Annotated in this window: 56 protein-coding genes and 2 tRNA genes (2 of these 58 only partly in view); 27 read left to right on the forward strand and 31 right to left on the reverse strand. The window is 69.6% G+C overall.

Features of this window, described 5'->3' with window-relative positions; translation table 11 throughout:
• From ACFVAE_RS16035 to ACFVAE_RS16055, 5 genes are all read right to left on the reverse strand, one after another.
• Positions 1-492: the beginning of an MFS transporter gene (locus ACFVAE_RS16035; RefSeq protein WP_378894255.1), read on the reverse strand. It extends 948 nt beyond the left edge of the window; only the first 492 of its 1,440 coding nucleotides appear in the window; its start codon is at positions 490-492; its stop codon lies beyond the left edge, outside the window.
• 28 nt (positions 493-520) lie between these two features.
• The gene (locus ACFVAE_RS16040) at positions 521-1,288 is read right to left on the reverse strand and encodes a hypothetical protein (RefSeq protein WP_378894257.1); all 768 of its coding nucleotides are present in this window, start codon (positions 1,286-1,288) and stop codon (positions 521-523) included.
• Between the two features lie 73 nt (positions 1,289-1,361).
• Entirely contained in the window at positions 1,362-1,793 is a 432-nt protein-coding gene (locus ACFVAE_RS16045; protein WP_378894258.1) for a pyridoxamine 5'-phosphate oxidase family protein, read from the reverse strand.
• The gene (locus ACFVAE_RS16050) at positions 1,790-2,632 is read right to left on the reverse strand and encodes a PhzF family phenazine biosynthesis protein (RefSeq protein WP_378894260.1); all 843 of its coding nucleotides are present in this window, start codon (positions 2,630-2,632) and stop codon (positions 1,790-1,792) included. The genes ACFVAE_RS16045 and ACFVAE_RS16050 overlap by 4 nt, the downstream gene beginning before the upstream one ends.
• A 51-nt stretch (positions 2,633-2,683) precedes the next feature.
• A tRNA-Lys gene (locus ACFVAE_RS16055) sits at positions 2,684-2,756 on the reverse strand.
• Between the two features lie 63 nt (positions 2,757-2,819).
• Between ACFVAE_RS16055 and ACFVAE_RS16060 the strand changes: the two genes are divergently transcribed.
• Positions 2,820-3,449 carry a DNA-directed RNA polymerase subunit beta gene (locus ACFVAE_RS16060; RefSeq protein WP_378894262.1) on the forward strand — a complete coding sequence of 210 codons (630 nt, stop codon included), beginning with the start codon at positions 2,820-2,822 and terminating at the stop codon, positions 3,447-3,449.
• A gap of 43 nt (positions 3,450-3,492) precedes the next feature.
• Here the strand turns inward: ACFVAE_RS16060 and ACFVAE_RS16065 are convergent, their stop codons facing one another.
• Complete coding sequence (locus tag ACFVAE_RS16065; protein ID WP_378894264.1) at positions 3,493-3,852, reverse strand: hypothetical protein; 360 nt, start codon at positions 3,850-3,852, stop codon at positions 3,493-3,495.
• Positions 3,853-3,922: 70 nt separating this feature from the next.
• On the opposite strand from ACFVAE_RS16065, the gene ACFVAE_RS16070 reads away from it, so the two are divergent.
• Together ACFVAE_RS16070 and ACFVAE_RS16075 are read left to right on the forward strand one after the other, a co-directional pair.
• Positions 3,923-4,447, forward strand: a complete 525-nt coding sequence (locus ACFVAE_RS16070; protein ID WP_378894267.1) for a helix-turn-helix domain-containing protein — start codon at positions 3,923-3,925, stop codon at positions 4,445-4,447.
• 50 nt (positions 4,448-4,497) lie between these two features.
• Positions 4,498-5,376 carry an aminodeoxychorismate lyase gene (locus ACFVAE_RS16075; protein WP_378894270.1) on the forward strand — a complete coding sequence of 293 codons (879 nt, stop codon included), beginning with the start codon at positions 4,498-4,500 and terminating at the stop codon, positions 5,374-5,376.
• Between the two features lie 220 nt (positions 5,377-5,596).
• Here the strand turns inward: ACFVAE_RS16075 and ACFVAE_RS16080 are convergent, their stop codons facing one another.
• The 8 genes from ACFVAE_RS16080 to ACFVAE_RS16115 all read right to left on the reverse strand — a co-directional run bounded on the left by ACFVAE_RS16080 (position 5,597) and on the right by ACFVAE_RS16115 (position 14,817).
• Complete coding sequence (locus ACFVAE_RS16080) at positions 5,597-6,514, reverse strand: type IV toxin-antitoxin system AbiEi family antitoxin domain-containing protein (protein ID WP_378894272.1); 918 nt, start codon at positions 6,512-6,514, stop codon at positions 5,597-5,599.
• 217 nt (positions 6,515-6,731) lie between these two features.
• A complete protein-coding gene (gene pstB, locus ACFVAE_RS16085; RefSeq protein WP_157310602.1) occupies positions 6,732-7,511 on the reverse strand; it encodes a phosphate ABC transporter ATP-binding protein PstB in 780 nt (259 codons plus the stop codon).
• A 28-nt stretch (positions 7,512-7,539) separates the two neighbouring features.
• Positions 7,540-8,631: a phosphate ABC transporter permease PstA gene (pstA, locus tag ACFVAE_RS16090; RefSeq protein WP_378894275.1), complete on the reverse strand. Its 1,092-nt coding sequence runs from the start codon at positions 8,629-8,631 to the stop codon at positions 7,540-7,542.
• A 1-nt stretch (position 8,632) separates the two neighbouring features.
• Positions 8,633-9,577, reverse strand: coding sequence for a phosphate ABC transporter permease subunit PstC (gene pstC / locus ACFVAE_RS16095; protein WP_378894278.1), 945 nt, complete (start codon positions 9,575-9,577; stop codon positions 8,633-8,635).
• A gap of 145 nt (positions 9,578-9,722) precedes the next feature.
• A complete protein-coding gene (gene pstS / locus ACFVAE_RS16100) occupies positions 9,723-10,829 on the reverse strand; it encodes a phosphate ABC transporter substrate-binding protein PstS (protein WP_378894281.1) in 1,107 nt (368 codons plus the stop codon).
• A 143-nt stretch (positions 10,830-10,972) separates the two neighbouring features.
• A complete protein-coding gene (locus ACFVAE_RS16105) occupies positions 10,973-11,935 on the reverse strand; it encodes an NUDIX domain-containing protein (RefSeq protein WP_378894283.1) in 963 nt (320 codons plus the stop codon).
• Positions 11,932-14,097: an RNA degradosome polyphosphate kinase gene (locus ACFVAE_RS16110; RefSeq protein WP_378894286.1), complete on the reverse strand. Its 2,166-nt coding sequence runs from the start codon at positions 14,095-14,097 to the stop codon at positions 11,932-11,934. Before ACFVAE_RS16110 ends, ACFVAE_RS16105 begins: the two co-directional genes overlap by 4 nt.
• A 48-nt stretch (positions 14,098-14,145) precedes the next feature.
• Positions 14,146-14,817: a DNA-binding response regulator gene (locus ACFVAE_RS16115; protein WP_378894288.1), complete on the reverse strand. Its 672-nt coding sequence runs from the start codon at positions 14,815-14,817 to the stop codon at positions 14,146-14,148.
• Positions 14,818-14,857: 40 nt separating this feature from the next.
• On the opposite strand from ACFVAE_RS16115, the gene ACFVAE_RS16120 reads away from it, so the two are divergent.
• The 4 genes from ACFVAE_RS16120 to ACFVAE_RS16135 all read left to right on the forward strand — a co-directional run bounded on the left by ACFVAE_RS16120 (position 14,858) and on the right by ACFVAE_RS16135 (position 18,120).
• On the forward strand, positions 14,858-15,151 hold the full coding sequence (locus tag ACFVAE_RS16120; protein ID WP_378894291.1) for a hypothetical protein: 294 nt from the start codon (positions 14,858-14,860) through the stop codon (positions 15,149-15,151).
• A gap of 157 nt (positions 15,152-15,308) precedes the next feature.
• Entirely contained in the window at positions 15,309-15,902 is a 594-nt protein-coding gene (locus tag ACFVAE_RS16125) for an FABP family protein (RefSeq protein ID WP_378894294.1), read from the forward strand.
• A complete protein-coding gene (locus ACFVAE_RS16130; RefSeq protein WP_378894297.1) occupies positions 15,899-16,999 on the forward strand; it encodes a YgfZ/GcvT domain-containing protein in 1,101 nt (366 codons plus the stop codon). Before ACFVAE_RS16125 ends, ACFVAE_RS16130 begins: the two co-directional genes overlap by 4 nt.
• 173 nt (positions 17,000-17,172) lie before the next feature.
• Positions 17,173-18,120, forward strand: a complete 948-nt coding sequence (locus tag ACFVAE_RS16135; RefSeq protein WP_378894300.1) for a phosphotransferase — start codon at positions 17,173-17,175, stop codon at positions 18,118-18,120.
• On the opposite strand, the gene ACFVAE_RS16140 is transcribed toward ACFVAE_RS16135, so the two are convergent.
• Positions 18,108-18,935, reverse strand: coding sequence for a class I SAM-dependent methyltransferase (locus ACFVAE_RS16140; protein ID WP_378894302.1), 828 nt, complete (start codon positions 18,933-18,935; stop codon positions 18,108-18,110). The genes ACFVAE_RS16135 and ACFVAE_RS16140 overlap by 13 nt on opposite strands.
• A 262-nt stretch (positions 18,936-19,197) precedes the next feature.
• Between ACFVAE_RS16140 and ACFVAE_RS16145 the strand changes: the two genes are divergently transcribed.
• Positions 19,198-19,944, forward strand: coding sequence for a phosphoglyceromutase (locus ACFVAE_RS16145; RefSeq protein ID WP_378894304.1), 747 nt, complete (start codon positions 19,198-19,200; stop codon positions 19,942-19,944).
• A 63-nt stretch (positions 19,945-20,007) separates the two neighbouring features.
• Here the strand turns inward: ACFVAE_RS16145 and phoU are convergent, their stop codons facing one another.
• Complete coding sequence (phoU, locus tag ACFVAE_RS16150; protein WP_378860009.1) at positions 20,008-20,718, reverse strand: phosphate signaling complex protein PhoU; 711 nt, start codon at positions 20,716-20,718, stop codon at positions 20,008-20,010.
• Positions 20,719-20,917: 199 nt separating this feature from the next.
• On the opposite strand from phoU, the gene ACFVAE_RS16155 reads away from it, so the two are divergent.
• Both ACFVAE_RS16155 and ACFVAE_RS16160 read left to right on the forward strand, forming a co-directional pair.
• Positions 20,918-22,132, forward strand: a complete 1,215-nt coding sequence (locus ACFVAE_RS16155; RefSeq protein ID WP_378894306.1) for a sensor histidine kinase — start codon at positions 20,918-20,920, stop codon at positions 22,130-22,132.
• Positions 22,129-22,812: a response regulator gene (locus ACFVAE_RS16160; protein ID WP_378894308.1), complete on the forward strand. Its 684-nt coding sequence runs from the start codon at positions 22,129-22,131 to the stop codon at positions 22,810-22,812. The genes ACFVAE_RS16155 and ACFVAE_RS16160 overlap by 4 nt, the downstream gene beginning before the upstream one ends.
• Positions 22,813-22,875: 63 nt before the next feature.
• Here ACFVAE_RS16160 and ACFVAE_RS16165 read toward each other — a convergent pair whose 3' ends face one another.
• Positions 22,876-23,409, reverse strand: coding sequence for a DNA modification methylase (locus ACFVAE_RS16165; RefSeq protein ID WP_378894310.1), 534 nt, complete (start codon positions 23,407-23,409; stop codon positions 22,876-22,878).
• 149 nt (positions 23,410-23,558) lie between these two features.
• On the opposite strand from ACFVAE_RS16165, the gene ACFVAE_RS16170 reads away from it, so the two are divergent.
• The 5 genes from ACFVAE_RS16170 (at position 23,559) to ACFVAE_RS16190 (ending at position 28,537) form a co-directional block, all read left to right on the forward strand.
• Positions 23,559-24,041 carry a CarD family transcriptional regulator gene (locus ACFVAE_RS16170; protein WP_116241884.1) on the forward strand — a complete coding sequence of 161 codons (483 nt, stop codon included), beginning with the start codon at positions 23,559-23,561 and terminating at the stop codon, positions 24,039-24,041.
• An 87-nt stretch (positions 24,042-24,128) separates the two neighbouring features.
• A complete protein-coding gene (gene ispD / locus ACFVAE_RS16175; protein ID WP_378894313.1) occupies positions 24,129-25,361 on the forward strand; it encodes a 2-C-methyl-D-erythritol 4-phosphate cytidylyltransferase in 1,233 nt (410 codons plus the stop codon).
• A 4-nt stretch (positions 25,362-25,365) separates the two neighbouring features.
• On the forward strand, positions 25,366-26,805 hold the full coding sequence (gene cysS / locus ACFVAE_RS16180; protein ID WP_378894316.1) for a cysteine--tRNA ligase: 1,440 nt from the start codon (positions 25,366-25,368) through the stop codon (positions 26,803-26,805).
• Positions 26,798-27,793 (forward strand): 23S rRNA (guanosine(2251)-2'-O)-methyltransferase RlmB, encoded by a 996-nt coding sequence (gene rlmB / locus ACFVAE_RS16185; protein WP_378860099.1) that lies wholly within the window; start codon positions 26,798-26,800, stop codon positions 27,791-27,793. The genes cysS and rlmB overlap by 8 nt, the downstream gene beginning before the upstream one ends.
• A gap of 102 nt (positions 27,794-27,895) precedes the next feature.
• Positions 27,896-28,537 (forward strand): NAD(P)-dependent oxidoreductase, encoded by a 642-nt coding sequence (locus tag ACFVAE_RS16190; RefSeq protein WP_378894318.1) that lies wholly within the window; start codon positions 27,896-27,898, stop codon positions 28,535-28,537.
• A 3-nt stretch (positions 28,538-28,540) separates the two neighbouring features.
• On the opposite strand, the gene ACFVAE_RS16195 is transcribed toward ACFVAE_RS16190, so the two are convergent.
• On the reverse strand, positions 28,541-29,863 hold the full coding sequence (locus ACFVAE_RS16195; protein WP_378894320.1) for a DUF4032 domain-containing protein: 1,323 nt from the start codon (positions 29,861-29,863) through the stop codon (positions 28,541-28,543).
• A gap of 97 nt (positions 29,864-29,960) precedes the next feature.
• Positions 29,961-31,064 (reverse strand): ABC transporter ATP-binding protein, encoded by a 1,104-nt coding sequence (locus ACFVAE_RS16200; protein WP_378894323.1) that lies wholly within the window; start codon positions 31,062-31,064, stop codon positions 29,961-29,963.
• A 235-nt stretch (positions 31,065-31,299) separates the two neighbouring features.
• Between ACFVAE_RS16200 and ACFVAE_RS16205 the strand changes: the two genes are divergently transcribed.
• Both ACFVAE_RS16205 and ACFVAE_RS16210 read left to right on the forward strand, forming a co-directional pair.
• Positions 31,300-32,256, forward strand: a complete 957-nt coding sequence (locus tag ACFVAE_RS16205) for a DsbA family protein (protein WP_378894326.1) — start codon at positions 31,300-31,302, stop codon at positions 32,254-32,256.
• A 33-nt stretch (positions 32,257-32,289) separates the two neighbouring features.
• Positions 32,290-32,362, forward strand: a tRNA-Thr gene (locus tag ACFVAE_RS16210).
• Positions 32,363-32,384: 22 nt separating this feature from the next.
• On the opposite strand, the gene ACFVAE_RS16215 is transcribed toward ACFVAE_RS16210, so the two are convergent.
• Entirely contained in the window at positions 32,385-33,041 is a 657-nt protein-coding gene (locus tag ACFVAE_RS16215) for an SOS response-associated peptidase family protein (protein WP_378894329.1), read from the reverse strand.
• Positions 33,042-33,167: 126 nt separating this feature from the next.
• On the reverse strand, positions 33,168-34,184 hold the full coding sequence (locus ACFVAE_RS16220) for a LacI family DNA-binding transcriptional regulator (protein ID WP_378894332.1): 1,017 nt from the start codon (positions 34,182-34,184) through the stop codon (positions 33,168-33,170).
• A gap of 197 nt (positions 34,185-34,381) precedes the next feature.
• Between ACFVAE_RS16220 and ACFVAE_RS16225 the strand changes: the two genes are divergently transcribed.
• Positions 34,382-38,563: a PQQ-dependent sugar dehydrogenase gene (locus ACFVAE_RS16225; RefSeq protein WP_378894335.1), complete on the forward strand. Its 4,182-nt coding sequence runs from the start codon at positions 34,382-34,384 to the stop codon at positions 38,561-38,563.
• Positions 38,564-38,678: 115 nt separating this feature from the next.
• Positions 38,679-39,623 carry a DMT family transporter gene (locus tag ACFVAE_RS16230; protein ID WP_378894338.1) on the forward strand — a complete coding sequence of 315 codons (945 nt, stop codon included), beginning with the start codon at positions 38,679-38,681 and terminating at the stop codon, positions 39,621-39,623.
• Here ACFVAE_RS16230 and ACFVAE_RS16235 read toward each other — a convergent pair.
• Complete coding sequence (locus tag ACFVAE_RS16235; RefSeq protein WP_378894341.1) at positions 39,620-40,165, reverse strand: nitroreductase family protein; 546 nt, start codon at positions 40,163-40,165, stop codon at positions 39,620-39,622. The genes ACFVAE_RS16230 and ACFVAE_RS16235 overlap by 4 nt on opposite strands.
• Positions 40,162-40,566, reverse strand: coding sequence for a peptide-methionine (R)-S-oxide reductase MsrB (msrB, locus tag ACFVAE_RS16240; RefSeq protein ID WP_378894344.1), 405 nt, complete (start codon positions 40,564-40,566; stop codon positions 40,162-40,164). The genes ACFVAE_RS16235 and msrB overlap by 4 nt, the downstream gene beginning before the upstream one ends.
• 71 nt (positions 40,567-40,637) lie before the next feature.
• On the opposite strand from msrB, the gene ACFVAE_RS16245 reads away from it, so the two are divergent.
• From ACFVAE_RS16245 to groL, 3 genes are all read left to right on the forward strand, one after another.
• Entirely contained in the window at positions 40,638-40,895 is a 258-nt protein-coding gene (locus ACFVAE_RS16245; protein WP_378860087.1) for a DUF3263 domain-containing protein, read from the forward strand.
• A 44-nt stretch (positions 40,896-40,939) separates the two neighbouring features.
• Positions 40,940-41,512 carry a LytR C-terminal domain-containing protein gene (locus ACFVAE_RS16250; RefSeq protein WP_378894347.1) on the forward strand — a complete coding sequence of 191 codons (573 nt, stop codon included), beginning with the start codon at positions 40,940-40,942 and terminating at the stop codon, positions 41,510-41,512.
• Between the two features lie 109 nt (positions 41,513-41,621).
• Entirely contained in the window at positions 41,622-43,238 is a 1,617-nt protein-coding gene (gene groL, locus ACFVAE_RS16255) for a chaperonin GroEL (protein ID WP_378894349.1), read from the forward strand.
• A gap of 76 nt (positions 43,239-43,314) precedes the next feature.
• Here groL and ACFVAE_RS16260 read toward each other — a convergent pair whose 3' ends face one another.
• The 4 genes from ACFVAE_RS16260 to ACFVAE_RS16275 form a co-directional block, all read right to left on the reverse strand.
• Complete coding sequence (locus ACFVAE_RS16260) at positions 43,315-43,602, reverse strand: WXG100 family type VII secretion target (protein WP_378894352.1); 288 nt, start codon at positions 43,600-43,602, stop codon at positions 43,315-43,317.
• Between the two features lie 118 nt (positions 43,603-43,720).
• Positions 43,721-45,466 carry a sensor histidine kinase gene (locus ACFVAE_RS16265; protein ID WP_378894355.1) on the reverse strand — a complete coding sequence of 582 codons (1,746 nt, stop codon included), beginning with the start codon at positions 45,464-45,466 and terminating at the stop codon, positions 43,721-43,723.
• 18 nt (positions 45,467-45,484) lie between these two features.
• Entirely contained in the window at positions 45,485-46,177 is a 693-nt protein-coding gene (locus ACFVAE_RS16270; RefSeq protein ID WP_236125319.1) for a response regulator transcription factor, read from the reverse strand.
• Between the two features lie 77 nt (positions 46,178-46,254).
• On the reverse strand, positions 46,255-46,806 hold the full coding sequence (locus ACFVAE_RS16275) for a TetR/AcrR family transcriptional regulator (RefSeq protein WP_378894357.1): 552 nt from the start codon (positions 46,804-46,806) through the stop codon (positions 46,255-46,257).
• Positions 46,807-46,868: 62 nt separating this feature from the next.
• Between ACFVAE_RS16275 and ACFVAE_RS16280 the strand changes: the two genes are divergently transcribed.
• The 3 genes from ACFVAE_RS16280 to ACFVAE_RS16290 are packed head-to-tail and all read left to right on the forward strand — an operon-like array spanning position 46,869 to position 49,609.
• Complete coding sequence (locus ACFVAE_RS16280) at positions 46,869-47,288, forward strand: hypothetical protein (RefSeq protein ID WP_378894360.1); 420 nt, start codon at positions 46,869-46,871, stop codon at positions 47,286-47,288.
• Between the two features lie 34 nt (positions 47,289-47,322).
• On the forward strand, positions 47,323-48,513 hold the full coding sequence (locus tag ACFVAE_RS16285; RefSeq protein ID WP_378894362.1) for an FAD-dependent monooxygenase: 1,191 nt from the start codon (positions 47,323-47,325) through the stop codon (positions 48,511-48,513).
• Positions 48,514-48,520: 7 nt separating this feature from the next.
• Positions 48,521-49,609: a CPBP family intramembrane glutamic endopeptidase gene (locus ACFVAE_RS16290; protein WP_378894365.1), complete on the forward strand. Its 1,089-nt coding sequence runs from the start codon at positions 48,521-48,523 to the stop codon at positions 49,607-49,609.
• A gap of 144 nt (positions 49,610-49,753) precedes the next feature.
• Here ACFVAE_RS16290 and ACFVAE_RS16295 read toward each other — a convergent pair whose 3' ends face one another.
• From ACFVAE_RS16295 to ACFVAE_RS16305, 3 genes are read right to left on the reverse strand one after another with little or no spacing between them, the layout of a single operon-like run.
• Positions 49,754-51,397 carry a DNA repair helicase XPB gene (locus ACFVAE_RS16295; RefSeq protein WP_378894368.1) on the reverse strand — a complete coding sequence of 548 codons (1,644 nt, stop codon included), beginning with the start codon at positions 51,395-51,397 and terminating at the stop codon, positions 49,754-49,756.
• Positions 51,398-51,422: 25 nt separating this feature from the next.
• A complete protein-coding gene (locus ACFVAE_RS16300) occupies positions 51,423-53,120 on the reverse strand; it encodes a helicase-associated domain-containing protein (protein ID WP_378894371.1) in 1,698 nt (565 codons plus the stop codon).
• Between the two features lie 11 nt (positions 53,121-53,131).
• Positions 53,132-53,437 (reverse strand): multidrug ABC transporter ATPase, encoded by a 306-nt coding sequence (locus ACFVAE_RS16305; protein WP_378894373.1) that lies wholly within the window; start codon positions 53,435-53,437, stop codon positions 53,132-53,134.
• A 111-nt stretch (positions 53,438-53,548) separates the two neighbouring features.
• On the opposite strand from ACFVAE_RS16305, the gene ACFVAE_RS16310 reads away from it, so the two are divergent.
• Together ACFVAE_RS16310 and ACFVAE_RS16315 are read left to right on the forward strand one after the other, a co-directional pair.
• The gene (locus ACFVAE_RS16310) at positions 53,549-53,929 is read left to right on the forward strand and encodes a cold-shock protein (protein WP_378860030.1); all 381 of its coding nucleotides are present in this window, start codon (positions 53,549-53,551) and stop codon (positions 53,927-53,929) included.
• The gene (locus ACFVAE_RS16315) at positions 53,913-54,449 is read left to right on the forward strand and encodes a DUF3027 domain-containing protein (RefSeq protein WP_378894376.1); all 537 of its coding nucleotides are present in this window, start codon (positions 53,913-53,915) and stop codon (positions 54,447-54,449) included. The genes ACFVAE_RS16310 and ACFVAE_RS16315 overlap by 17 nt, the downstream gene beginning before the upstream one ends.
• 79 nt (positions 54,450-54,528) lie before the next feature.
• On the opposite strand, the gene serC is transcribed toward ACFVAE_RS16315, so the two are convergent.
• Positions 54,529-54,553, reverse strand: the final stretch of a protein-coding gene (serC, locus tag ACFVAE_RS16320) for a phosphoserine transaminase (protein WP_378894379.1). It continues 1,088 nt past the right edge of the window; 25 of the gene's 1,113 nt are visible here — the last part of the coding sequence; its start codon lies off the right edge, out of view; it ends in the stop codon at positions 54,529-54,531.

Here is a 54,553-nt window from a genome sequence, read left to right on the forward strand (position 1 = left end):
CTGCGTGATCAGGCCGCCGAGGAACACGCCTGCGGTGCCGCCGGCGGGGGCCGCCGCACCGTAGAGGGCGAGTGCGCGGGTGAGGTCCTTCGGGTTCGCGCCGAAGAGCATCATCAGCAGCGTCAGGGCCGATGGGGCGATGAGCGCGGCTCCCGCGCCCTGGACGATGCGTCCGACGAGCTCGATGGTGACGTCGCCGGCCGCCCCGGCGACGAAGGATCCGACCAGCAGGATGATCCAGCCGGTGACGAACAGCCGCCGGGCGCCGAACAGGTCGGAGAGCCGGCCGCCGAGCAGCAGCAGGCCGCCGAAGGCGATGACGTAGGCGTTGAACACCCAGGAGAGCGTGCTCGGCGTGAAGCCGAGGTCCTCCTGCATGCGGGGGAGCGCGACGCCGATGATCGACGTGTCCATGATCACCATGAACTGCGCGATGGCGATGAGTCCGAGCGCCCACCATCGGCGGCGGCTCGGAGCGGGGGATGAGGTCATGATCTTTCTCCAGTCGTGAGGTGTTGGGTCAGTGGGCGTGGACGTGGTGGAGGTGATGCTCAGTGGGAGCCGCCGGTGAGTCTGATGCCTCTACGACGAAGGACCCCGTGCGCACGCGCCCGTCGACCTGGAAGTCGAGGTACAGGAAGTAGCGGCCCGGGGTCGGTGCGGATGCGTGGAAGGCGACCTCCGGGCCGGAGAGGTCGGCGGGCGCGGGGTCTTCACCGAGGGCGTGCACGTGAAGGTAGGCGAGGTCGCCCTCGCGCAACGCGACCAGGTGCCCGAAGGCACCCAGGTACGGCTGGAGGCGCTGCACCGGATGCCCGTGCTCCGAGACCGTGACGGTCAGCACGCCGCCGTCGCCGGTGCGCAGGGCGCCGTCGAGGTGCACGTCCAGCCCGTCGACGGTGACGTGTCGGCGCTCGCCGCGATACTCCGCAGGGCGGAGGTCGCCGGCGACGTCGATCGTGCGAGACAGGGTGACGCCCTCAGCGCCGAGCGGCGTCGCGTCGGCGAAGATGCGGTACGAGCCCGCGGCATCCCACGTCACCGGCGTCGACCAGACACCGGTCGCGGCGTCGAGTGCGGGATGCAGATGACGGTATCCGGTGCCGTCGGTGCGGACCGCGATCAGATGCAGCGCCTTGCCGTGGCTGTGTGCGAAGGCGGTGACCGGCGTGCCGTCGGCGGCGCGGATCGTGAACGTCAGCGTTCCCGCCTCGCCCGCGGCGGTCGGGGCGCTGACGTCGGTCAGCAGATGCCCGCCGCGGGAGATCGTCGTGCCGGTGATGTCCATGTTTCCTCCTCGAATGGGTGCTTCGAAGAGGAAGAACTGAATACCCCCCGGGGGTATTCCGAACTTTCCGAGATCAACCCGGCCGGGCTGCCTCGGCGACCTGAGCCGGGCGGACGCCGGCGTCGTAGACGCGCACCCAGTCGGGGCTCACGGCGACCAGGAGGAACCCGTCCGCGAATGCACGGGAGCCCGGGAATCGGCGCTCGTAGGCGCGACCGAGCCGGTCGCGCTCGGCGCCCGCTGTGATGGTCGCCGAGCCCTCGAACTGCACGCTCACGTCTTCTCGGGTCACGACGACCGCGACCCGAGGTGTCGTGCGCAGGTTGTCCACCTTGCGCGCGGCATCCGGTGTGTTGAAGATCAGGGTGCCGTCATCCAAGGCGGCGAGACCGACGAGCGCGGCCTCCGGAGCGCCGTCGGGCGATACGGTCGCGACGACGCCGCATCCGATCCCGTCGACGAACCGGGCGATCGAGGCGGGGTCGTGCGGATCGGGCGCGGTCACAGTGCGACCGTGCCGCTGATGACGACGTCGGCGCGTCCGCCGACCCAGAGTTCGCCGTCGGCGGAGGTGATGCTCACCCGGCCGCGGCGTCCCATTGCCGTGCCCTGTGCTGCCGTGTACGGCGTCGCGGCGCGACCGGTGGCGGTGAGCCACTGCGCGACTGCTGCGTTCAGACTGCCGGTGACCGGATCCTCCCGAAGCGGTTCGGAACCGTCGGTGAAGAACGCACGCACCTCGAACGCCGTGTCCGACCCTGCGCCTTGCGGCCCGACGACGCCGATATCCCAGCGTCCGGGATGCCGCGAGGCGTCCGGCGCGAGCGCGAGGACGGTCTCGGCACCGTCGAGCAGCAGGCCGACCCATCCAGGTCCGTTGTCGAGCCATTCGGCATCCACGACGCGCTCCCGATCCACGCCGAGGATGCCGGTGACCTCGGCCAGCAGGTTCGGGTCGACGGGGCCGGTGCGCAGCCGCGGGGGAGCGGCGAAGGCGAGGCTCTCGCCGTCGATGCGGACGGGGATCAGACCGGCACGGCACTCCTGCATGAGAGTCGTCGAGTCGGCGGACATGCCACCGGCATCCAACCAGGCGCGCGCGGTGCCGAGCGTCGGATGCCCTGCGAAGGGCAGCTCCGCGCTCAGGCTGAAGATCCGCACCCGGTAATCCGCGTCAGGATCGGTTGGCGGCAGCACGAACGTGCATTCCGAGAGGTTCGACCAAACCGAGAACTGCCGCATCTGCTCGTCGTCGAGTCCTTCGGCGTCGAGCACGACCGCCACCGGATTCCCCGTGCCCGGCTGCTCGCCGAACACGTCAACCTGCCTGAAACGACGCTCCATGTCCCAGACATTAGCGAACGCCGACCATCGCATCGTCTGATGCACACACGGTGGGCCCCGTGGGGCTCGAACCCACGACCCGCGGATTAAAAGTCCGATGCTCTGCCAACTGAGCTAGAGGCCCGTTGTTCCAGTCTAGAGTGCGGGGATGGGCGCGCCGTTCGGGCACCGCGCGTACCCTGGTGCGATGCCTGCGCAGTTCCACCGACCAGAGCGCCGCCCCGCGGCTGCCTTCGACAACCTCGTCGGCTCGCACGATCCGGCCGAGGAGACGCGCATCGCGCACGCCACGGCATCCGCTCTGCTGGCGCGCGTGCGCGCGGACGACAGCGGCGTGAGCGCCGAACGCCTGATCGCGTACACCGGGAAGCACGGGATCGACGAGATCGCGGAGCTGTGGTCGAAGGCTCCTGCGCGCTCGCTGCCGGGTGCGCTCTGGCGACTGTACCTCGTGCAGGCTGCGATCCACGGAGACCCGGCCACGACTGCGCTGCTGTACGAGCGCGGGCGGGTCGAGCTGCGCAGCGCGGATGCCCTGGTCGCCGGCGCTCCGGTCCCCGCGAGCCCCGAGGAGCTCGTGACCCTGATCGACACGATCATGCGCGGAGCATTCCGCGGTGACTTCGCCGTCGCTCTCGATCGTGCGGCGTCCTTCTGCCGGGTGCAGGCCTCCGGAGCCACCCACACCGCCGACGACTACGAGATCACCGAACCGGACCGCGCGAGCGACCTGACCCGCCGCGCCGCGCGGCTGAGCGCCTACGCCGACGACCTCAGCGCATCGGCGAAGTCCTGGAGCTCAGGCACGCTCACCTGAAGCTTCGCGGCGCGGCGGCGCCGCTGCTGGCTGGCCGCCGGGATCAGCGACGTGCGCCCTCATGGATCGATCGTGCGATGTTCTCGGCGTCCGGAGTGCTCACCAACAACTCGTCGAATCCGGTGGCGCCGCGATCGAGGTGCACGCGCAGCAAGGGCAGCCCGCGTGTCATCGAGACCAGACGTCGGGCGCCTGAGGGATGCGTGAAGACTCCCAGCTTCCGGAAGCCGGACACCACGAGCCCGGATCGCATCCCGAGGATCTCCGAGCTCCAGCCCGGTTCGCTGATCGCACCCCGGATGTCCGCCGGCGCGGCCGTGAAGGTGCCTCTGCCGGCCATCGTCGACTCCCAGCCCGGGAATCGGAGTCGTAGCCCCGTGGTCGTGTACTCCAGCGTCGTCATGTCCGCCTCCCGCGTAGAATAGATGCAGCACTGAGAACATTATCAGCTTGATAATAATGGGGGAAGCGGCATGCCAGAAGAATCATCGATCGCGCACGTCGTCCTGCATCCGGTCCGGTTGCGGATCGTCCAGCAGCTGGGCGGACGCAGCCTCACGACCGCCGAGCTGCGGGCCGCGCTGCCGGATGTGACCCAGGCGACGCTCTACCGTCATGTTGCGACGCTCATCGACACAGGCATCCTCACCGTGGTCGAGGAGCGCCGGGTGCGCGGAGCGGTCGAGCGCACGCTGGCGCTGGGGGAGCGCATGGCGCACGTCGACCGCGACGAACTGCGCCGGCTCGACGCCTCCCAACTGAGAACGGCGTTCCTCACCTTCCTCGGAGAGGTGGCTGCGGACTTCGACCGGTTCCTCGCCGGCGACCCGGGCCTGCGGGATCTCTCCGGCTTCGGCCGCACGCCGCTCTACGTCGACGAAGACGATCTCGCCACCATCCAGAAGGGGCTCGGGGAACTGCTGTCCCCGTACCTCGGGGCGAGGGAGGACCGCAGCCGGGTGATGCTGTCGACGGTGCTGACTCCCGACGTGCATTGAGCGCCGCGGCATCCCGCGCTGAGGGGCTCCCGGGAGCCTAAGCTTCAACCATGGCCACCCGATTCGCCCTGATGATCGTGCCCGCGGACGCCGCTGAGGAGCGTGCGGACTACTCCGATTCGTTCCGCGCGGTGGATGCCTCCGCTCCTGCTCTCAGCGTCGGCGAACTCAGCACGCAGCGCGGCGACGGCGTGTTCGAATCCATCGGTGTCGTCGACGGGCATCCGCAGGAGGTCGAGGCGCATGTCACGCGCCTGGCGCACTCCGCAGCGCTGTGCGAGTTGCCCGCCCCGAACCTCGAGCAGTGGCGACAGGCCGTCGCCGTGGCGGCGGCGGAGTGCCCGAAGGGCGAAGCCGTGATCAAGCTCATCCTCAGCCGCGGCGTCGAGCACGGCCCGACGCCGACCGCCTGGGCGACTGCGGCGAAGGCCGGGGACTTCACGGTGCCGCGCACCGAGGGCATCCGTGTCGTCACGCTCGATCGCGGCTATGACATCCGCGCTGCCGAGCGCGCTCCTTGGCTGTTGCTGGGGGCGAAGACCCTGTCCTACGCCGTGAACATGGCCGCGATCCGCGAAGCGCACCGTCGCGGTGCGAACGACGCGGTGTTCCTCAGCAGCGACGGTTACGTGCTCGAGGCCCCGACGGCGTCCCTGATCCTGCGATTCGGCGACCGTTTCGTCACGCCGGCACCGTCAGGCGGCATCCTGCACGGCACGACTCAGCTCAGTGTCTACGAGCACCTCGCCGCGCGAGGCTTCGCGGCCGAGTACGCGCAGATCCCGGCATCCGATCTCGCCGTGGCGGATGCCGCCTGGCTGGTCTCCAGCGTGCGGCTGGCGGCGCCGATCGTGGCGATCGACGACCATGTGCTCGGCATCGATCCGCTGACCGCCGAGCTCAACGCGTTCCTGCTCAGCCCGCGCTGAGGACCGGCCCCGGCGTGCGATGGGCTCGGAGCCGACGGCACACCAGGTCAGGGCTCGGGGGAATACTTCGGCGTCACACGCGTTACACTTGATCGGCCGGGCCGCATAACCCCGGGCTCCAACTTCTGCCGCTTCGAGCGGCCTTCCGCCGAGAGGCGTTCTTGCGGCCCGGTCTTTTCATGTCCGGGCCCGTCAGCCCAGGCCCGCATCCGGTGGGAGATCACGGGTTGGATGCCCGCGGCGAGGCGTGTTGGGCGATCTGCGGAGCCGACACGCCGTCTGGTGGGCGGACGGTCTGTGATTCCCGACGGAGACCAGCCGATCCCGAGCGCACCTTGGCGAGGATCGCAGCTTCGACCACGCCCCAGTCATGCACGATCATCGCGTAGTCGAAGCGCAGCGTCTCGTAGCCGCGAGCGGCGGCCGCGGCATCCCGCATCAGGTCCTTGTGCCGCTCCTTCTCACGCTCGTGGTTGTCGCGGCCGTCGCACTCGATGATCAGCCATCCGCCGTAGACGAAGTCCACCTCGCCGACGCCGCGGATGGAGATCTGCCGGCGAAGACTGATCCCAGACCTGTGCAGCCGCAGCCGGACCAGCGACTCCAGGCCGCTGTCGGCATCACCGCGCGCAAAGTCCAGCAGCCACCGCATCCTCACGGGCAGGTGCTTCCACAGCCAGGCGATGCCCCCGGGCGAGATCTTCGACCACCGCAGTGCGGACTCGTAGGCCGCGAAGAACGTCTCCTCACCGGAGCACTCCGCGATCTGCAGCAGCACGTTGTGTACAGGCGGCAGCTGTCCGACCTTGACCAGCCCCTCGTCCCAGTGCAGCCGGCACCCCTTGCACGCGCCGTGCTCGTTGCCGGCGGTGCCGAGCCAGACGTGCCGCTCGCCGCCTTCAAGGATCCACAATCCATGCATCCGCCCGGCATCCGTGCATCCGGGCACACCGCCGTGCTCGGCAGCGTGCATCATGACTGGATCGATGCCGGGAAGCGCGTACAGGCCCTGCCGGATACGCGTGATCTCGCCGGAGCGCACTGCCGAGGTGAGCTCGCGTTCGGTGACGCCCCGGGTCTTGAGCTCGGATGTGCGGGCGATCCGACCGAATGCGGAGAGAACTGAGACGACGGACATCCCGGTATGGTCGGGGACGCCGAGCATCACCGATGCCCGAATTCCCACGAAATGGGGACAACCGTTCCGATATCGAGTCTGTCCAGGACGAGTCAGTTGCGGGGAATCACCGGTCGCTCGGTCGCCATGTGGCGTGTCGACCGTTCAGGTCGCGTGACATGCCGTGGCGCGGGCGAACGGTCTGTGATCTCCGACCCGGGGCGCCCGGCGGCGGAAATCACCCGAAGCGTCCCGAGACGTAGTCCTCGGTCGCCTGCACCGATGGGGTGGTGAAGATCGTGGCGGTGTCGTCGTACTCGATGAGTTTGCCGGGCTTGCCGGTGCCGGCGATGTTGAAGAAGGCGGTGCGGTCCGAGACGCGGGACGCCTGCTGCATGTTGTGCGTCACGATCACGACCGTGTACTCGTTCTTCAGCTCACCGATGAGCTCCTCGATCGCGTAGGTCGAGATGGGATCCAGGGCTGAGCAGGGCTCGTCCATCAGGATGACCTCGGGCGAGACGGCGATCGCGCGGGCGATGCAGAGGCGCTGCTGCTGGCCGCCGGACAGCCCCGAGCCGGGCTTGTCGAGACGGTCCTTGACCTCGTTCCACAGGTTCGCGCCGACCAGCGACCGCTCCACGAGCGCGTCCTCGTCCGACCGCGACATCCGCTTGTTGTTCAGCTTCACGCCGGCGAGCACGTTCTCCTTGATCGACATCGTCGGGAACGGGTTCGGGCGCTGGAACACCATGCCGACCTGCCGGCGCACGAGCACCGGGTCGACGCCGGGGGCGTACAGGTCGCGACCGTCGAGCAGCACCTCGCCCTCGACCCTGGCACCGGGGATGACCTCGTGCATGCGGTTCAGGGTGCGCAGGAAGGTCGACTTGCCGCATCCGGACGGGCCGATGAAGGCGGTCACGCTGCGCGGCTGGATGTCGAGGGAGACGCCCTCGACGGCGAGGAAGTCGCCGTAGTAGACGTTGAGGTCGTTGACTTCGATGCTCTTGGACATTTCGGGTTCCTTGTCTGAAAACCTACGCTCAGCGGCCCTTGGCCGGGGCGAAGAACTTGGCGATGAGGCGGGCGATGAGGTTGAGCGCCATGACGATGAGGATCAGGACGAGCGCGGCGGCCCAGGCCCTGTTCACGTACGCCTCGGGCGGGATGCCCTGGTTCATGTACTGGGTGTAGACGAAGACCGGCAGGGTCATCATGCGGCCGTCGAACAGGTTGTAGTTCATCGATGCGGTGAACCCTGCGGTGATCAGCAGCGGGGCGGTCTCGCCGATGACGCGGGCGATGGCCAGCATGACGCCGGTCACGATGCCGGCGATCGACGTCGGCAGGACGACCTTGAGGATCGTCAGCCACTTCGGCACGCCCAGTGCGTACGAGGCCTCGCGCAGCTCGTTCGGCACCAGGCGCAGCATCTCTTCGCTGGAGCGCACGACGACCGGGATCATCAGCACGGCCAGCGACAGCGCGCCCATGATGCCGAGGCGGATGCCGGGTCCCATGATCAGCGCGAACAGGGCGTAGATGAACAGACCGGCGACGATCGACGGGATGCCGGTCATCACGTCCACGAGGAACGTGATGCCACGGGCGAGCCTGCCGCGACCGTACTCGACGAGGTAGATCGCGGTGAGCAGGCCGATCGGGATCGAGATCACCGCCGCGGTGAGCGTGATCTCGACGGTGCCCATGATGGCGTGCAGCGCGCCACCGCCTTCGCCGACCACGTTGCGCATCGAGCTGGAGAAGAACTCGGCGGACAGCCCCTTGACGCCGTTCTCGATGACGGTGATCGCGACCGAGACCAGCGGGACCATGGCGAGCAGGAAGGCGCCGCTGACCAGGCCGGTGACGACCCGGTCGGTGGCCTTGCGGCGCCCCTCCACCACCGTGGAGATCACGGCGATGAGCAGGATGTACAGCAGCGCGGCGACGATCAGCCAGCCGGCGAAGTTGAATCCGCCGCCGCTGACGGCGACCACCCCGAAGACGGCGCCGGAGACGACGAGAGCGAGGCCGAGGATGGCCCACGGGCTCCACGCCGGCAGGTGTCCGTTCGTGATGCGCATCGGGGTGGCGGGCGCCGGGGCGACCGGGGGAGTGGCGGTGAGGGTCATGTCAGTTGGCTCCCGAGAATTCCTTGCGGCGGTTCACGATCCAGCGGGCGGCGGCGTTCACGAGGAACGTGACCACGAAGAGGATGAGGCCGGTCGCGATCAGCACGTTGACGCTGAGACCGTAGGCCTCGGGGAAGGTCTGCGCGATGTTGGCGGGGATGGTGTTGGGGTTCTGAGCCGTGAGCAGTCGCCAGGTGATGCCGCCCGACGCGGAGAGCACCATGGCGACGGCCATGGTCTCGCCGAGGGCGCGGCCCAGACCCAGCATGGCGGCCGAGACGATGCCGCCGCGGGCGAAGGGGAGCACCGCCATGCGGATCATCTCCCAGCGGGTCGCGCCGAGGGCCAGGGCGGCCTCCTCGTGCAGCGGCGGGGTCTGCAGGAAGATCTCGCGGCAGATGGCGGTCATGATCGGCAGCACCATCACGGCCAGCACGATCGCGGCGGTGAGGATGCTGCGGCCGGAAGGGTTCCCGTCGAAGAGCGGGATCCAGCCCATGTTCTGGTTCAGCCAGGTGTAGACCGGCAGCGCCGCAGGGGCCAGTACCGCGATGCCCCAGATGCCGAAGACGACCGAGGGCACGGCGGCCAGCAGGTCGACGACGTAGCCGAGACCCTGCGCGAGCCGGCGCGGAGCGTAGTGCGAGATGAACAGCGCGACGGCGATCGAGAGCGGCACCGCGAACAGCAGCGCGAGCGCCGCGGCCCAGACCGTGCCGAACGCGAGCGGTGCGACGTAGGCCCAGAAGTCGCTCTTGAGGATCGTGGCGTCCTCGGGGGTCGCGGTGAGCCCGGGGATGGACTGCACGACCAGGAACACCGCCACGGCGGCCAGGGTGACGAGGATCATCGACCCGGCGAACAGTGCCGCCCCGGAGAACCAGCGGTCACCCGGCCGCTGCTTCGCGGTCGCCGCCGGTGCGGCGGCCTTCGCGGTGGTGGTCATCGAGGGCTCCTCGTGTGGTGTCGGGTGGGTTGTGTGCCTGCGGCGGGGCGGGGGGCGCCGGGGGGGGGGCGGGGGGGGGCGGGGGGGGGGGGGGCGCGGGGCGGGGGGGCGGGGGGGGGGGGGCGCCCCCCCCCGCCGCGGTGGATCACTTGGTGACGATCAGGTCGACCGCAGCCTGGGCCTTGGTGCGCAGGTCGTCGGAGATGGGGGCGCTGCCGGATGCCTCGGCGGCGGCCTTCTGGCCGTCGGCGCTGATCGCGACGTTGAAGAAGCCCTTCACCAGCGCGGCCTTGGCCGGGTCGGCGTACTCCTCGCAGCCGATCAGGTAGCTGACCAGGACGATCGGGTACACGCCCTCCTTGTCGGAGGTGCGGTCCAGCTTGATGGCGAGGTCACCGTCGGCGCGGCCCTCCTCGAGCGGCGACTCGTCGACGATGGCCGCGGCGGCCTCGGGCGAGTAGCCGACGAACTTGTCGCCGACCTTCACCTGCACGGTGCCGAGCTCGCCGGCGCGCGACGCGTCGGCGTAGCCGATGGTGCCCTTGCCGCCCTCGACGGCCTGGACGACGCCCGAGGTGCCCTGGGCGGCCTCGCCGGCCTTGATCGGCCACTCCTCGACGGAGCCGTGGGTCCAGGCCTCAGGAGCGGCGGCGGCGAGGTAGTCGGTGAAGTTGCCCGTGGTTCCGGACTTGTCGGCGCGGTGCACGGGGTTGATCGCCAGGTCGGGCAGCTTCGCGTCGGGGTTCGTCGCGACGATCGCCGGGTCGTTCCACTTGGTGACGGTGCCGGCGAAGATGCCCGCGAGGGTCTTCGGGTCGAGGTCGAGCTTGTCGACGCCGTCGACGTTGAAGATGACGGCGATCGGCGAGATGTATGCCGGGACCTCGATGATGGGCGAGTCTGCGGCGCAGCCCTTGAACTCCATCGAGGACAGCTCGTCGGTCTTGAACGCGCGGTCCGAACCGGCGAACGTGTACGCGCCGGCGGCGAACGACTCGCGACCGGTGCCGGAGCCCTGCGGGTCGTAGTCGACGGTCACGTCGGGGTTCGAGGTCTGGAACGACTTCGTCCAGGCCGAGATCGCGACTTCCTGCGAGGTCGCGCCGCCGCCGACGAGGTTGCCGCTCAGGGCGGGGCCGGCAGGCGTGTCGGATGCTGCGGGCGCTGCGCTCTCGTTCGCGGCACAGCCGGCGAGGGCGAGGGCGGCGATGGCGCCGACGGCGCTGATTCGAGCGATGCGGGAGATCTTCACTGTGGATCCGTTCGATCGTGGGTGGGTTTCGGGCCCGGTGCAGGGCACACAGTGACGTTAGGAGTGACGGTTAACGAGACTGTCCCGTGCGGGTGAACGGAAGGTGAACGACTGGCGGCGCGGAGAAGACGACCCGCGGGAAATCAGACCTGAGGGTCGTGCGTCTCGATCGAGATGATGCCCGAACCGGGGTTGCTCGCGGAGAGGTGCACGACGGAGAACGCGCCCGGCTCGAGCGCGCTCGCACTGGCGACGTAGGAGCCGTGGATGGTCCCGGTGGCCATGGCGATCTCCGACAGGATGTCGGGCAGCACCGGCCCGTGGCTGCAGATCACGGCGGCCTCGCGCAGCCGGACGCGCTTGCCGATGACGCTGCGCAGGTCGGCCGTCCCGGCCTCCCAGGCGTCCTGGCCGATGAGTCCGGTCTTCTTCGCCTTGATGCCCAGGGCCTTGGCGAGGGGCTTCACCGTGCGCGCGCAGCGCACCGCATCGCTGGTGACGATCTTCGTCACCCCGAATGCGCGGAGCGGGCCGACGATCGCCTTGGCCTGTGCTTCACCGCGTCCGGTCAGCGGGCGCTCGGCGTCGACGCCGTTCCAGTCGGCCCTCGCGACGGCCTTGCCGTGCCGGAGCGCGATCAGCGGGAAGGTCTGCAGCACGCCGTCGTCGACCAGGCTCGCGAAGTTGTCGAGGATCTCGGTGTCGACCGGATAGCTGAGATGGGCGCGGGCCTTCTTCAGGCTGACCCACTCGATCGCGGCGATCTCGTGGTTGGGCACGAACGTGGACGCCCGGATCGCGTCATCCGTGGCCTCGCCGGCCCAGTAGTGCACGACCTTCTGCCGCTTGGGCTTGAGGAAGTAGCGGCTCACGCCCACCGGCACGCCGAGTGTCACCCGGATGCCGGTCTCCTCATGCACCTCGCGCACGGCCGTCTCGGCGAGCGTCTCACCGGGATCGACCTTCCCCTTGGGCAGCGTCACGTCCTGGTACTTCGTGCGGTGGATCAGCAGGATGCGCAGCTTGCCCTCGACGAGCCGCCACACCACGCATCCGGCCGCGTAGACGGCCTTGTCCGACGCCAGCGCGATCGTGGCGGGGATCATCGCACCGAGCGCTTGCGCCGACGGCGCTGGATCTGGACCATGGTCTCATCCTGCAGGTCGGTGAGCGGGTTGCCATGCGCATCCTCGGTGTGGCGCGTCCAGACGCCGTCCGCCTCGAGATGCCAGGAGTTCGTGCCGTCGTCCATCGCGCGGTCGAAGAGCGTCGTGAGCTCCTGCACGTGCGCTTCGTCGGTGACGCGCACCAGAGCCTCCACGCGACGGTCGAGATTGCGGTGCATCATGTCGGCGCTGCCGATGTACACCTGCGGGTCGCCGTCGTTCTCGAACGCGAAGATCCGGGAGTGCTCCAGATAGCGACCGAGGATGCTGCGCACGGTGATGTTGTCACTGACACCCGGCAGATCCACGCGCAGGCTGCAGATGCCGCGCACCCACACGTCCACCTGCACGCCGGCCTGGCTGGCGCGGTAGAGCGCGTCGATGATCTGCTCGTCGACCATCGAGTTGACCTTGATGCGGATGTGGGAGGGCTTGCCCTTCTCGGCGTTGGCGCGCTCCTTGTCGATGAGCCGCAGCAGTCCGCGGCGCAGGTGCAGCGGGGCGACCAGCAGGCGCTTGAACTTCTTCTCGATCGCGTAGCCGCTGAGCTCGTTGAACAACCGGGTGAGGTCGCGGCCGACCTGCGGGTCGGCGGTGAACAGGCCGAAGTCCTCATAGATGCGGCTGGTCTTGGGGTTGTAGTTGCCGGTGCCGACGTGCGAGTAGTGCCGCAGTACGCCGTCCTCCTCGCGGATCACCAGGGCCAGCTTGCAGTGCGTCTTCAGCCCGACCAGCCCGTACACGACGTGAACGCCGGCCTTCTCGAGCTTGCGCGCCCAGACGATGTTGTTCGCCTCGTCGAAGCGGGCCTTCACCTCGACCAGCGCCAGCACCTGCTTGCCCGCCTCGGCCGCGTCGATGAGGGCCTGCACGATCGGGCTGTCGCCCGAGGTGCGGTACAGGGTCTGCTTGATGGCGAGCACATGCGGATCACGGGCGGCCTGCTCGAGGAACGCCTGCACACTGGTCGCGAACGACTCGTACGGATGGTGCACGAGCACATCCGCCTTGCCGATCGACTTGAACATGTCGGGGCGCTCGTTGCTGTCGCCGGGCTGGAAGGCCACCGCGGTGGTGGGCACATGCGGCGGGTAGCGCAGGTCGGGCCGGTCGATGCGCGACAGGTCGAACAGGCCGCGCAGGTCGAGCGGCCCCGGCAGGCGGTAGACCTCCTGGTCGGTGATGTCGAGCTCCTTGAGCAGTAGCTCGAGGGTCACCTCGTCCATGTCGTCGGTGATCTCCAGGCGGATCGGCGGGCCGAACCGGCGCTTGAGCAGCTCGGCCTCGAGAGCCTGGATGAGGTTCTCGGACTCGTCCTCCTCGACCTCGACGTCCTCGTTGCGGGTGAGGCGGAAGGCGTGGTGGTCGAGCACCTCCATGCCGGGGAACAGATCGCCGAGGTGGTTGGCGATGAGTTCCTCGAGACGGATGAAGCGCAGGATCTCCCCGCCGCCGGGCACGGCGACGAAGCGCGGCAGCATGGGCGGCACCTTGAGTCGCGCGAACTCCTGACGCCCCGTGCGGGCGTTGCGGATGCGGATGGCGAGGTTCAGGGACAGGCCGGAGATGTACGGGAACGGATGCGCCGGATCGACCGCGAGCGGCATCAGCACCGGGAACACCTGGGCCTGGAAGTAGTCGCCGAGCGATTCGCGCTCGGGCTCGGTGAGGTCGTCCCACTCGGTGATCTCGATGCCGGAGTCGGCGAGGGCGGGCTTGACCTGCGTGGTCCACACGTCGGCATGCCGCAGCTGCAGCGCGTGCGCGTCGGCCGAGATGTCGGCCAGCACGTCGGTGGGGGCGCGACCGACGTTGGTCGGCACGGCGAGGCCGGTGAGGATGCGGCGCTTGAGGCCGGCCACGCGCACCATGAAGAACTCGTCGAGGTTGCTCGCGAAGATCGCGAGGAAGTTCGCCCGCTCGAGCTCGGGGAGCGTGGGGTCCTCGGCGAGTTCGAGCACGCGCCGGTTGAACGCCAGCCAGCTCAGCTCGCGATCGAGGTACCGGTGATCGGGCAGCAGTGAGTCGGGTTCCTCGATGGCGTCGAAGTCGTCGTCCTCGGCATCGCCGAGCCCGGAGTCTGCCAGTAGGGGATCGATCATGGGTACATCCTTGCACCGACCGATGACAGGGCGGTTAACGGATGACGCTCACTCGTCCGCGGCATCCTCGTCGTAGACGTTGAAGCGGTAGCCGACGTTGCGCACGGTGCCGATGACCTGCTCGGCGTCGCCGAGCTTCGCGCGCAGGCGCCGCACATGCACGTCGACGGTGCGCGTGCCGCCGAAGTAGTCGTAGCCCCAGACCTCGCTGAGCAGCTGCTCGCGGGTGAACACCCGCGACGGATGCGTGGCGAGGAAGTGCAGAAGCTGGAACTCCTTGTAGGTGAGATCGAGTGGACGGCCGTGCAGCTTCGCCGAGTAGGACTGCTCGTCGATCGTGATCCCGGATGCCTGCACCCGCACCGGCTCCGCGGATTCGGCGGCCCGCGTCAGCGCGAGCCGGATGCGGGCGTCGATCTCGGCGGGGCCGGCGGTGTTCAGCAGCACGTCGTCGAATCCCCAGTCGGAGGCGATCGCCGACATCCCGCCCTCGGTGATGACCAGCAGCACCGGCGTGCGCTCACCAGTGGTGCGCAGCAGCCGGCAGAGGGCCTTCGCGGCAGCGAGATCGGTGCGGCCGTCCACCAGCAGCAGATCGGCTTCCGGGGCGGAGAGCAGGTGACCGGCGTCGGCGGGATGGGGGCGCACGGCATGGGTGAGGAACTCGAGCGCGGGCAGCACAGCATCCGCATCCGAGGTCAACACCAGCAGCCGGGCCACCTGCCCATGCTATTCAGTCTGGAGTGAGAGGATGGGACGCATGACCGAACCAGCACTGGCGCCGCGGAACGCGTATGTGGGTGTGTACGTGGTGTGGGGGATCGCCCTGGTCACGTCCATCGTGCTGGGCATCGCCCTTCCCGAAGACGATCGCGTGCCCTGGATGCTGGTGGCGTTCGGCGTCGTCGTGCTGCTCTCGTTCGCGGTTCAGTTGTGGTTCGGCAGGGTCGAGGGATTCATCGTCCGCGTCTCGGCGAGCGTGATCGGGGCGCTGCTGATCATGGGCCTCATCTCGGTCGGTTTCGGGCTGGCGGCGCTCATCCCGACCGTTTAGCCGCGGTGCGCCGCGTGAGCAGATAGAGTGAGTGTCATGGACGTCGTCGCGCTCGAATTCTTCTTCCTCGGTCTGCTCGGCCTGGCGAGCCTCGCGATCGCCTTCGTCTCGGTCGTGGTGCTGGTCAACCTGTTCCGCGGCCAGCGCTGACCGGATCGTGTTCGATCTGCCCACAGATCTCCCCGCCGACCTGGTGCCGCTGTCGTGGCTGCTCGGCGTGTGGGAGGGCACGGGCGTCATCGACTACACCGCGGGTGAGCAGCACCTGCAGGGCGAGTTCTCGCACCGCGTGAGCTTCAGCCATGACGGCGGCCCGTTCCTGAACTACGCGGCCACCGCGTCGTTCCTCGGCGGTGACGCGCCCGTGCCGCTGCTCGCCGAGAGCGGCTTCTGGCGGATCGGGCGCACTCACGGCGACGCCGACCCCGGTCCGGCCCTGCTTCCGCCGACCGCGGATGCCGCGCCGCGCACCGCCGCCGACGTCGAGCGGCTGCGCACCGAGCAGGGCTTCCCGCTCGAGGTGTCGCTCGCGCACTCGGACGGCACGCTCGAGCTGTACCTCGGCCGCATCGACGGCCCCCGCATCGACATCGCCACCGATGCCGTGGTGCGCACGGCGGGTGCCAAGCCGTACGCCGCCGCATCCCGCATGTACGGTCTGGTCGACTCGCACCTGCTCTGGGCGTGGGACATCGCGGCGTTCGGCTCACCGCTGGCCTCGCATGCCTCGGCGAGATTGGCGAAGGTATGACTCCCGACGCGTTCGCGGCCCTGCCCGGCGCAGTGCGCGACGGCGACACGATCTCGCACTTCGGCGACCCCATCGGCGAACAGCGCCGCCTGGCATCCGGTTCGGCCGTCGTGCCTCTCGGCGACCGCACGGTCATCGAGGTCGCGGGGGAGGACCGGCTGACCTGGCTGGACTCGATCACCTCGCAGGCGCTCACCGGCCTGCGCCCCGGCGACAGCACCGAACTGTTCGTGCTGGACCCGCAGGGGCGCATCGAGCACGACGCCGGTGTCCTCGAGGACGGCTCGTCCGTGTGGCTGATCGCCGACTCCGGCGACGCCGAGGGCCTGGCCGCCTGGCTGCAGCGGATGGTGTTCCGCTCGCGCGCGGTGGTCACGCTGCGTCCCGAGCTCGCGCTGGTCGGGTTCGTCGACGGAGGCTCGGCCGCCGAAGCGGTCGTGGCGGATGCCCCGAACGGCGTGCCCCTGGTGTGGGCCGACCCCTGGCAGCAGGTGCAGCCCGGCGGTTTCCAGTACTCGCAGGTCGTCGAGCATCCCGGCACGGAGCTGGCGTGGCGCGTCGCGATCGTGACGGACCCGTCGTCGCTCGCGGGCGGGGAGGTCGCCGGCGCGCTCGCCGCGGAGGCGCTGCGCATCGCGGCCTGGCGGCCGCGCTGGAGTTTCGAGGTCGACGAGAGGTCGATCCCGCACGAGGCCGACTGGATCCGCAGCGCGGTGCACCTGAACAAGGGCTGCTACCGCGGGCAGGAGACGGTCGCCAAGGTGCACAACCTCGGGCATCCTCCGCGCCGTCTGGCGCTGCTGCACCTCGACGGCAGCGACGCCGTGCTGCCGGAGCCCGGCGCGCCGGTCTTCGCCGGCGACGCGGAGGTCGGACACGTGACCTCGTCCGCCCGTCATCACGAGGACGGCCCGATCGCGCTGGCGATCCTGTCGCGGCGTGCGCCGATCGGCGACCTCGTCGTGCGCGCAGACGGCGTCGACATCGCCGCCGCTCAGCAGGTGATCGTCCCGGCCGACGCCGGTGCCACTGCCGAGGTCCCTCGGCTCACCCGCCTCTCCCGCCGCCCGGCGGGGCAGGATCCTCGCAGCGCCTGAGGGCCCCGAGACCAGGCGAGCCGGCATCGCGCCTCGCGCGGCCCTTCCGCGCTCGCGCTGCGTGAGGACGCGCCGCGCAAGCCGAAGGTCGCAGCGCGACGCCCGGTGGAGGTCGCGAAGTGCCGCGCGACGGCCCGCTCCGTCGGGCTTCGCGCCTCGGATAGCCTTGCCGGATGTCCGACACAGTCAAGACCCGCGTCCTCTGGGATGACCTGCCCGCCGACCTGCGCGCCGAGGTCGAGCGTGTGCTCGGAGGCGATGTGGTCTCGGCACGGAGCCAAGCGGGCGGATTCTCACCGGGCAGCGCCGATCGCGTCACGACGGAGAACGGACGTCGTGCGTTCGTGAAGACCGTGCACCGTGACCGCAACGAGGGGGCGTACGACCTGCACCGGCGCGAGATCGACGTGATGCGTCTCATCCCCGCCGAGGTGAGCGCGCCGGCACTGCTCGGGGCCGTGGTGACGGAGGACTGGGCTGCACTCGTGCTCGCCGATGTCGACGGAAGCCATCCCGGGCGGCTGCAGGACGGCTCCGAGGTCGTCGCCGTGCTCGACGCCTTCTCGACATTCCCCCGGCTCGACGGAGTCGCGCGTGCGTCCCTGCCGGCGGCGGAGAGCGAACTGATCGACGAGCGGGACAGCTGGCAGACGATCGATGCGCAGGGCATCGAGCTGCCGGACTGGGCGGCCGCGAATCGCGGACGGCTTCGCGCCGCAGCTGAACGGGTGCTCGAGGTGGTGACCGGTGAGCATCTGCAGCACTTCGACGGCCGAGCGGACAACGTGCTGATCGATGCCGACGGCCGAGCATGGATCATCGACTGGCCGTGGGCGTCGGTGGGCGCGCGCTGGCTGGACGGGCTGTTCTACCTGCTCGACGTGAGGCTGCGCGGTGAGGCCGCCGACGTCGAGGAACTGCTGGCGCAGCATCCGCTCTTCGACGGGGTCGCCGAGGCCGACGTCGACTCGGTGCTTGCGGCCGTGACCGGCAGGTTCTTCGTCAAGGCGCAGTCGCCTGCGCCGCCGAACATGCCCACGCTGCGCGCGTTCCAGTACCGCGAGGCCATCGCCGGGATGGAGTGGCTTCGCGAGCGCTGGACCCGACCTCAGAGGTCGTAGGCGGGCGCGACGGTCCGCCAGGGCACCGTCAGCTCGCCGAGGCGCCAGCGGCGCCGATCGCCGAGCACCAGCACGCCCTGGTCGCGCAGGGCGGTGGCCACGGCGATGAACCGCTGCGCCGCGCCGAAGGCCGACAGGGGAGCAGCGCGGTCCCACTCCCGGTCCAGCGCGGTGAGCAGCTCGTGCACGCGTTCGCCACGGACGTTGCGGTGGATGAGGGCTTTGGGCAGTCGCTCCGCGACGATGCTCGGACGCTCGAGATCGGCGAGCTTCAGCGAGATCGTGAAGCGCTGCGGGATTCCGTGCTCGTCGATCTCGATCCATGACGCGATGCGTCCGATCTCGTCGCACGTGCCCTCGAAGAGCAGTCCGCCGTGCGCGAGGCGTGACGTCATCCGGCCCCAGGCGTCGGGCACCTGTGCCTCGTCGTACTGTCGCAGCACGTTCATGGCCCGGATCACCGCCGGCCTGCGTCCGTCGGGCAGCGGCACCTCGAACCCGCCGCGCGTGAACGAGACGGGCAGATCAGCGGGGAACGAGGTCGCTCCCGCCCGAACCTCCTCGAGCTGCCCCCGTGCGGTGGCCACGCGTTCCGGATCGAGTTCCAGGCCGAGCACCGAGGCATCCTCGCGCACCTTGCGCAGTCGCCGCGCCAACTCGAACGCCGTCACCCCGCTTGCCCCGAACCCCAGGTCGATCACCAGCGGGTCCGCCGCCTTCCGGAACGCCTCCGACGCCGCGATCGCCCGATCGTTCCGTCGCAGCCGGTTCGTCCCCGTCGTCCCCCGCGTCGCCTGCCCGATCACTCCCGCCATGTCTCGATTCTCCCAAACGCTGCAGGAGCTCCCAATTTCCCAGAGGCCTCCGCCCCGCATACCCCACCCCCAAGAGGGGGCGCCCTTCTCCACACGCACGAGGGCGCAGTGACGTTCCCGAAGCGAACATCGGGAGGGGCCCGCGAAGCGGGAAGGAACCCGCTTTGCGAGCGCAGGGAACGTCACGGAGCCCGCCCCGGAGGATCCGCCCATCACAGTCATCGCAAGAAACAGAAAACTGCCCCAGGATAAACTGACTCACATGACGCGCACCCTCATCCTGCTCCGCCATGGCCAGAGCGAATGGAACGAACTCAACCTCTTCACCGGCTGGGTCGACGTCCGTCTCACCGAACAGGGCAAGGCCGAGGCGCGCCGCGGCGGCGAACTGCTGGCCGAGTCGGGTCTGCTGCCCGACGTGCTGCACACCTCGCTGCTGAGCCGTGCGATCCAGACCGCGAACATCGCGCTGGACACCGCCGACCGTCTGTGGATCCCGGTGACCCGCTCGTGGCGTCTGAACGAGCGTCACTACGGCGCCCTGCAGGGCAAGGACAAGGCGCAGACCCTGGCCGAGTTCGGCCCGGAGCAGTTCCAGCTGTGGCGCCGGTCCTTCGACGTGCCGCCGCCGCTGCTCGACGACGCGAGCGAGTTCAGCCAGGTCGGCGACCCCCGCTACGCGGACATCGACGGCGACATCCCGCGCACCGAGTCGCTCAAGCTCGTCATCGACCGTCTGCTGCCGTACTGGGAGTCGGCGATCGTGCCCGATCTGAACGCGGGCAAGACGGTGCTGGTCACCGCGCACGGCAACTCCCTGCGCGGCCTGGTGAAGCACCTCGAGGGAATCAGCGACGACGACATCGCCGAGCTGAACATCCCCACCGGCATCCCGCTGGTCTACGAGCTCGACGACAACAACGTCCCCGCCGGTCCCGGCCGCTACCTCGATCCCGAGGCGGCAGCCGCCGGCGCCGCCGCCGTCGCGGCGCAGGGCGACAAGAAGTAGGCGCACGCATACGAGAGGAGGGGCGGATGCTGCAGCATCCGCCCCTCCTCTCGTATCCGCCGGTCAGGCGTGACCCGAGCCGGTCTCCTCCTGCTCCTGCGCCTCGGCGGCGAGGGTGATGTCCTCCTCGTCGACCGCCCAGTCGCCGGTGGCGAGATAGACGACCTTCTTCGCGACGGCGACCGCGTGGTCGGCGAAGCGCTCGTGGTAGCGGCTGGCGAGCGTGGCATCCACGGTCGCGGTCGCCTCGCCCTTCCAGTTGTCGCTGAGAACCTTCTCGAATACGCGCGCGTGCAGCTCGTCGACGTCGTCGTCCGCGTTTCGGATGGCGTCGGCCAGGCGCAGGTCCTGCGTGCGCAGCAGCTCGGCGAGGGTGCGGGCGATCTCGACGTCCAGCTCGCCCATCCGGGTGAAGGTGCTCTTCAGACCCTTCGGGATGGCGCGCTCAGGGAACCGCAGGCGGGCCAGCTGGGCGATGTGCTCGGCCATGTCGCCCATCCGCTCCAGGGACGCGCTCACGCGCAGCGCGGTGATGACGATGCGCAGGTCGCGGGCGACCGGCTGCTGGCGGGCGAGGATCTCGATGGCGCGCTCGTCGAGGTTGACGGCCATCTCGTCGATCCGCGCGTCATCGGCGATGACCTCCTCGGCGAGAGAGACGTCGCTGGTCGCGAAGGCGCGGGTCGCCTTGTCGATCGAGACGGTCACGAGCTCGGCGATCTCGACCAGCTGGGCCTGCAGATCCTCGAGGGACTGGTGGAAGACTTCGCGCATTGTCGGCGCAACCTTTCGTCGTGGACCCGGGCTGGTGCCGCCGGGTGAGAGGCGCGCGCAGCGCCTGCGGCACGCCCTGGGCGATTGTGTCCGCCGAAGGTTAACGGACGGTGCCCGGCATGTGAACAGTATGCCGTGCACCCGCGGAAGTCCGGGCGAACGGCAGGTGACCTGCTCATTGCGGCTCTACGCTGGTGGCATGACCTCGCCCGATCTCGCGCTGTTCGCCCTTGCCGTCGGCGCGATCATCGGAGCTGGCCTGGTGCTGCTCGTGGGCTGGGCCTATCGCGCGCGCGCCCAGGCCGCCGAGGAGACCTCACAGGCCGTCCCGACCGGCACGATCGACGTGCTCGCGAGCATGGACGATGCGGCCTGCGTGCTGGATGCCTCGGGGCTGGTGCTCGCGGTCTCGCAGGCGGCGGCCCGTTTCGGCATCGAGGCGGGCGCGGTGCTCGAGAACGCCGAGCTGCGCCAGCTGGTGCGCGCGGTGCGGCAGTCCGGGGGCAGCGCGACCGAGACGCTGCGCATCTCCCGCGGCGGGGTGCGGCTGGATCCGCGTCTGGTCGCCGCGCGCGCGAGCGCGATGGGCGCACGGCTCACGCTGCTCGTGATCCGGGATGTCACCGAGCAGGAGCGGCTCGATCAGATGCGCAACGACTTCGTCGCGAACACCAGCCACGAGCTGAAGACTCCCGTGGGTGCGGTGACTCTGCTCGCCGAGGCGATCGAGTCGGCGGCCGACGACCCGGAGCAGGTGCGGAAGTTCGCCGCGCGCATCCAGGCCGAGGCGGGCCGCCTCGGACAGCTCACCGGTCGCATCATGAGCCTGTCGCGGCTGCAGTCCTCCGACGGGCTGGCCAACCTGCGTCCGGTCTCGCTCGACGAGGTGATCGCGTCATCCATCGAGGCGCACGGGGTGCAGGCGGACTCCGCCGCCGTCGAGCTGGTCCGCGGCGGTGACCGGGGGGCCTGGGTGCTCGGCGACGCGCAGATCCTCATCGAGGCGGTCGGCAACCTGGTCGTGAATGCGATCGCGTATTCGCCGCAGGGGTCGCGCGTCGGCGTCGGCGTCCGGGTGGAGGGCGAAGTCGTGGAGATCGCAGTGACCGATCAGGGCATCGGCATCGCCGAGGCCGATCGTGAGCGCATCTTCGAGCGCTTCTATCGCGCCGATGAGGCGCGCTCTCGCCGCACCGGCGGCACGGGTCTCGGCCTATCGATCGTGAAGCACGCCGCGCAGCGGCATGGCGGCGAGGTGCGGCTGTGGTCCCGCCCAGGGCGCGGATCGACCTTCACCATCCGGCTGCCGCGCATCGAGGCACCGGGGAGTGATCAGACGGGCAAGAAGAAGAAAAAGAAGAAGCGGGCGAAGAAGGACGTCGCCGCCCGCACCCGGAACGGAGAGAACGCATGACCCGCATCCTGCTCGTCGAGGACGAACCCGACCTCGCGGACCCGCTGGCGTACCTGCTGCGCCGTGAGGGCAACGAGGTCGAGATCGCCGAGGACGGACCAGGCGCCCTCGCCGCGTTCCGCGAGCGCGGAGCGGACATCGTGCTGCTCGACCTGATGCTGCCGGGGATGCCGGGCACCGAGGTCTGCAAGCAGATCAGGCAGTCCTCCGCGGTGCCGATCATCATGCTGACGGCCAAGGACTCCGAGATCGACATCGTGGTGGGGCTGGAGCTCGGCGCCGACGACTACATCACCAAGCCGTACTCGTCGCGCGAACTGCTCGCCCGTATGCGCGCCGTGCTGCGCCGTGCCGTCCCCGACGAGGACGAGCTCGAGGAGCGGGTGCTCGAAGGAGGCCGGGTCAGCCTCGACATCGACCGGCACACCGTCACTGTGGCCGGCGAGCAGATCAACATGCCGCTGAAGGAGTTCGAGCTGCTCGAGGTGCTGATGCGCAACTCCGGTCGTGTGCTCACCCGCGGTCAGCTGATCGACCGCGTCTGGGGCAGCGACTACTTCGGTGACACCAAGACCCTCGACGTGCATATCAAGCGCATCCGCTCGCGCATCGAGGAGAACCCCTCCGAACCGGTCATGCTCGTCACCGTGCGCGGACTGGGGTACCGCTTCGAGGGCTGAGCCCGGGGGAGACGACGAAGGCCGGCCCGCATCGCGGGCCGGCCTTCGTCGTGGAAGCAGATGCTAGGACGCGGGCGTCTCGGCGGGCGTCGGCATGACCGGGGCATCCTCCGGCACCAGGTCGGAGTAGTACGGCAGCGTGCCGTCGAGCACGGGCACGTCAGCGCTGCGGCCGGTCGAGTCACCGGACTGGAACAGCACCTTGACGGTGGCTCCGGGGTGCACGTTCAGGTCGTCGATGCGCAGCGGGTCCTCGTCGGCGCCGAGGCTGACGCGCTCGCCCGCCGGGACATCGACCTCGAACGGGTCGTGGCCCTCGAGCGAGATCGTGATGGTCTCGTCATCGGCGGTGTCGTTGACCAGGCCGGCGACCAGGTTGCCTGTGGCGCCGTCCTCGGTGGCGACGATCATCGCGTTGCGGACCTTGACGGGGCCGGCGTCGTTGTTGACGTTGACGCCGTCGGAGGGCGAGTAGGGGATCTCAGTCGCCTGTTCGGTGATGAACGTGCATCCGGTGGTGCCGAGCAGGGCGACCGCGGTGAGCGCGATCGACGCCAGCAGGCGCGGGGCGATGGACGCAGCAGGGCGCGATTTCACGGATCCTCCAGAGGTGCGATCGATGGGCCGCCACAAGTCTAGTGGGTGCTGGGGGAATCCTGTGGGCGCGTCGCCGTGAGGCCTGCGGCGGCGAACCTTAGTACATGTCGGTTGTGGTATCCTGGAGGTTGCCGAAAGGACACGTTTTTATGCTTTTTGAGGTTGGCGAAACCGTCGTCTACCCGCACCACGGGGCTGCGACGATCATCGAGGTCAAGGACCGCGTGATCAAGGGTGAGACGAAGAAGTACCTGAAGCTCAACGTCACCCAGGGCGATCTCATCATCGAGGTCCCGGCTGAGAACGTCGACCTCGTCGGCGTGCGCGATGTGATCGGCAAGGAGGGCCTCGACCACGTGTTCGAGGTGCTGCGCGCGCCGTTCACCGAGGAGCCGACCAACTGGTCGCGCCGCTACAAGGCCAACCTCGAGAAGCTCGCCTCCGGCGACGTGATCAAGGTCAGCGAGGTCGTCCGCGACCTGTGGCGCCGTGACCAGGACCGCGGCCTGTCGGCCGGGGAGAAGCGGATGCTGGCGAAGGCCCGGCAGATCCTCATCTCCGAGCTCGCGCTCGCCGAGAAGATCGACGAGGACAAGGCCGGCGAGCTGCTCGACGAGGTGCTCGCCTCCTGACGCAGGGCGTCAAGGTTTCACGACGAAGGGTCGGATGCTGCGGCATCCGGCCCTTCGTCGTCACCGGGGCGGCGATACCCTGAGAGCGTGACTGTGCTCCCTGTTCCGGATGCCGCGATCATCGTCGTCGCGGCCGGCTCCGGCACCCGCCTCGGCGCGGACGCCCCGAAGGCCCTGGTCGGCATCGACGATCGCACGATCCTGCGGCACGCGCTCGACGGCGTCTTCGCAGCGGCACCGATGCAGGTGATCGTCGTCGCCCCCGCCGGATTCGAGGGTGATGCCGAGACCGAGCTGCGCGCGGCCGCCGGGGATCGCGCAGACCTCGGCCGCGTCGTCGTCGGAGGCGACACGCGTCAGCGCTCCGTCGCCGCGGGCCTCGCCGCGCTCTGGGCGGATGTGCGCATCGTGCTCGTGCACGACGCGGCGCGTGCGCTCACCCCGTCAGCTCTGATCGACGCCGTCACGGAGTCGGTCCGCGGCGGGGAGGATGCCGGAGTGATTCCGGCGCTCCCCGTCGTCGACACGCTGAAGCGCGTCGACGCGGCGGACGTCGTGGCCGCTGTCGATCGCAGCATCCTCGCCGCGGCGCAGACGCCCCAGGGCTTCCCCCGCGAGCAGCTGGAGGCTGCGTACGCGGTGGCGATCGCATCGGGCGCCGAGTACACCGACGACGCCGCGCTGTTCGCGGCGGCCGGGCATGCGGTGCAACACATCTCCGGTGCGGAGAGGGCCTTCAAGATCACCGTCCCCGCCGACCTGGAGCGCGCACGGCACCTTCTGGAGGATGCCGCGGAACCGGCGCGCGCGCCGAGGCACTCTGCCGCATCGCTGCCGCGAGTCGGAGTCGGCACCGACGTGCACGCCTTCGGCGGTGAGGGGAATCTCTGGCTGGCAGGGCTGGAGTGGCCGGGGGAGCAGCCGCTCTCCGGGCACTCCGACGGCGATGCGGTCGCGCACGCGATCGTCGACGCGCTGCTCGCCGCGGCCGGACTCGGTGACATCGGCGAGCACTTCGGCACCGCGCATCCGGAGTACGCCGGCGCGCACGCCGACGTCTTCCTCGCCCGCACCCGGGAGCTCCTCGGGGAGGCGGGTTTCGTGATCGGCAACGTCTCCGTGCAGTTCCAGGGCAATCGACCTCGGTTCAGCGCGCGTCGGGCCGAGGCCGAGCAGGCCCTGTCGGCCGCGCTCGGCGGCGCGCCTGTCGCCGTGGCGGCGACGACCACGGACGGCCTCGGGTTCCCGGGACGGGGCGAGGGGATCGCCGTGACGGCGGTGGCACTGGTGGTCGCTGTCCAGGGGGCCCCGGTACGCTAGTGCAGTGACTCTCCGCCTGTACGACACCCGCGCCCAGCAGCTGCGCGACTTCGTCCCTCTCGATCCCGAGAACGTGACGATGTACGTCTGCGGGCCGACCGTGCAGTCCGGACCGCACATCGGGCACGTCCGCGGGGCGCTGAGCTTCGACATCCTGCGACGGTGGCTCGGCCGGCGATACGGCCGGGTGACCCTGGTGCGCAACGTCACGGACATCGACGACAAGATCCTCGTGAACGGCACGGACATCGAGCCGTGGTGGGCGCTCGCCTACCGGATGGAGAAGGAGTTCACCGCGGCATACGAGGCGGTCCGCATCCTGCCGCCGACCTACGAGCCGCGCGCCACCGGCTTCATCCCGCAGATGCATGAGCTCATCGAGCGGCTCATCGAGAACGGTCACGCCTACCCGGCACCGGACGGCTCCGGCGACGTCTACTTCGATGTGCGCTCCTGGCCCGCCTACGGCGAGCTGACCCACCAGTCGGTGGACGCCATGGAGGCCGCGGAGGACGCGGATCCGCGCGGCAAGCGCGCCCCGCAGGACTTCGCGCTGTGGAAGGGCGCCAAGCCCGGTGAGCCGGCGGATGCGACCTGGGACTCGCCCTGGGGGCCCGGCCGGCCCGGATGGCACATCGAGTGCTCCGCCATGTCGCGGCGCTATCTCGGCGCCGAGTTCGACATCCACGGCGGCGGTCTCGATCTGCGCTTCCCGCACCACGAGAACGAGATGGCCCAGTCCACTGCGGCGGGCGACGGGTTCGCGCGGTACTGGGTGCACAACGGCCTGGTCACCGTCGGCGGGCAGAAGATGTCGAAGTCGCTCGGCAATTTCATCCTCGCGTCCCAGATGCTCGATGAGTTCGACCCGCTGGTGGCGCGCTATGCGCTGGCCGCCGCGCACTACCGATCCAGCCTGGACGTCACGGAATCGTCGTTCGTCGAGGCGGATGCCGCGATGGGGCGCATCAGGTCGTTCCTCGATCGCGCGGCGCGCCTGCCCGCCGAGTTCGCCTGGTCGGCGGAGCGCCCCGCGGCGGACGCGGAGCCGCCGCTGGAGCTTCTGCCGGCCGCATTCATCGCAGCGATGGACGATGATCTCGGCGTTCCGCAGGCGCTCGCCGTGCTGCACGAGACGGTCCGCGCAGGCAACACGGCGCTCGACGCCGGCGAGACCGGCGACGGTCAGCACATCGCCATGCAGGTGCGGGAGATGGCGGGCATCCTGGGCATCGACCCCCTTGCGTGCGAGTGGCGCACCGGAGGGTCGGATGCCGAGGCATCCGCTCTGGACGCGCTCGTGCAGACGATGATCGCGCAGCGTGCGCAGGCGCGCACAGACAAGGACTGGGCCTCGGCAGATCGCATCCGCGATGCGATCGCGGCCGCAGGCATCACTCTGGAGGACACTCCGGACGGAACACATTGGAGTATCGATGGCTAAGCCGAGTCGCCCCGGAGCGGGCAACAGCAAGAAGAAGGGCGCCTCGAAGGGCACCGGCGGTCACAGCCGCAAGGCTCTCGAGGGCCGCGGACCGACGCCGAAAGCCGAGGACCGCGCCTGGCACGTGGCGGGCAAGCGCAAGGCCGCGGCCGAGCGCTACGCGGCTGCCGGCGGCAAGGGGCGTCCCGGTCAGAAGCCGCAGAACCGCGACATGAACCGGAGCGCGAGGGCCAAGTCGACCGACGACACCGAGACCGTCACCGGGCGCAATTCGGTGCTCGAGGCGCTGCGCACCAAGATCCCGGCGACCACGATGTACATCGCGCAGCGCGTCGAGATGGACGACCGCGTCAAGGAGATGCTCGCGATCGCGCGGCACCGGGAGATCCCGGTGCTCGAGGTCACCCGACAGGAGCTCGACCGCATGGCCGGCTTCGACGGCGTGCACCAGGGCGTCGCCCTCAAGGTTCCGCCGTACGAGTACGCGCACCCGCAGGACCTGCTCGAGAAGGTGATCGACCGCGGTGAGATGCCGCTGTTCGTGGCCCTCGACGGCATCACCGACCCGCGCAACCTCGGTGCGATCATCCGCTCCACTGCCGCCTTCGGCGGGCACGGCATCATCCTGCCGCAGCGTCGCTCGGCGAGCGTGAACTCGGCGGCCTGGAAGACCAGCGCCGGTGCCGCCGCGCGCCTCCCCGTCGCCTTGGCCTCGAACCTCACCACGCAGCTCAAGGAGTTCAAGAAGCAGGGCGTGTTCGTGCTGGGCCTGGACGGCGGGGGAGACGTGGCGCTGCCTGCGCTCGAGCTCGCCGACCGCCCGGTCGTGATCGTGGTCGGCTCCGAGGGCAAGGGGCTCTCGCGCCTGGTCACCGAGACCTGCGACCAGATCGTGTCGATTCCCATCTCCGCGGCGACCGAGTCGCTGAACGCCGGCATCGCGGCATCCGTCGCGCTCTACCAGGTCGCGACGCTGCGCGGGGCTTGACTCAGAGCGCACGGATCGCCGCGCGGGGAATGAGGCCGCTCCGGGACTCGTTGGCATCTGTGTGCCGCGATCGCGGCGCGTTGCCCTGAGAAGAGGAATCGCATGGCCCGCATCATCGTCGTCGGAGGAACCGGATACGCCGGAGCGCACATCGTTCGCGAGGCGGTGAGCCGAGGACACGACGTGGTCGCCATCGCGCGCAGCACGCCGGACACCCCGATCGAGGGTGCGACCCATGTGCAGGGCTCCGCGCTCGACATCGCCGGCCTCGGCGACGTCTTCGACGGAGCGGACGCCGTCGTCTCGGCGATCTCGCCTCGCGGAGACATGGCCGACAAGGCCACCGGCGCGCTGCAGGCGCTGGCCGCGAAGCTGACCGGCACATCTACACGTCTCGGCGTCGTCGGCGGCGCCGGCGGCAGCCTGGTCGCCCCCGGCGGTCCGCGTCTCTTCGACCTGGACTTCCCCGAGGAGTACAAGCACGAGGCGCAGGTCGGCATCGATGAGCTCGCCCTGCTGCAGGCCTCGGATGCCCGGCTGGACTGGTTCTTCGTGCACCCTGCCGAGGTGTTCGGCCCGTGGGCCGAGGGCGAGCGCACCGGGTCCTACCGTGACGGCGGCGACGTGCTCGTGCGTGCAGAGGACGGTACCTCGACGATCTCCGGTGCAGACTTCGCGGTCGCCATCGTCGACGAGATCGAGACGCCGAAGCACGGCCGCGAGCGGTTCACCGTCGGGTACTAGGACTCAGACGAGGTCGCGCCAGTCCACCTCACCGGTGTCGTCGGACACGTCCACGGCACCGGTGACGACGGGCAGGCTCATCGTCTCGGTGGGCGGGCCCATGATCGTGGCCTCGTCGCGCCGGTGCCGCAGCACGTCGTTGATGTAGCTGGTCAGCACCTCGGCGATCGGCACAGACCGGCCCTGCGCCTGCGACAGGTACCAGCGGTGCTCGAGCACCTGGTGGAACACCTCAGCGGGCTCGAGCTTCGCGCGCAGGTCGTAGGGGATAGCACGGACGACCGGTTCGAACACCCGGGTGAGCCACTCGTGCGCGTACATCTCCTCATCCGCCCACTGCTTGGTGGAACGGGCCCGGAACTCGTCCAGGTCGTTCAGCAGCCGACGCGCCTGGTTCTCCTCGACATCGAGTCCGGTCAGCCGGATGAGGCGGCGCTGGTGGTGTCCGGCATCCACGACCTTCGGCTGGATGTGCACGACCGCGCCGTCCGCGGTGGTGTTCATCGACATCTCGTCGATGTCGAAGCCGAGGGCGTTCAGGCGCTCGACGCGCTCGGTGATGCGCCAGGTCTCGTTCGACGAGAACGACTCCTCGTCGGTCAGCGCTGCCCACAGCGCTCGATACGACGAGACGATGCCGTCGGCGATCGCCACCGCGTCCACGCCGTTCTCGAGTCGCCCGCCTGCGGCCAGGTCGAGGATCTCGCCGGCGATGTTGGTGCGCGCCAGATCGAGGTCGTAGGAGCGCTGACCGACCGTCAGGCCCTCCTCGTGCAGCTCGCCGGTCTCGGCATCCACCAGGTAGGCCGCGAATGCGCCGGCATCCCGGCGGAACAGGGTGTTGGACAGCGACACGTCGCCCCAGTAGAACCCGACGTTGTGCAGCCGCACCAGCAGCAGGGCCAGCGCGTCGACGAGGCGGGTGGCGGTGTCGGGGCGCAGAACCTGGGTGAACAGCGCACGGTACGGCATCGAGAACTTCAGGTGCGAGGTCACCAGCGCCGCGGGAAGCGGCCTCCCGTCAGCATCCTGTCGTCCGGCGATCACCGCGACGCGGCTGACGCAGGGGACATCGAGGCGGGCCAGGCTGCCGAGCATCTCGTATTCGCGCTGGGCCATCTCCGTCGTGGTCTCCTTGACGGCGACCACACGGCCGGACAGGTCCGCGAACCGCACCAGGTGACGGGACAGGCCCTTCGGCAGTGACACGATGTGCTCGCTGGGCCACTTGCCGAGCGGTGTCGACCAGGGCAGCGTCAGCAGGCCGGGGTCGACGGTGCTGGCGGTGATGCGCAGGGTGCTGGACAGACGCTCGGTGTCGGCCATGTGCGCTCCTCGGATGCGTGGGTGAGAACCTCAGGGGAAAGACGACGCGGCGCGGGCGACCCAGAGGTCCGCCCGCGCCGCGCTGCGTGAGAGTAGGTCAGGCCGAGGCGATGGCCTGCTCGTTCAGGCGCTCGCCCGACTCGAGGTCGAACAGGTGCACGTGGCCCGGGATCGGAGCCAGCACGACCTTGTCGCCCGCGTTCGGGTGGCGGCGGCCGTCGACGCGCGCGACGATGTCGGTGCGCTTGCCGTCGACCTCGGAGTGGCCGTACAGGTAGCCGTCGGCGCCGAGCTCCTCGACCAGGTCGACCGTGACCGTGAGGCCCTGGCCGTCCTCGGGGGCGACGATGATGTCCTCGGGGCGGATACCGATGGTGACCTGGCTGCCGCTGGCCTTGCTGATCGCGGCGGCCTCGGTCGGGACGACCTTGGTGCCGAACTTGACGCCGCCCTCGGCCTGGTCGACCGGGAACAGGTTCATCGCCGGCGAGCCGATGAAGCCGGCCACGAAGACGTTCTTCGGGTTCTCGTACAGGTCGCGCGGGGTGCCGACCTGCTGCAGGATGCCGTCCTTGAGCACCGCGATGCGGTCGCCCATGGTGAGGGCCTCGGTCTGGTCGTGGGTGACGTAGACCGTGGTGACGCCGAGGCGGCGCTGCAGCGAGGCGATCTGGGTGCGGGTCTGCACGCGGAGCTTGGCGTCGAGGTTCGACAGCGGCTCGTCCATGAGGAACACCTGCGGCTGGCGGACGATCGCGCGACCCATCGCCACGCGCTGACGCTGGCCGCCCGAGAGTGCCTTCGGCTTGCGGGTCAGGTACTCCTCGAGGTCGAGCAGCTTGGCGGCCTCGAGGACGCGAGCTGCGCGCTCCTCCTTGCCGACGCCGGCGATCTTCAGGGCGAAGCCCATGTTCTCGGCGACGGTCATGTGCGGGTACAGCGCGTAGTTCTGGAACACCATGGCGATGTCGCGGTCCTTCGGCGGCACGTCGGTGACGTCGCGGTCGCCGATCAGGATGCGGCCGGCGTTGACCTCTTCGAGGCCGGCGAGCATGCGCAGCGAGGTGGACTTTCCGCAACCGGAGGGGCCGACGAGAACGAGGAACTCGCCATCGGCGATCTCGATGTTCAGCTTGTCGACCGCGGGGCGCGTGCCTCCGGGGTAGAGGCGGGTGGCGTCGTCAAAGGTCACGGTTGCCATTGATTTCTCCTTCACCGGCAGGTACGTGCCGGACGATCCGTTGTGATGGAAGCGGCGGAACGACCCGCCGTGGCCCGCCATCGGGCCAGGTTCAGTATGGCATGCGCCCGGGCCCGCTGGGTAACTTCCCAGGAGGTCTGGATAACATCGAACCCGGCGCTGCTTCACGCGGCTGCCGGCCGCTTCGGGCGGCCCAACGGGGGAGACCCGTCCCCAACGGACTTCAAGAGGAACGATGTCGAGCGACGAAACGCCGAACGTCTCCACCGGGACCTCATCACGCGAGGCGGTGCGGGAGAAGGCACAGCAGGTGAATTCCCGTCAGCGCCGAGCGCGCGCGATGCGGCGGATCATCATCGGCCTGGTGGCCGTGGTCGCCGTCGGCGCCGTGGGCACGGCTGTCACCTGGGCGGTCACCTCCTCGGTGTCCAAGCCCACCCTGAGCCCTGCGGGCATGGAGGGCGACGGCGTCACCGTCCGCGAGGTCACCGTCAACTCGCCGCAGACCGCGCCGGAGGGCACACCCACCCCGGATCCGACGGGTGCGGGCGCCACCGCCACGGCCACGCCGACCCCCGAACCGACGCCGACAGCCGGTGCGGTGGACGTGCACATCTACGTCGACTACCTCTCGCCCGACGCAGGGGAGTTCGAGCGCGCGAATGCCCGCCAGCTCACCGGATGGATCACCGAGGGCGCCGTCAACGTCACCTACCACCCGGTGTCGCTGCTGACCGCCAGCTCGAACGGCACGAAGTACTCGCTGCGCGCCGCCGCGGCATCCGCCTGCGTGGCCAGCCACGCGCCGGACTACTTCTACGCGTACAACCACGAGCTGCTCGTCGACCAGCCCAAGGTCGACAGTGACGGCCGCACGGACGTCGAGCTCGCCGACCTGGCCGGTGCTGTCGGGATCGACAACGCCGAGCAGGTGCGCTCCTGCATCGAGGGGGGCGACTACCTGACCTGGGCGAAGGACGCCACGACCCGTGCGCTGGAAGGGCCGCTGCCCGGCTCGAAGAAGCTCAAGCTGAACGCCGCGCCGATGATCGTCGTGAACGGCGAGACCTACGTGGGCTCGATGAGCGACCCGGCCGAGTTCTCGCAGTTCGTCATGACCGTCGCGAGCGACGCGTACTACGGCGAGCCGACCCCCACTCCGACGCCCACCGCCACGACTCCGGTGAAGTGAGGGTCGCGGTCGCCACTAAGCTGGTGACCGTTCGCCTCCTTAGCTCATCTGGTAGAGCAGCGGCCTTGTAAACCGCAGGTGGCCGGTTCGAGTCCGGCAGGAGGCTCCGTCTTCCCGGCGCGTCCGCGTCAGAACAGCATTCCGTCCGTGCCCTTGTCGTCGGCGCGGGCGACAGCGGTGATGCGCTCGTCGAGGGATGCCGCGGCGATAAGCGCCTCGTCGATGAGCTCGCGCGAGCCGTCGGCGGTGAGCCAGTCGGCCTGGAAAGACGCCGGGAGCAGCAGCGGCACCCTGTCGTGGATGTGCGCGACCTGCGGGGGCGCGGGGCGCATCACGATCGAGTAGCAGGTGCGCCACTCGCCGTCGGGGTCCTTCCCCCGCTGCGTGACGGCGGCCATGCCGAACAGAGCGCCGCGCCCCAGTCCGAACTCGTGCCAGACACGGTCCGGCTTCTGCATCTCGAACCAGCCTGTGGACGGCACGATCGCGCGGCCGCGCAGCGCGCCCGGCTTGTCCTGCAGGCGCTCCGACCGGGTGTTGATCGAGGGGAACCTGGCCGGGGCCCCGTTCACGAGGAAGCCCCACCAGGCCTGCTCGAGCACGGCGCCGTCATCGCCGGGCAGCACCACCGGGTTCAGGTTGCGCAGGTTCCGGCCGGTGGGGCGCAGCGTCTCGCCGGCGTTCAGCTCGGCCCAGTGCCGCAGACCCTCCAGCATCTCGGCATCCGCCGCGGCGAGCTCGTCTGCATCGGTGAACCGGGGATCGAGACCATAACTGGCGCACATGCGGCCAGCGTAGACCCGGCCTCGGACAGGGAGGCCATCCTCTCTCGACCGGTTGGACTCGACCCGCGCATGGGGAAGCCCGTGCGCTGAACGCGTGACCGGTCGCGGCGACTCGGAACGCCGACCTCAGGCGCTCGCGGGGGGACCCGACGACTCGCGGATGATGAGCTCGTGATCGGTGGCGATGGTGCGTGGTTCGTCGCTGGCGGGGCGCAGAATCAGCGCGACGGCGTGCCGTCCCATCTCGAACATGGGGATGCGGGCGGTTGTCAGCGCCGGGGCGACGTCGGCGGCGACGGCGATGTCGTCGAAGCCGACGACGGAAAGATCCTCCGGAGCCCGCAGGCCGTGTCGTCGCAGCTCGCTGAGCACGCCGATCGCCATCGCATCGTTCAGCCCGATGATCGCGGTCACATCGGTGCCGCGGAGATGCGCGGCGCCCGCCATCCCTCCCTCGCGCGTGAACTCCTGGGGGACGACGGTCAGCGCGGCCCCGGTCCCCTGGATGCCCTCGCGGATCCCGCCAAGGCGGTCGGCCACGGTGCTCAGACCCTCCGGGCCGGCGACCACGCCGATCCGGCGGTGGCCGAGTTCGGCCAGGTGGCGACCCACCGAGACGCCGGCCGCGTGGTTGTCCGGCAGCACGGCGTCCACCGGCAGGTTGTGCCGCCCGATCACGGCGGCGCGTCCGCCGGCGTGCGCGAACTCCGTGAGGGCTCTGGACATCGCCCGCTCACTGGTGGCATCGGCGTAGCCGGAGCCGGCGATGATGATCGAGCCGATCCGCTGACGAACCAGCGACTTCACCTGGGCCAGTTCGGCAGCGGGCGCGCGTTCGGCCTGCGCGATCTGGACCGATCGCGATGCCTGATCCGCGCTGCGGATCACGCCGCTGGCGATCTCGGCGAAGTACGGATCGCCGATCTCGTTCACCACCAGGCCGATCGTGGGCACCAGGCCACCGGCGAGCCCTCTTGCGTGCAGATTCGGTTCGTAACCGAGTCGTTTGGCCACGCGCTGCACGTGGGCGGCGACCTCGGCCGAGATGCCCGGCCGACCGGTCATCGCACGTGACGCACTCGCGAGCGAGACCCCGGCGGCCTCGGCCACGTCGATGAGGCGCGGTGCCCCGGCACGTCCCACGCGACCCCCTCTGAGCGGGGACGGTGCGGCCCCGCATCTTCTGATTATGGCCTTGCTCTCGCTCTCGCCGTCTCACTATAGTGACGAAAGCGCTTGCGAAAGCGCTTTCGTGATCGGCTCGTCTCCCCGTCTCACGGCGGGAGGGCAGTGGATCACGGCGGCACGCCACCACCGACGACGACGTTGAGAGGTTTCTGATGCACGAGCGATCACATTCGATTCCGAGCAGAACCGGCGGTAACGCCGCCCGGCGATCCGGTCCATCCCGGGGGAGGAAGGTCGCGGCCGCCGTCGCCGCGGCCGCCATCGCCGGCGTCGCCCTGACAGCCGTTCCCGCTGCGGCTGCGAGCCCGTTCACGGCGGTGCTCGATTTCGAGCAGTACCAGCGCACGGCCCTGGACGGACAGGACGGATGGACAGCATCCTCCGCTGTGAAGGTGATCGCCGATCCGCTCAACGGCAACAATCAGGTGCTGGAGTCGGTCGGCGGGACGCAGCAGGCGGTCCGCGCCATCCCGCCGATCAAGGACGGCACCACCGGCACGCTCTTCTTCCGCTTCATGCGCATCGGCAGCGTGGACACCTCGTTCGGAGTCACCGACGTGGATGCGCCGAACGACTACACGCACAGCCGCGCGTACGTGAACAACCAGAACGACGATGTGCTGCTCGCCCGCGACGGCGGGAAATTCACTCCGGTCGGCTCCTGGGCCAAGAACTCCTGGCAGTGCGTCTGGATCGTCGCCGACAATGCCGCCGACAAGATCAGCGTCTACAGCCAGGGTGGTGCCTACGACAAGCTCACCCGGCTTCCCGAGGGCTCCGAGCAGCAGTTCGGCTTCCGTCAGGCGGTGAACGGTGACCTCGACCGGTTCTTCTGGAAGAACGGCGCCTCGAGCACCGGTCGCCTCATGCTCGATGACGTCGCGGTCGACACGACAGGCCAGAATCTCGACATCGCGACCGGGAACCCCGGCGACTGCGCGCCGGGCGAGGCCCCGGCGGATCCGCTGCTCAACCCGCTTCCCGACCCCCAGCTGTCCACGCTCGGGATCGAGGTGACCGAACTGGCTCAGCTGCCCGAGTCGCACACCACACCCGCGACGCAGGATCCGCGGCTTGTGCGTTACAACCGGATCACGCACCTGGACGAACTCCCCGACGGGTCGGGGCGGCTCATGGTGCCGGACAACAACGGCACGCTGTACCTGGTGGACAAGAAGACCGGTGAGTACTCGCCGTATCTCGACGTGCGCAGCAGGTTCCTGGACAACTTCCACAACAGCGCGGGCCTCGGCACCGGACTGGGAGCAGCGGAGTTCGATCCGGACTTCGCCGACAACGGCAGGTTCTACACGGTGCACACCGAGGGCGGCACGGCGCTGACCGAGGACACTCCCGACTTCCCGGCGTTCGGCAAGACCGAGTTCCACAGCGTGATCACGGAGTGGACCGCCGACGACCCCTCCGCGAACATCTTCAGCGGAAGCAGCCGGGAGATCATGCGGATCCCGTTCGGCGGTCGCGTGCACACCGTGCAGCAGATCTCCTTCAACCCCACGGTGAAGAAGGGCGACGCCGACTACGGCAACCTGTACGTGCTCGTCGGCGACGGCGGTACGGGCGTCGGCAACGGCAACCCGCAGGACCTCGCGACCCCGCAGGGCAAGATCATGCGGATCAACCCGGCCGGACGCGACAGCGCGAACGGCGAGTACGGCATCCCGAAGGACAACCCCTTCCTCGACGACGCGAAGGCGCTGCCGGAGATCTACGCCTACGGCATGCGCGACCCGCACCGCATCAGCTGGGATCCCGAGGGTGACCACACCATGTACCTCGGCCACATCGGCGAATGGCAGGTGGAGTCGATCTACGCCGTCGAGCCCGGCGACAACTTCGGCTGGTCGGATCGCGAGGGGCCGTTCGTCGCCGAGAACCGTCAGATCTATCCGCTGCCGGCCGATGACGCCAAGAACGGATACACGTACCCGGTCGCCGCATACGACCACAACCGCGACCCGGGCCAGACCGGCGATGCCGGAGTGGCCGTGAACGGCGGGTTCGTCTATCGCGGCGACATCCCCGGGCTGAAGGGCAAGTATCTGTTCACCGATCTGGTGCGCGGATGGGTGCTCTCCACCGACGCCGACAAGATGGTGCGCAACGACGGCGACATCGCGGACCTCGCGAAGATCTCCCAGCTGCGCGTGTTCGCGAACGGTGCGGAGACGACGTTCCAGGAGCTCGTCGGTGACAAGCGCGTCGACCTGCGGTTCGGCTCCGATGCCGACGGCGAGCTGTACCTGATCTCGAAGGCCGTCGGGAAGATCTGGAAGGTGACCGGAGCGCACGACGCCGAGGTCGAGGTGCCTCCGTTCGTGCTGCCCGAACTCGCACCGAATCTCGTGACGAAGTACGACTTCGACCACGCATCGACTACCGACGCGAAGGTCGAGACCGACCAGGGCCAGAGCGGCACGAACATCTCGCTCGTCAACGGCGGCGTCGAGATGCGCGTCGCCGATCGCGCATATCCGGGAGCAGGCAAGGCGCTGCAGACCCAGCAGATGAGCCCGGATGCGGCATCCGATGACGACTGGAAGGCCGGTGTCTACGACGCGGCGGGCGTGAAATCGCTCTCCCGGCTCGGCGACACCGACAAGATCAGCGTGATGGGCTGGTTCAAGCCGACGGGCGACCATCCGACGCCGAACTCCGGCACGACCGATCCGGATGACGTGTACAACGCCATCGGACTTGCCGGGGTGCTCTCCGGCGGCTCCAACGGCCACGACGTGCGAGCCCTGCTCGAGGTCATCACAGTCGGAGACGAACTGAAGCTCGTGGCCCTCGGGCGGCGGGTGGACGGCGGCAAGTCGTGGACCTTCGCTGCGGACAAGCCGTGGGACGAGATCCTGGAGAAGGGGAAGTGGGTGCATCTGGCAGCCACCTTCGATTTCTCGAAGGGCGAGATGAAGCTGTACATGAACGGCGAGGAGCTCGCCGGGAAGTACACCTCGGCGAACCCCTGGGGCTCGGGCCCGGTCTCGAAGACCGATCCGGCCGGGATCAAGATCGGCGGCAGCTTCCCGCAGAACACGCGTGAGGCCAACCCGTTCAACGGGCGGATGGACGACATCTCGATCCTCGACACCGTGCCGACCTCGGAGCAGATCGCCGCGCAGTACGCGCTGTACGGTGCGACGACGACACCCGATCCCGAGCCGCCGACGTGCACACCGGACGGAGAGCCGATCACTGACGTGATGTCGGCGGACGACTGGACGCCGCGCACGCCCGCGAAGTGGGAGTTCCCCGGTGACGAGGTCGTGCTGAAGGAGCCCGGGACCGACCCGGGTGACGGCATCCGTCGTCCCTTCGAGTATGCAGTGCTCGATGAGGGGCCCGAGCTCGGATCGTTCGACCTGTCGGCCCAGGTCAGGATCGACGAGAAGGCATCCGTCAACAACCGTGACGTGATCCTCGTGTTCGGATGGAAGTCGGACAAGGAGTACTACTACGCCCACCTGTCGAAGGACAACACCATCTATCCGCACAACGGCATCTTCAAGGTGAACAATGCCGACCGCGAGCGGATCGACGACCAGTGGGACGGCAAGGTCGGTGCTCCGCCGGCGATCACCGACGAGCAGTGGCACGACGTGCGACTGGTGCGGTGCGCGGACAGCGGCGACATCGCGGTATACGTGGACGGCATCGACCGGCCGCTGCTCACGGCGAACGACAAGACCTTCTCCGAGGGGCGCGTCGGCTTCGGATCGTTCGACAACTTCGGACGCATCCGCGACCTCACCGTCATCCCCGAGCGGACCGACACCACGGCTCCGACGGTGACGGTGAAGGACGGTGCCGAGTTCACGGTGGGCTCTGACGGTCGCTACAGCAGGGTCTCGTTCAAGCTGCAGGACGACGGAAAGATCGACCGGCTGACGCTCAACGGGGTGGAGAAGGATCTGACGAACGACGTCTGGTCCGACCTCAACTTCGTGAAGCCCGGTCAGTTCGGCGCGGTCGAGGGTGCGAACACGCTCGTGGTCTACGACGTCGCCGGCAACGCCACGACCGTGAGGTTCACGCTCGACACCACCGGTCCCACCGCCTCGGTGAAGAGCGGGGCGCAGTTCACCGTGGGCGCCGACGACGTCTACAGCCTGGTGTCGTTCAAACTGAACGACGCGGCGAAAGTCGATCGGCTCACCCTCAACGGCGTGAAGAAGGATCTGACGGACAACGTCTGGTCCGACCTCAACTTCGTGAAGCCGGGTGCGTTCGGCGGCGTCGAGGGCGAGAACACGCTCGTCCTGTACGACACGCTCGGCAACGCGAGCACCGTGAAGTTCGCCCTCACGAAGTAGTAGGCGGACTCCAGCAGGCGGGCGGATGTCGCATCAGCGGCATTCGCCCGCCGTCCTGCATCTGTCCGGACGGAGGACGGCCCGACCTCCGACGACGAGCCGATAGGGTCGATCGGTGACCGAAACGCCTCGTCTGCCCGCAGCTGTCGCTCTCGGCGGCACCGTCGCGATCGGCATGATGACCGCCGTGCAGGCGCGCATCAACGGCGTGCTGGGCGTTCGGCTCGGCGACGGGGTCGTCGCCGGGCTCGTCTCGTTCCTCGTGGGGCTGGTCTTCCTCGTCGTCGTCATCGCCGCGATGCCTTCGGGGCGGGCCGGTGTGCGCCGCCTCGTCTCGGGCGTGCGCGGCCGCAGCATCCCGTTCTGGATGCTGCTCGGCGGCACCTGCGGCGCCCTCACCGTCTCCACTCAGGGGCTCGTCGCCGGTGTGCTCGGCGTGTCGCTGTTCACGGTCGGCGTCGTCGCGGGGCAGACCGTGCACGGTCTCGTCCTCGACCGGATCGGCGTCGGGCCGGCGGGCGTGGTGGCGGTCACGCCGGGGCGCGTGACGGGAGGCGCGCTGGCCCTCGCGGCCGTCGGCGTCTCGCTCGGCGGGGGAGTGCTGGCCTCAGCGCCGCTCTGGCTCCTGCTGCTGCCGTTCCTGGCGGGCGCCGGGATCGCATGGCAGGCAGCGGCGAACGGCAGGCTCGCGCAGCGGGTGGAGTCGCCCCTCACCGCGACGCTGATGAGCTTCATCGCCGGGACGATCGTGCTGCTCGTCGCGGCGGTCGTGACGATGGCGCTCGACGGCCCGCCACGCCCGCTGCCCACGGAGCCGTGGCTCTATCTCGGCGGACTGCTCGGCTTCGCCTACATCCTGCTCGGTGCGTTCCTCGTCGCCCACACGGGGGTGCTGCTGCTCGGTCTCGGCTCGGTCCTCGGCCAGCTGACCACGTCGATCGTGATCGACCTCCTGTGGCCGCTGCCGGCCGGGCCGGCGCCCTGGCAGCTGATCACGATGGTCGCCGTCGCCGTGGCCTCGGTGGTCGTCGCTCTGCCGCGCCACCGCGCAGCGCGCTAGTCGTCGTCCCGCGGCATCCGTCCGAGCACGCTCTCGGCGTCGATCCCCTTGCGGCGCCCGCCCTCCTTGCCTGCGGGCTTGCCGCCGACGTAGAGCCAGCCGAGCAGCTGCTCCTTCTTCTTCAGCCCGTGCGCCTTCGCGACGGCCTTCGAGCGGGTGTAGTGGCCGGTGCGCCAGATCACGCCCCAGCCCGCCTCGTCCAGCAGAAGGCTGAGCGTGTGCGCGACGCCGGAGGCCACGGCCTCCTGCTCCCAGTACGGCACCTTCTCGCTCTTGCGCGGACTCACGACGACGGCGATCAGCAGCGGCGCGCGCAGCGGCTTCGTCGACGGCTTGTCATCGCCCTGAGCCTTCGCGATCGCGGCGCCCAGCCGCTCACGGTCGTCGCCGCGCAGCTCGATCAGCCGCCACGGGCGCAGGGACGAGTGGTCGGCCACCCGGCCCGCCGCGGCGACGAGCGGCAGCAGCTGCGCGTGGGTCGGCGCGGTGTCGTCGACCTTCGACCAGGACTTCCTGGCGACGACGGCGTCGAGCGCGCTCACGACTCGGTCGGGCTGAACGACAGCGCCAGCGAGTTCATGCAGTAGCGGTCGCCGGTGGGCGTGCCGAAGCCGTCGGGGAAGACATGGCCCAGATGCGAGCCGCACGCGGCGCAGCGCACCTCGGTGCGCACCATGCCCAGCGTGTGGTCCTCGATCAGCGTCACGGCCTCGGGCCGGACCGACTCGTAGAAGCTCGGCCACCCGCATCCGCTGTCGAACTTCGTGCCGCTCCGGAACAGCTCGGCGCCGCAGGCGCCGCACCGATACAGCCCGTCGCGCTTCTCGTCGAGCAGCTCGCCCGTCCAGGGGCGCTCGGTCGCCGCCTCGCGCAGCACCGCGTACTCGGCGTCGCCGAGCTCCTCGCGCCATTCCGCCTCGGTCTTCTCCACGTCGTAAGCCATGTGTCCATTCTCCCTCCCTCCGATGGGAGTGGCGCGCGGATGCCTGGCAGGATGCCGCGTAGCCTGAGGCCATGCTCGGAGACCTCACCGATCGCGATCGCGCGATCCTCGCCCTCGAAGCCGCCTGGCCGCGGCACGGCGGCGCGAAGGAGGAGCGGATCCGGACACAGCTGGGGATGAGCCCCGCACGCTACTACCAGCTGCTCGGGCGTCTCATCGAGACCGAGCAGGCGCTGGAGTTCGACCCGCTGCTGGTGCGCCGTCTGCGCCGTATCCGCGATGCGCGCACCGATCGCCGGGTCGCCAGGATGCGCGGCTTCGTCGGCTGACGCGAAGGCGGCGATTCACAGAGGACATGCCCTAGCATCGAGGGGTGTCCAAGCCCAGCAGTGATCGATTCGACGACGTCCCGCACGCCACAGGACGTGTCGGAGCGCACCGCGCCGAGGTTCCGGGCATGAACGGATGGATCGTGCTGCTGTGGTCCGCCGCGGCGGTGCTCGTTCTCGTCGTCCTCGGCATCTTCGGGTCACTGGTGGCCATGGACCGCATCTCGTTCGGCGGCGATGCCGGGCCGAGTCAGGCCGCGACGCCCGCGCCGGAGGACGCCGGCAAGGTGGACACGTCCTACGCCGTGCTGATCCTCAACGGCACTCCGGACGACGGCCTGGACGGCGCGATGCGTGATGAGCTGATCAAGGCGGGGTGGAAGGGCGGCCAGATCTCCAGCATCGACGCCTCCACGCGCGACTTCCCGACGACGACCGTGTACTACGCCGACCCCGCCGACAAGGAGGCCGCGCTCGGGCTGGCCGGCGTCATCGGCGGCGCGGACGTGCAGCAGAGCGACGCCTACAAGGACTACAACGAAACCGGCGGCAAGCAGCTCGCCGTGGTGATCGGCATGGACCGCGCCGCCGCGGGCTCGGAGACCCCCGCCGAGTAGCACCTCCGCAGCTTGCACTCTCCATAGGCGAGTGCCAGAATGGCGTTAGCACTCGCTCACTGTGAGTGCTAAACCCCAACGTCTACGTCCAGGAGGGACGACACTACTCATGGCAAAGATCATCGCTTTCGATGAGGAGGCCCGTCGCGGTCTCGAGCGCGGCCTGAACACCCTGGCCGACGCTGTCAAGGTGACCCTCGGCCCGCGCGGCCGCAACGTCGTGCTCGAGAAGAAGTGGGGCGCCCCCACGATCACGAACGACGGCGTCTCCATCGCCAAGGAGATCGAGCTCGACGACCCGTACGAGAAGATCGGTGCGGAGCTCGTCAAGGAGGTCGCCAAGAAGACCGACGACGTCGCAGGTGACGGCACCACGACCGCCACGGTCCTCGCCCAGGCGCTGGTCCGCGAGGGTCTGCGCAACGTCGCAGCCGGCGCCGACCCGATCAGCCTGAAGAAGGGCATCGAGAAGGCCGTCGCGGCCATCACCGCCGACCTGCTCGCCACCGCCAAGGAGGTCGAGTCCAAGGACCAGATCGCCGCCACCGCGTCGATCTCCGCCGCCGACCCCGAGATCGGCGCCCTGATCGCCGAGGCCATCGACAAGGTGGGCAAGGAGGGCGTCGTCACCGTCGAGGAGTCGCAGACCTTCGGCACCGAGCTCGAGCTCACCGAGGGCATGCGCTTCGACAAGGGCTACCTGAACCCCTACTTCGTCACGGACCCGGAGCGCCAGGAGGCCGTCTTCGAGGACCCGTACATCCTCATCGCGAACCAGAAGATCGGCAACATCAAGGACCTTCTGCCCGTCGTCGACAAGGTGATCCAGGACGGCAAGGAGCTCGTCATCATCGCCGAGGACGTCGAGGGCGAGGCTCTCGCGACTCTGGTGCTGAACAAGATCCGCGGCATCTTCAAGTCCGTCGCCGTCAAGGCCCCGGGCTTCGGCGACCGTCGCAAGGCGCAGCTGCAGGACATCGCGATCCTGACCGGCGGCCAGGTCATCACCGAAGAGGTCGGCCTCAAGCTCGAGAACACCACGCTCGACCTGCTCGGCCGTGCGCGCAAGGTCATCGTCACCAAGGACGAGACCACGATCGTCGAGGGCGCCGGTGACGCCGAGCAGATCGAGGGTCGCGTGACCCAGATCCGCCGCGAGATCGAGAACACCGACAGCGACTACGACCGCGAGAAGCTCCAGGAGCGTCTCGCCAAGCTCGCCGGCGGCGTCGCCGTCATCAAGGCGGGCGCGGCCACCGAGGTCGAGCTCAAGGAGCGCAAGCACCGCATCGAGGACGCCGTCCGCAACGCGAAGGCGGCCGTCGAGGAGGGCATCGTCCCCGGTGGTGGCGTCGCGCTGCTGCAGTCGGCCAAGGTGCTCGACACCCTCGAGCTCGTCGGTGACGAGGCGACCGGTGCGAACATCGTCCGCGTCGCCATCGAGGCTCCGCTGAAGCAGATCGCCATCAACGCGGGCCTCGAGGCCGGCGTCGTCGCGCACAAGGTCTCCGAGCTCCCCGCGGGCCAGGGCCTGAACGCCGCGACCGGCGAGTACGGCGACATGTTCGCGCAGGGCATCATCGACCCGGCCAAGGTCACCCGCTCGGCGCTGCAGAACGCCGCGTCGATCGCCGGCCTGTTCCTCACCACCGAGGCGGTCGTGGCCGACAAGCCCGAGAAGGCTCCGGCGATGCCGGCAGACCCGTCGGGCGGCATGGACTTCTGATCCATCCTCACTGACAGAACGCCCCCGGCTCTCTCGAGTCCGGGGGCGTTCTGCGTTCCGCGTGGGGGTTGGGGGGTCAGCGGAACAGGTTCGCGGAGTACTGGTCGGCATCGGCGTACTGCGTGGCCGCCGTCCCGAGCGCGGTGCCGATCGACGCCAGCACCTGCTCGACGTGCATCTGCGCGCCGCGCCACTGCTCGCTGCACTGCTGGAACGCGACCGATGCGCTCCCGGTCCACGACGACTGCAGCTGGGTCAGCTGAGACATCAGCGCGGCCGATTCGGACTGCAGGCGCTCGATCGTGGCGCGCGTCGCGCCGTTCGCGGCGTGGACGGCCTCCGTGTCGACGGTGAAGACGGACATGGGGATCTCCTCTCGTAGGGCTTCCGACGCTAGAGCGCGGTGTGCACACGGAGACGCCGGAATCCCGGCATCCGGGACAGAACGGCGGAAGACCCTGATCGGGGAGGGAGAGTGGTGCTCAGAGATCCAGCGGTTCGATCGGCTGAGTCTCCTCGAGCAGATGCTCGGGCGTCGCACTCGCCGGCGCCAGCGGCAGGGCGACGATGAACGTCGCACCGCCACCGGGGGTCTCCTCGACGCGCACGGAGCCGTTCAGCGCCTCGACGATCGATGACACGATCGCCAGGCCGAGGCCGGAGCCGCCCGTCTCCCTGGCGCGTGACGTGTCGGCGCGCCAGAACCGCTGGAAGATCTGCTCCCGGATCTGAGGGGGTACCCCCTCACCGTGGTCGGCGATCGCGATGGTGCCGATCCCGCGCAGCCGGTCCACACCGACGATGATCTCGATGGGGCTGTCCTCGGGGGAGAACCGGCGGGCGTTGCCGAGCAGGTTGGTCACCACCTGCCGCACCTTGTTCTCGTCGCCGAGCACGATAGGAGGCGTGCGCACCGGGATGTCGAGCGTCTCGTGGAAATCGATCTGAGGCACGACCTCGGCACGCGGACGGCGGCGCAGACGCGCGAGCGCCGCACCGGTCAGCCCGCGCGTGCCCGGGCCCCGCGTCGTGGCATCCTTCGTCCTCGCCGGCTTCTGCGCGTCCGAAGCAGGCGGCGTGGGCGCGAGCGGCGGCATGACGGGCTCAGCGGCCTGATCCACCGTGGTGTCCACGACGGTCACGGTGCGCGCGGGAGCCGTCACCCGCATGTCGAGTGCCGCGTCCCGGGCGATCGGGCGCAGGTCGAGCGGCACGATCTCGAGCGAGCGTCCCGAGTCCTCGTCCAGGCGCGCGAGTGCGAGCAGGTCCTCGACCATCGCGCCCATCCGGATGGCCTCCTTCTCGATGCGCTCCATCGCCCTGGCGACGTCCTCGTCCCCGCGGATGGCTCCCATGCGGTACAGCTCGGCATAGCCGCGCACGCTGACCAGGGGAGTGCGCAGCTCGTGGCTGGCGTCGCCGATGAATCGGCGCATGTGCTGCACGGTGCGGTCCCGCTGCGCGATCGCGCCGTCGACGCGGTCGAGCATCGTGTTGATCGCGGCGTTGAGCCGGCCGACCTCGGTGGTCGGTTCGAGATCGGTGAGGCGCTGGCTGAGGTCGCCGGCGGCGATCGACATCGCCGTGGACTCCACCTGTCCGAGGCGTCGGAACGTCAGTGTGACCAGACCACGGGTGAGCAGCGCGGCGATCAGGATGGTCACCAGTGCGACGGTCGTGTACACGCCGAAGTAGGTGGCCACGATCCGGTCCGCCTCGTCCAGCGGGAGTGCGACGACCTGCACATAGGTGACCGAGGCCCCCACTGCGGCCTGGGTCGCTGCGGCGGCGCTGAACGCCCCGCCGTCCTCGCCTCGCAGCGGGATCACCTGGTCGGCGGCGGACTGCGCCTCCGCCAGAGTGTAGGTCTCGGGGAAGATCGGCCGCTCCGCACCGGGCTGGCCGCCGGCCTCGGCGACCTTCTTGCCCGTGGTGTCGTAGAAGGCCGCGAAGTAGTCGGCACGCGCGACCGCGCCGTCGCGCGGTGTGAACGCCGGCTTGCCGCCCTCGTTGGTGACCACGAAGAACCGGTCGGCCTGACTCGTCGAGACCAGGCCGGGCAGCTGCGCGTTGATGTTTCCGATCATCGCGTTGCGCAGGATCGGGACGGTGCCGATCCCGGCGACGAGGAGCCCCAGTGCGAGCACCGCGACAGTGACCCCCGTGACCTTGGCGCGCAGGCTGATGCGCCGCCACCAGGAGGTGACGGCATCAGATCTGTGCGCCATGGAGTGCTCCGGGCCGGATCAGACGGTCTTGCCGACCTTGAGCATGTAGCCGAAGCCGCGCTTGGTCTGGATCAGCGACTCCTCCGTGTGCGGGTCGATCTTCCGGCGCAGGTAGGAGATGTAGCTCTCCACGATGCCGGCGTCGCCGTTGAAGTCGTACTCCCACACGTGGTCGAGGATCTGCGCCTTGGACAGGACGCGGTTGGGGTTGAGCATCAGGTACTTCAGCAGCTTGAACTCGGTCGGGCTGAGCTCGATCGGCACCTTGCCCACGAACACGTCGTGCGTGTCCTGATCCATGGACAGCTCGCCTGCGCGGATCACGGACTCCTCGTCGGCCTGCATGGTTCGCCGCAGGATGGCCTGCGCTCGCGCCACGATCTCGTCGAGGCTGAACGGCTTGGTGACGTAGTCGTCGCCGCCGGCATTGAGCCCCTCGATCTTGTCCTGCGTGTCGTCCTTCGCGGTGAGGAACAGGATCGGCGCCGTGAAACCCGCGCCGCGAAGCCGCTTGGTGACGCTGAAGCCGTTCATGTCGGGCAGCATCACATCGAGGATGATGAGGTCCGGTTCCTCTTCGAGGACCGCGGAGATGGTGGCCGCCCCGTTGGCGACGGTCTTCACCTGGAATCCGGCGAAGCTGAGACCCGTGGAGAGCAGGTCGCGGATGTTCGGCTCGTCGTCGACGACCAGGATGCGCGCATCAGTCATGCCCCCATTATGGTGACTCCACCCATCCCGTGTCTGATTGTCACCGGATCGGCGGCGATGACCCGGTGAAGTCGTGGTCACCTCGGCGGCAGCGCGGCGCGCACCACCAGCTCGACGGCGGGGCGGATCGGTGCGTCGGGTGCGACGGTGAGGCGGTTGACGATGATGCCGGCACTGGTGGCGAGAAGCGCTCGGGCGGCGAGCACGGGATCAGGCGCGCCGAGCAGTGCGAGGCGGTCGCTGGTCCAGCTCTCGAACATCGATCGCTGATCGTGCATCGACGGCCGCGCGCCCGGTGCGTTCGCCGTCTCGAAGAACAGCGCGTACCGCGCCCGCGTGCGCGCTGCGTCCCGCCCGGTGACATCCTCGAGCACGCCGGTCAGCACGTCGATGAGCTCGTCGGGGGTCTGCACGGGAGCCATGGCGGCGGTCAGGTCTGCGCGCTCGCGTTCCGCGATCCACACCAGGACGCCGGCGATCAGCGCGTCGCGGGTGCGGAACCAGTTCGATGTGGAGCCCTTCGGCAGTCCGGCGGCCGTGTCGACGCGCCCGTGGGTGAGCGCGCGCACTCCCTGCTCGCCGACGAGGAGGACGGCCGCCTCGAGGGCGCGTTCGCGGGTCGTGGCCATGCCGTGAGCATAACACTATGTTCGTAGTAGTCAGGACACTATGAACGTAGTAAAATGTGCGCATGGGATACATGGTGCTCGCCGCCTGGGTGGTGCAGGCCGCGGTGGGGGTGTCGCTGCTCGTCTCGTGGGCGCGGCATGCGAAGGGCAGGAATCGGGGGCTCGTGCTGACGCATGCGACGGCGATGATCGCCTTCGCCGTGGTCTGGATCGTCTTCATCGTCACCGGTGGAGTCGGGTGGGCCTGGGCGGGTCTCGGTGTGCTCGCCGTGTTCATCGGCTTCGGTGACGCGACGATGGTGCGCCGTGCCCGGGCGGTGCGCGGCGAGACGAATCCCGGGCTGAGGGACTACGGACCGGCCATCGGCGTGGCGCTCTCGGGCAGCCTCGGCCGGCGCACCAGATTCCATGCGCTCTTCTCGGCGCTGGTGTTCTTCCCGTGCCTCGCCGTCTGCATCATCGCCACGATCGCGGCCCGATAGCCGCCGTCTCATGAAGGAAGAGGTGGAGGTCGACATGTCTCAGCGACGCGCGATCGTGATCGGGGCAGGACTGGGCGGGCTCGCGGCGGCGGCCGCACTGCGTCGCCGGGGCTGGTCGGTGGGCTTGTACGAGAAGGGACCATGGCCGGGGCCCGCAGGTTCAGGGCTGGCGATGATGCCGAACGCACTGCGAGCGCTGGACGCTTTCGGGGCGGGCGACACCGTGCGGCACCTTGCCGCCATTCAGGGCGACGGCGGGCTGCGCCGCGCCGACGGCAGGTACCTGGCGCGGACCAGTGCTGCGGCCGTGCAGGCGCGGTTCGGAGATCCGATGGTGGTGCTGGAGCGCGCTCGTCTGGCCACGATCCTGCGCGAGGCCGCGTCCGACGTCCCGCTGCACTCCGACACGTCGGCCGTCGTGGTCGACGTCGGTGATGCGGCACACTCGGCCGTCGTCCGCACCGGCGAGGGTGATGAGCAGGCCGAACTGGTCGTGGCGGCGGACGGGGTGCACTCGGCCGCGCGCGAGGTGCTCTTCCCCGAGCATCCTGGTCTGAGGTACACGGGATGGACCGCCTGGCGGTTCATCGTCGCCGCGTCCGCTGCCGTGCAGGCCGGGGAGACCTGGGGCGAGGCGGGCGTGGTGGGGCTGGTTCCGCTCGCCGATGACCGCACCTACTTCTATGCCGCTGCCGTCGCGCCTGCCGGTGAGCGCGCAGCGGATGACGAGCGAGCGGAACTGCTGCGACGCTTCGGACACTGGCACGCTCCGATCCGGCAGCTCATCGAGTCGGCCGAGGCGGCCTCCGTCCTGCGCGGGGACATCGCCGAGCTGGCCGCGCCGCTGCCCGCACTGCACCGTGGCAGGGTCGCTCTGCTCGGGGACGCGGCTCATCCGATGGCTCCGTTCCTCGGGCAGGGGGCCTGCCAGGCGATCGAGGACGCCGTCGTGCTCGCCCACGCACTGGACGTCCCGGAGGACCTGGCCGGATACACCGCCGCGCGCCACCGCCGGACCGCCGACGTCGTGCGGCGCTCTCACCGGATGGGAACCCTGGCGCTGCTGCGCAGTCCGGTGATCAGGACGCTGCGGGACACCTTTCTCAGCACGGTGGGCAGGCTCTCTTCGGACACGGCGATCCGCCAGCTGATCCCGGTCGTCGACTGGCGGCCGCCGACGAGCGACGGGGCGATGGCCAGCGGGGGCCGGTCTGATCCGCGATGATCGAAGGATGCTTCCCTCGAACGACCCCGTTCCCGGATTCTCGAACCCGATCCCGTTCCCGCCCCCTCCGCCGCCCGCGCCGCGGATGCCCGAGGGCATGCCGGCCATGCCGGTGCCGGGGTGGGGCCCCCAGATCGTGGAGATCGTCGAGGAGGCCGAGTACCACCGCCTGAACCTCGCTCGCGGCCGCGAGCCGCGCTGGTGGCGTCCGATCCTGGTCGGGCTGCTCGGGTTCGCGCTGTACGTCGGCACGATCATCGTGCTCGTCGTCCCGTTCGCGGTCATGGCCGCATTCGTCCCCGAGGTCATGCAGGCCTTCTCGCAGGTCGCAGGCAGCGGCGGTATGGACTTGGCCGATCCGGTGACGTTCGTGGTCGCGATGCTCTCGATCATCCTGCTGCTGCCGGCCCTGCTGATCGCCTCGAGGATCGTCGCCGGGCGCGGTCTCGGACTGCTCTCCTCGGTGACCGGACGGCTGCGCTGGGGATGGATGCTGCGCTGTCTCGGCCTCGCTGCCGCGATCTTCGCGCTGCAGACGAGCGTCTCGATGGGAGTCTCGCTGGCGCAGGGCGAGGACCTCTTCGTCGCCGGTGTCACCGCCGGGCCGTGGCCGATGCTGCTGCTGGTGATCCTGCTCGTGCCGCTGCAGTCGGCGACCGAGGAGTACGTCTTCCGCGGATTCCTCATGCAGGCGGTCGGATCCTGGTTGAAGCACCCCGCCTTCGCGATCCTGCTGCCCCTGCCGCTGTTCGTGTTCGGTCACCTGTACGACGTGTGGGGCCTGCTCAGCGTCGCGGCCTTCGCGCTCGCCGCGGGCTGGCTCGCCTGGCGCACCGGCGGTCTGGAAGCCGGCATCGCGCTGCACGTGGTGAACAACGTGAGCATCTTCGTGCTGTCGTCGTTCGGGCTGGCGGATGCCAACTCGTCCGGCGGCGGACCGGTCGATCTGCTCGTGTCGGTGCTGGTGCTGGGCGCGAGCGTGGGGGCCGTCGAGTGGATGCAGCGGCGCACGCCGCTCGCACGCACCCGCACGGTGCGACGAGTCGAGCTCGCGCCGCCCTCGGCTCCGGTCCCTGGGGTGCTTCCGCAGGGGTAGCATCCGGAACATGGACGAGGACGAGGACGGCGGCGACGCCGCCTGCTGGCTCGCCCGGGTGTGCCCCGAGTGCGGGGCACTGCTCGACGACCTCGCAGCGCCCTGTTGGCGGTGCGGGCTGAGACCCGGTGAGGAACCCCGCGCCTAGGCCGCCTGCAGGTCGGTGGCGTCCATGATCGTGTAGCTGTACCCCTGCTCGGCGAGGAAACGCTGCCGGTTCTGGGCGTAGTCCTGATCGACGGTGTCGCGGGCGACCAGCGTGTAGAAGCTCGCCGTGTGGTCGGTCTGCTTCGGGCGCAGCAGCCGGCCCAGACGCTGCGCCTCCTCCTGGCGGGAGCCGAACGAGCCCGAGACCTGGATCGCGACCGATGCCTCGGGCAGGTCCACGGAGAAGTTCGCGACCTTCGAGACGACCAGCACCTTGATCTCGCCGGTGCGGAACTGCTGATACAGCACTTCGCGTTCGTCCACCGGCGTCGCCCCCGTGATCTGCGGAGCGCCGAGGGCGTCGGCGAGCACGTCGAGCTGGTCGAGGTACTGCCCGATCACCAGCACCTGCTCGTCGGGATGCTTCTCGATGAGCTCCTTCACCGCACGGATCTTCGCCGGGGCCGATGCCGCCAGGCGGTAGCGCTCGTCGTCGGTGGCCGCGGCGTACTCCAGACGGTCTCCCGGCGGCAGGTCGACGCGCACCTCGTAGCAGGCGGCGGGGGAGATGAAGCCCTGCGCCTCGATCTGCTTCCACGGGGCGTCGAAGCGCTTGGGTCCGATCAGGCTGAACACGTCGCCCTCGCGACCGTCCTCGCGCACCAGCGTGGCAGTCAGGCCGATGCGACGGCGGGCCTGCAGGTCGGCGGTGAGCTTGAACACCGGGGCCGGCAGCAGGTGCACCTCGTCGTAGACGATGAGGCCCCAGTCCAGAGCGTCCAGCAGCGCGAGGTGGGCGTACTGGCCCTTACGCTTCGCGGTGAGGATCTGGTACGTCGCGATGGTGACCGGCTTGACCTCCTTGGTCTGACCGGAGTACTCGCCGATCTCCTCGGGGGTGAGCGAGGTGCGCTTGAGCAGTTCGTCGCGCCACTGCCGCGCGGAGACCGTGTTGGTCACGAGGATGAGGGTGGTGGTCTTCGTGGCAGCCATCGCTCCGGCTCCCACGATCGTCTTGCCCGCACCACAGGGCAGCACCACGACGCCGGAGCCGTCCTTCGAGAAGGCGTCGACCGCGTCGTGCTGGTACGGCCGCATGGTCCAGCCGTCCTCGTCGAGGTCGATCTCGTGCGGGGTGCCCGGCGTGTAGCCCGCGAGGTCTTCGGCCGGCCATCCGATCTTCAGGAGCTCCTGCTTGATCTGCCCGCGCGCCCAGGCATCCACGACGAAGGTGTCGGGGGAGGGGTGCCCGATCAGCAGCGGCTGGATGCGCTTGTTGCTCGCCACCTGGGTGAGCACGGCCGGGTCGGTGGAGCGCAGGATGAGCGTGCCCTCGTCGTCGCGCTCGATGACGAGCCGGCCGTACCGGTTCACGGTCTCACGCAGGTCGACGGCCACCGACGGCGGCACGGGGAAGCGCGACCAGCGGTCGAGCGTCTCGATCATGTCCTCGGCGGAGTGCCCGGCCGCGCGGGCGTTCCACAGGCCGAGCCGGGTGATCCGGTAGGTGTGGATGTGCTCAGGGGCCCGCTCCAGCTCGGCGAAGATCGCGAGCTCGTGCCGTGCGGACTCGGCATCGGCGTGCGCGACCTCCAGCAGCACGGTGCGGTCGCTTTGGACGATGAGAGGGCCGTCAGACATAGCTGTCCAGTCTACCTGTCGCGCGTCAGCCGGGCGTCGGCACGTCGGCGAGGCGCACGGCGCGGATGCTGCGCACCGGCAGCGTGCGCTCCACATCCGCCCCGCGGTCGAGGCCGCGCAGACGGCCGCCGCCGAGACCTGTGGCCTCCAGGAGGAGCTCGCGGGTCGAGCCGTCCGGCATCCCCACTTCCACGATCAGCAGCGCCTTCGCGCGCACGGCCGCTTCGAGCTCGCGGTCCAGCCACGCGGCATCCGCATCCGGCCCCTGCCTCTCGCGCAGTCGCGCGATCAGGTCGTCGTAGGACGGGAGCGCGGCGACGGCCGACTCGACGGGCGGAGTACGGCGCATGGAGATCGCGCTGCCCTCGGCGTCGACCAGCGTCGCGGGGTAGCGGGCGTCCACCATCGCCCAGTACACGGTCTCCGCACTGACGCGCGAGACCAGCATGCCGTCCTCGGCTGTGAGGCCGAGCGGGCGCAGGCCGCGGTCGATGCCGATCGCCTCGACCAGGTGCGGGTCGCTGCTGGTCACGACGGTTCCCCTGTCCGACGCCCAGACGCGCACGAGTCCGTGCCGCTGTGCCGTCTGGGTGACCAGGTACGACAGCGGCTGGGGCAGCCCGGTGAGCGAGAGGTCGGCGAGGAACTCCAGGACGGATGCCTCGGTCTCGCCCTCGATGAGGGCGCGGTTCACCGACTCCGCGGTGAACCGGTACGACGAGGACTGCGCGGAGTCGCGCTCGGCCATGCCGCGCAGCCGCACCTCGAGACCCGGCTGCAGCGGGCCCGGCGCGATCGCGGTCAGGTCGTTCTGCAGGAAGACCTTGTCGACCTCGGCGGGCACCAGGCTACCGAGCGCGGTGGCGTCCGCCTCAGCGCCCTTTCGCAGCGCCGCGGCCCACGCGGGCTCGGAGCCGTCGGCCGCGATCAGGCCGAGCAGCCGCGCGCGGCGGTGCAGCCCGGCCGCGCGGTCCGGCCAGGACGGGTCCCAGGGATAGGCGTGCGGCCAGATGGCAGGCGACAGCCACCCGCCGCCGTCGTCCCGGATGCCGGCGGGCAGCGCCTCGCGGAACGCGGTCGCCAGCCGTGCCCAGCGTGCGGCGAAGGGCAGGCCCAGCCAGGCATCCGATCCGGTCGTGACCTGCACCCGGCGGTCGTGCGTGCTGAGCAGGCCGGCGTCCTCGGCGATCGTGCGCAGATCGTCGGCATCGTGCTCGATCCCGGCCTCGGCGAGACGCTTCTTCTCGCCCGCAGCGAGCGAGCCGGTGGCCAGCAGAGCCAGCGGTGTCTCCCGCGCCACCAGGAGCATGTCCGCGACGCGTGACGCAGTGGTGAAGGCGCGCTCGGCGACGGGCGCGGAGTCGCCGGCGGAGGTGGGCGCCTGAGGCTGCTCGTCCGCGGCATCCGGCAGCGTACGTCCGTCCAGCTGCTCCGTGACCGGGACCGGGACGGCGCCGGTCGGGTCCTGCAGCGCGAGTGCCGTCAGATGGGGCACCGGTGCGGCGTCGCCGCCTGCCGCGCGCAGCAGGGCAGCGGCATCCGAGAGGGGGAGCGCGATCAGGGCCCGTTCGATCGAGGCCGGTTCGTACAGCGCCTCGGCAGCGTCGAAGAAGTCCTGCCACGGGGCATCCGGTTTGATGCCGCGGGCCAGGAACAGCGCACTCAGCTCGTCAGCACTCGCCGCAGCCAGCCTGACGGCCAGCGGACGCGCATGAGTGCTCATGTCGTGGCGCCCTACGACCGCTTCGCCGCGCGCCCTCGGCGGACCATGCTCATGATCAGCAGCGCGATGATCAGCACGAAGGCGATCGGCAGACCGTACAGCGGCAGCCCGGCGATGATCGGCCACGCGCCATGCGCGAACGCCTCCTGCTTCATGCCGGAGGCCGTGCCGATGATGATCGCGAAGAAGCACAGCACGGATGCCCCGGCCAGGCCGAGGGCGGTGTACGCGAGCACCTTGTCGATCGTGCGGACCGGGAGGTCGGGCACGTCACCCGTCGGCTTGCTGTCGTCCGGCCTTCTCCGCTGCGCGCTCATCCTTCTCAGACTAGTCCCTGCCCGCGGCCCTGGCCGCGCTCACCCGGTAGGCTGGACAGGTCGCGCACCCGCGCGACGTCTTCGTTTTTCTCAGCAGAAGAGGTTGTTCGCATGCCCACCGGCAAGGTCAGGTTCTACGACGACGAGAAGGGGTTCGGCTTCATCTCCACCGATGACGGCCAGGACGTCTTCCTGCACGCCTCTGCCCTGCCCGCGGGGGCGGCCGTGAAGTCCGGCTCCCGGGTGGAGTTCGGCGTCGCCGACGGCAAGCGCGGTCTGCAGGCGCTCTCGGTGCGCGTGCTGGACGCGCCGCCGAGCCTGGCCAAGGCGAAGCGCAAGCCGGCCGATGACATGGCGATCATCGTCGAAGACCTCGTGAAGCTGCTCGACGGCATCGGCGGCGACCTGCGGCACGGCCGTTACCCCTCCTCCGCTCAGGGCCGCAAGATCGCGGCCGTACTCCGCAAGGTCGCTGATGACCTCGACGCCTGAGACTCTCGCCACAGCATCCCGCGAGCTGGCGCTCGCCGCGCTGCACGAGATCACTGCTCCCGCGACCGTCGGGCCTGCCGCAGGGTACTCGGCCGAGGACGACGGCGCGGTCTCGCTCCGCTTCGAGAACCGTCTGCCCGGCTATCCGGGGTGGTACTGGACCGTGACGGTGGCACAGCTCGACGACGCGGAGCCGACCGTGCTCGAGGTCGAGCTGCTGCCCGGCGACGGCGCGCTGCTCGCGCCGGACTGGGTGCCGTGGGCAGAGCGCCTCGCCGAGTACCGCGCGCACCAGGCCGAGTTGGCAGAGCAGGCCGCCGCCGAAGGATCCGACGAGGATGCCGCGGATGAGGAGCTCGGCGATGAGACCGACTCCGATGAGGACGACGACCTCGACTCCGACGACGACGTGTCGGATCTGCTGCACGCCGGAGACCTGGACGGCGTCGACATCGACGAACTCGATGAGGGTTCCGACGACGGCGATGCCGACGATGAGGCATCCGACGAAGAAGAGTAGACATACCCCGCGACTGACGACGAGGCCCTCCTGATCCGCGGATCAGGAGGGCCTCGTCGTCAGTCGCGGGGCGCGCCGCTCAGCCGGCGGTGTTCTCCAGCACG

It is taken from the genome of Microbacterium sp. NPDC057659, from assembly GCF_042799915.1.
GTDB lineage: Bacteria > Actinomycetota > Actinomycetes > Actinomycetales > Microbacteriaceae > Microbacterium.

Bases quoted from the DNA above. Each gene is read 5' to 3' on its own strand.
- ACFVAE_RS16040 (WP_378894257.1), bottom strand. From the start codon at position 1,288: ATGGACATCACCGGCACGACGATCTCCCGCGGCGGGCATCTGCTGACC.
- ACFVAE_RS16050 (WP_378894260.1), bottom strand. From the start codon at position 2,632: ATGGAGCGTCGTTTCAGGCAGGTTGACGTGTTCGGCGAGCAGCCGGGC.
- ACFVAE_RS16060 (WP_378894262.1), top strand. From the start codon at position 2,820: ATGCCTGCGCAGTTCCACCGACCAGAGCGCCGCCCCGCGGCTGCCTTC.
- ACFVAE_RS16065 (WP_378894264.1), bottom strand. From the start codon at position 3,852: ATGACGACGCTGGAGTACACGACCACGGGGCTACGACTCCGATTCCCG.
- ACFVAE_RS16070 (WP_378894267.1), top strand. From the start codon at position 3,923: ATGCCAGAAGAATCATCGATCGCGCACGTCGTCCTGCATCCGGTCCGG.
- ACFVAE_RS16075 (WP_378894270.1), top strand. From the start codon at position 4,498: ATGGCCACCCGATTCGCCCTGATGATCGTGCCCGCGGACGCCGCTGAG.
- ACFVAE_RS16080 (WP_378894272.1), bottom strand. From the start codon at position 6,514: ATGTCCGTCGTCTCAGTTCTCTCCGCATTCGGTCGGATCGCCCGCACA.
- pstB (WP_157310602.1), bottom strand. From the start codon at position 7,511: ATGTCCAAGAGCATCGAAGTCAACGACCTCAACGTCTACTACGGCGAC.
- pstA (WP_378894275.1), bottom strand. From the start codon at position 8,631: ATGACCCTCACCGCCACTCCCCCGGTCGCCCCGGCGCCCGCCACCCCG.
- pstC (WP_378894278.1), bottom strand. From the start codon at position 9,577: ATGACCACCACCGCGAAGGCCGCCGCACCGGCGGCGACCGCGAAGCAG.
- ACFVAE_RS16105 (WP_378894283.1), bottom strand. From the start codon at position 11,935: ATGATCCCCGCCACGATCGCGCTGGCGTCGGACAAGGCCGTCTACGCG.
- ACFVAE_RS16110 (WP_378894286.1), bottom strand. From the start codon at position 14,097: ATGATCGATCCCCTACTGGCAGACTCCGGGCTCGGCGATGCCGAGGAC.
- ACFVAE_RS16120 (WP_378894291.1), top strand. From the start codon at position 14,858: ATGACCGAACCAGCACTGGCGCCGCGGAACGCGTATGTGGGTGTGTAC.
- ACFVAE_RS16130 (WP_378894297.1), top strand. From the start codon at position 15,899: ATGACTCCCGACGCGTTCGCGGCCCTGCCCGGCGCAGTGCGCGACGGC.
- ACFVAE_RS16135 (WP_378894300.1), top strand. From the start codon at position 17,173: ATGTCCGACACAGTCAAGACCCGCGTCCTCTGGGATGACCTGCCCGCC.
- ACFVAE_RS16140 (WP_378894302.1), bottom strand. From the start codon at position 18,935: ATGGCGGGAGTGATCGGGCAGGCGACGCGGGGGACGACGGGGACGAAC.
- ACFVAE_RS16145 (WP_378894304.1), top strand. From the start codon at position 19,198: ATGACGCGCACCCTCATCCTGCTCCGCCATGGCCAGAGCGAATGGAAC.
- phoU (WP_378860009.1), bottom strand. From the start codon at position 20,718: ATGCGCGAAGTCTTCCACCAGTCCCTCGAGGATCTGCAGGCCCAGCTG.
- ACFVAE_RS16155 (WP_378894306.1), top strand. From the start codon at position 20,918: ATGACCTCGCCCGATCTCGCGCTGTTCGCCCTTGCCGTCGGCGCGATC.
- ACFVAE_RS16160 (WP_378894308.1), top strand. From the start codon at position 22,129: ATGACCCGCATCCTGCTCGTCGAGGACGAACCCGACCTCGCGGACCCG.
- ACFVAE_RS16170 (WP_116241884.1), top strand. From the start codon at position 23,559: ATGCTTTTTGAGGTTGGCGAAACCGTCGTCTACCCGCACCACGGGGCT.
- rlmB (WP_378860099.1), top strand. From the start codon at position 26,798: ATGGCTAAGCCGAGTCGCCCCGGAGCGGGCAACAGCAAGAAGAAGGGC.
- ACFVAE_RS16190 (WP_378894318.1), top strand. From the start codon at position 27,896: ATGGCCCGCATCATCGTCGTCGGAGGAACCGGATACGCCGGAGCGCAC.
- ACFVAE_RS16195 (WP_378894320.1), bottom strand. From the start codon at position 29,863: ATGGCCGACACCGAGCGTCTGTCCAGCACCCTGCGCATCACCGCCAGC.
- ACFVAE_RS16200 (WP_378894323.1), bottom strand. From the start codon at position 31,064: ATGGCAACCGTGACCTTTGACGACGCCACCCGCCTCTACCCCGGAGGC.
- ACFVAE_RS16205 (WP_378894326.1), top strand. From the start codon at position 31,300: ATGTCGAGCGACGAAACGCCGAACGTCTCCACCGGGACCTCATCACGC.
- ACFVAE_RS16215 (WP_378894329.1), bottom strand. From the start codon at position 33,041: ATGTGCGCCAGTTATGGTCTCGATCCCCGGTTCACCGATGCAGACGAG.
- ACFVAE_RS16225 (WP_378894335.1), top strand. From the start codon at position 34,382: ATGCACGAGCGATCACATTCGATTCCGAGCAGAACCGGCGGTAACGCC.
- msrB (WP_378894344.1), bottom strand. From the start codon at position 40,566: ATGGCTTACGACGTGGAGAAGACCGAGGCGGAATGGCGCGAGGAGCTC.
- ACFVAE_RS16245 (WP_378860087.1), top strand. From the start codon at position 40,638: ATGCTCGGAGACCTCACCGATCGCGATCGCGCGATCCTCGCCCTCGAA.
- groL (WP_378894349.1), top strand. From the start codon at position 41,622: ATGGCAAAGATCATCGCTTTCGATGAGGAGGCCCGTCGCGGTCTCGAG.
- ACFVAE_RS16260 (WP_378894352.1), bottom strand. From the start codon at position 43,602: ATGTCCGTCTTCACCGTCGACACGGAGGCCGTCCACGCCGCGAACGGC.
- ACFVAE_RS16265 (WP_378894355.1), bottom strand. From the start codon at position 45,466: ATGGCGCACAGATCTGATGCCGTCACCTCCTGGTGGCGGCGCATCAGC.
- ACFVAE_RS16270 (WP_236125319.1), bottom strand. From the start codon at position 46,177: ATGACTGATGCGCGCATCCTGGTCGTCGACGACGAGCCGAACATCCGC.
- ACFVAE_RS16275 (WP_378894357.1), bottom strand. From the start codon at position 46,806: ATGGCCACGACCCGCGAACGCGCCCTCGAGGCGGCCGTCCTCCTCGTC.
- ACFVAE_RS16280 (WP_378894360.1), top strand. From the start codon at position 46,869: ATGGGATACATGGTGCTCGCCGCCTGGGTGGTGCAGGCCGCGGTGGGG.
- ACFVAE_RS16285 (WP_378894362.1), top strand. From the start codon at position 47,323: ATGTCTCAGCGACGCGCGATCGTGATCGGGGCAGGACTGGGCGGGCTC.
- ACFVAE_RS16290 (WP_378894365.1), top strand. From the start codon at position 48,521: ATGCTTCCCTCGAACGACCCCGTTCCCGGATTCTCGAACCCGATCCCG.
- ACFVAE_RS16295 (WP_378894368.1), bottom strand. From the start codon at position 51,397: ATGTCTGACGGCCCTCTCATCGTCCAAAGCGACCGCACCGTGCTGCTG.
- ACFVAE_RS16300 (WP_378894371.1), bottom strand. From the start codon at position 53,120: ATGAGCACTCATGCGCGTCCGCTGGCCGTCAGGCTGGCTGCGGCGAGT.
- ACFVAE_RS16305 (WP_378894373.1), bottom strand. From the start codon at position 53,437: ATGAGCGCGCAGCGGAGAAGGCCGGACGACAGCAAGCCGACGGGTGAC.
- ACFVAE_RS16310 (WP_378860030.1), top strand. From the start codon at position 53,549: ATGCCCACCGGCAAGGTCAGGTTCTACGACGACGAGAAGGGGTTCGGC.
- ACFVAE_RS16315 (WP_378894376.1), top strand. From the start codon at position 53,913: ATGACCTCGACGCCTGAGACTCTCGCCACAGCATCCCGCGAGCTGGCG.